The organism is Pararhizobium sp. PWRC1-1 (assembly GCF_049897905.1).
Lineage (GTDB): Bacteria > Pseudomonadota > Alphaproteobacteria > Rhizobiales > Rhizobiaceae > Pararhizobium.
The window spans coordinates 56,411-102,887 of the sequence record NZ_JAFCXE010000025.1; the positions used below are offsets into that span (position 1 = coordinate 56,411).

The window sequence follows — 46,477 nt, forward strand, 5'->3', positions numbered from 1 at the left end:
CCTGTTCATAAGTGGTCATCTGGCCGGCCAGCTGCTGCCAATACCCCTGCGCACTCAGCGCCACCATGCCTTCATGCAGGTCCTTGCCGGTCGGGGCGGCCACAAGGGTCCAGTGGCCTATTCCGTCCGGGCTTGGTCCTTGGGCAACCAGCAACGATGCCTCGCTCGACGGCACGAAGTTGCTTTCTGAGACCGGCGCAAAACGCAATGACGACAGGGTTATATCGAAATTCTGCTTCGCCCAGTCTTCCAGGGCATTGATTTGCTCGCTCCAGAGGCCGCCGCGCAACTTGCTGCGCCATTCATCGAGAGCTGTCTGCGTATCGACACCATCGGTCTGGCCGCCGGGATCCGGACCCCAGGTGTTGCGGCTCGCCTCGTCGATGTTCATCTGGGTAAAGACCATCTGGGGCATCTGTGAAAGGGAGCCGATGAAAATTGCATTTCGATTGCCGATCAACGCCGGAGACGCCACCGTCTCGATGGCAACTGGCCGTCCTGCGCCAACGGCCAGCCGGCCGAGGAACGTCGCTGCGGCTGAAAGGGTATCGGCATCGATCCGGTCCATGAAGAGCGGCGTGGGAGCGCCGCTTCTGCCGTAGGGAGCGCCGGTTCCGGCTGTCCCTGCCAGGTTGGGCAGCTGGCCGATACGCGCAAAGTCGGGCATATGGAACTCGGACGTATCGAAAAGTGCGAAACGTGGCGTCTCGAGGCCTGTGGTTCCCGGCGCGCAGACGGCGTCGTCCTTTGTCTCGAGAATAGCTTCAATTGCTATCGTGTTCACGCCTGGACGGAAATGCCGCATCGTCACATTGATTGGCAGATGCCGCAGGATACCGCCGCCTGACGAGGTGATTGGTACCGTTGAAGCAATGCTTCCATTGACATAGACATCGATATGACTGCCGGGCAGCACGGTCGATGCGTAGGCGGCATCAAGAAGGATGACAGCTTCGCCGTATGAAGAAGCGTAGAAATCGGAGGGGACAGCAATGATAAAATCACTGCGAAATCGTCTGCCGGAAAACTCCTCTGTCCGTAGCCCAAGCTGGGAAAAACGCAGTCGGGTATCGGAAAAGAGGAAGGGTGCGTCTGGAGCGCGCCAGCGCTGCGTGGTGATCACTTCGCGTCGAACCGGAGCGGCCGTCTCGGTGGGCGCGACAATGCTTTCGATCGCCGCCTGGATAGCCTGCCATGACGCTCCGGTTACCAAAAGAACCGGCGAGCCTGATGCCGGATCCGTGACAAAGCCTGCGAAGGCCGACCCGGCAGCGGTAACCGGGAGGGATGGAAGATACGGCAGCAACTCGGCTGGTGTACCGACCAGAACCGTCATCTCGCCGGGTGCCGGCGCCCTCATGATGGTCCTGCTGAAGGAGAAGGATTGGTTCGGCATATCGGCCAGAACCGCCAATCCTTGGGAAAGCCGCATCAGCGGTATCGTGGCACCGGGTTGCTCAAGCGCAGGGACCACGAAATTGAAACGCGTCCGACCTTCTTCGTTGACGCCGACGGCCTTGATGTCATCCAGGCTTTGCAGGCTCTGTGACGTGTTATCGGCAAAGCCGATATAGGTCTTTTCCGCATCGAAGTTCGACCAGAGTTCATAGGTCGATTGAACGGAGCAATCCGTGCGGTGACGCTGGTTTGCTTGCATCCGGATCAGGTTCGCGCCTGGCTTCAGCACCCCCTTTGGCAGGTCCAGGCTGCGCTCGGATATGGATTCCGATGAACGGATGGCTTCGTCGGCGATTTTCGTATTGTTGACCTCGATCGACAGGCGCGACGTTTCCGGCGCGACGAAAATCGAATTTTGATAGCCGATATTGAGTTTTGTTGCGTCGGCCGCCTGTTGCGGGGTCAGGTAAACGGACCAGGTCAGGTTTTCAAATTCGCCAGTCAGGCCCAGATTGCCGTTTGGAAGAACATATCTTTGAAACGCCTGCACCTCAGCCGGTTCGACAACCGGTGTGACGGTGACCGGTTGCGATGCCGGTGTATTCGTCCCTTGATCGGGCGCCGGCGACACCAGCGCGGGGCTATCTGCAGGCCGTTCGGGGGTCATGTCAAAGGGCAGATTTTGAGCATGTAGCGAAGTACCGGACAAGGTCTGGAGGGTAATGGTGAGAAACAGCGATCTGATCATTTTTTCGCCCCAGCAGTTTTGCGGGTCTTGTCGCTCGATCCACGATTGCTGAAGAAATAAGCCAGGCCTCTGGTCGTCTGGTAGAAAGCAAGTCCGAAGAACCAGAATGTGCCGCGGAAAAGACCGGGATTGCCCCGGCGCGACCGTTGGAATTCGGTCCATTGCTGCGAATTGGCAAAAATGAGATCGGCGACCAGACTATGATGGTGCGCAACCTCCGGCAGATATTGACAGCCCAACGTGATGATATCGCCGTCCACCTGGCTGTTGCGAATAGCGACCGGCAAGATCTCCTCGATATTGCTGCCGTGGGGCTTGAACCGGATCAGGCCGCGTGTATCGACAGGCAGAGACCCAATGGTCTTCGCATAGACGTTGATCCGGGCCCCGTTCACGGAGACGTCGTCGATCGTGGCGGAGTACCATTTATCGTCGAGGCCGAACTCACACCGGCGCGTTACCTTGACACGCCGTGTCGCCGACAGCTCACCGCGCTCGGACACGACACCGAGCGCGCAGCCGGCCAGGATGAGATTGAGCAAATTCCAGCCGCCGACGACAAGTGTGACATCTGCCTTGTAGGGTTCCGTATAGACCCGGTAGACGGTGACGATCAGGGCAAGCACCAGGACGCCAAAGATGATGAAGAAAGGCCTGCTGATTTCAGATAGCCGGCTGACAAGGACGGATTCGTCCTTCGCCGTTACCTTGAAACTCGGTTTCCTTGGATTGAGGATCGCCGATATGACCGCAGGCAGAAGATGAACAGTCTGAACATATTCATAGAGCTCTGAAATCCAGGGCCAGCGGAACGAACCGTATAAATAGTTCTGCATCATCAGGTTCACCAGCATGTAGGCAAGCGTATAGCCCAGGAATTCGCCGCCGGATGCCGTGAAGATTTCCAGATCGAAAAACAGATAGCAGAGCGGGGCAAACAGAAAGATCGTGCGCGGGAACGGAAAGAGCCAGAAGAGGGTCGACGACATGTAGCAAAGTCGCTGCGGGATCGACAGGCCACGCTTCAGGATCGGGAACTTGAACCGCAGGATCTGCATCATGCCTTGCGCCCAGCGGCTGCGCTGACCAATGAAGCTGGCAAACGTCGCTGGCTGCAGTCCGGCAATCAGCGGGCGGTCGACATAGACGCTGTTCCAGCCTTTCGCATGCAGATCGATCGCGGTTTCGCAGTCTTCGGTAATGCTGACGCCGCTGAATCCCCCGGTCTGATTGAGCGCTTGCCGGCGCAGTACCGCCGCCGAACCGCAGAAGAATGATGCATTCCACTTGTCGAGGCCGCGCTGGATGATGCCGTAAAACATCTCGTTCTCGCTCGGCATCTTTTCGAACGTTCGCAGATTGCGCTCGACCGGATCTGGATTGAGAAAGAAGTGCGGGGTCTGAACCAGGAACAGCTTCGGATCGTCTTCGAAATAGCCTACCGTCTCCAAGAGAAAATCGCGCGCAGGGGCGTGGTCGGCGTCAAAGATTGCGAGCAACTCGCCTTGCGAATGCTGCATGCCGTTATTGAGATTGCCGGCCTTGGCATGTTCGTTGCGGTCGCGCGTCAGATAACGCACATCAAGATCGCCACAGAGGATCTGCAATTCCTGATGCCGGGCTTTGGCCATCTGGTCTTCGAGCAGATTTGCCGAAGTCCGCTTCTGGAGCGTGCCACCGTCATCGAGGAGCCAGACGGTCAGCTTGTCGGCGGGATAATCCATCGCTTTCGCTGCGGCCAGGGTATTGGCGAGAAGTTGTGCGTCTTCGTTGTAAGTTGGCACAAAGACGTCGACACTTGGGTAATTGCCCGGAGAAGCAGCACGCGAGGGGCGCGATGGCAGCGGCATGGAGACGACGAACAGGCTGAGCGCCAGCATCATGACGCTATACATTTCCGCCAGATAGAGCAGGAAGCCGGGAATGAAATTTTCAAGCTGGTTGATCGGCGGCAGCGTGCTGGTGGTGCGCCAGTAAACGTAACGCATCACAATCGCCGTGCCGAAGGCCAGCGCAGTGAGACGCCATGTCCCTTCTGCCCTCAAGATCTTGATCACGGCCATGAAGGTAACGACGGCGATGCTGGCGATCAGCTGTGTTTGCAGATTGATTGGTAGGGTAACCAAGGCAATGACGCAAAGAGACGCAATTGCCCAGAAAACTATAATGCCGGCTTTGCGCATGGTTGTTGCCTTTCACGAGGCCGTTTGTCGGCAAGTCAATTGCCAACCGAAGTCCTCAAACGCCATGGTCAACTCAAACTGCAACCGGCAGTTCGGACCATGTCGAGGTTATTTGCATGGTACGGCACCCTCCGGCTGTCCCACACATCCAGGCGAAGGGACAACGGTACCACCTATATCGGCGCTTGAAGGTAAAGGAAGGGTTTCTTCCACCGCTGGCTGCTTGACCGGTTGGGCCTTTTCTGTGGATTGCACAACCGGTTTTTGCCGTGCGACGGGACGTGGTCTTTCGACCTCTACGGCCGGCTGCGCCGCTTTCCGCAGATCTTCTGTCTTCGGATAGATGGGATTTCCAGTTCGTCCCAAATTCGGGTCGACGGTTGGTGGCTCGCCGTATGGATTCCAGCCGGCAACATTGAACGCGCTGCGGATCGTGTATCCGTACATCGTGTTCAGGAGTTTTTCTTCGCTCGCACCTTCTTCGCACATCCGAAGGCGTACCTGGATGGTGCCACGGTTCTGAAACACCGTTCTGGCCTCTTCCGGCGAGCGTATCTGCTGCCAGCCATAGAAGCATGCGTCGTTGCCACGGCCGTGGCCATAGGCGTAGCTGAAGGGGCCATAGTTGTTCTGCAGGTAAACCGGCGATTGCCTGAGCAAGATGCCCGGGAGTTCGCGGCGCATTTCCTTGGCAATCTCGGTCGCGCGAATGGATGAGTAACCGAGCGACTGGGTCCCTTCAAATTGCGATCCGACAGGCCCGAACAGCTGGACGCGCAGGACATTCTGACCGGGTGTCGAGGCAGACGTAAACAGAAAGATGTCCTGCTGGGTTGCGTTGTGGAAGCGACGTTCGACGATGTTGACGACCGCCGGGCCGCCGGGAGCAGGCAGAGCAAACGCCGTTTCCTCGGGAACCGTAATTGCCGTGTCGGACAGCTTAACGCCGTCGCGGGGCGAACAGCCGGAAAGACCGGTCATCAGAACGATGACGGCAAGTCCGTATCGCAAAGCTGGTATTGGCAAAACAGGCAATTGGCCTCCGTTTGTTTCCTCGGAGAGGGATCGCGGCCAAGCGCGATTTCGAATCATATCGAGTCGAATCATGTCCCATTGATAGATCATGAGGCCGTCTTCTGGAATCCCTATAGATAGGGGGGCACTATTTGGAATTGCCAAATGGGCAGATCGAGCACGCCAATCGCGACGGCTGGACGATTCTAGTTGAGAAAAACCCGCACGCTGGCCGCCCGCCCAGCCGCGTCGATCACGGTCAGCGTGGAATAGCCGGCACCATCCGGCACCCATTGATTGACCCGGCGCCGCGATGTCTCGGGCAGCGGCTTGCCGTTGGCGAGCCAGCGGAAAGGAGCCCGCCCGCCCTGAAGCTTCAGGACAAGCGGCAGGGATATCCCATCCGTATCAACGCCCAGTTCGACGCGGGCGCCTTCAGGGGGATAGACGATCTGTGGTGCTGCCTCGCGGATCGTGGCCGAAACGAGACCGTTGGCGCTTAAGGAAAAACGGCGCTGGCTGATTGGCAATTCCGCCTGCGCGATGCGCACGGCACCAGCAGGCGCGCGGGGAAGCGGCGTCATGGCAACGCCTGATTTGGCAAAGCCCTCGAACAGGATCGGGGCTGCGGTTCCATAGCCGGTCAGGCCAGGCACTGCGCCATTGTCCGGGCGGCCGACCCAGACGCCGAGAACGTAGCGGCCGTCGAAGCCGACAGACCAGGCGTCACGGTAGCCGTAGCTTGTTCCTGTCTTGTAGGCGATGCCGCGCTGGACGGCACCTGCGGGGGGCAGAACGCCGGACAAGATATCGGCGATCTGCCATGTGGCAACCGGATCGAGAAGCGGCTCGTTTTCGATCGCGCCCGGTTGATCCCGAATGCCGTCGCCCAGCCGGACCGGCTTGCCGCGGTTGGCAAGGGCGGCATAGAGCTGCACAAGGTCTTTCAGATTGACCCCCAACCCTCCGAGACCGATCGCCAGACCGGGCGCCTCGTTCGGTGGCAGGATGGGCCTGACCTCGGCGCGGCGGAAGCGTACCATTAGCCGCGTTGGCCCAACGGAATCGAGCAGCCGCACAGCCGGAACGTTGAGAGACAGCTGCAGCGCCTGGCGGATGCTGACATCACCTTGATAGGTCATGTCGAAATTGCGCGGCCGGTAGCCAAAGAAATCCGCCGGTCGGTCTTCGATGATGGTTTCCTGGGATACCAGCCCTTCCTCGAAGGCAAGGCCATAGATGAAAGGCTTCAGCGTTGAGCCGGGGGAGCGTTTAATGCGTGTCATGTCGATCCAGCCGGAGCGGCTGGCGTCGAAGTAATCGGCGGAACCGAGTTCGCCGACGATCTCGCCGGTGCGCGCATCGGCCATGACCATGGCGATCGATACTTTAGCCCCAAGGCGGGCCGCTGCTTCCTTGGCGACCGTTTCCAGTCCCTTCTGGATCGTGCGCCGCAGCGTCGTCTGATGCTGGACAATCTTCGGGTCCTTGCGCCGCGCCGCCTCGGCGACGTGAGCGGCAAAGGCCGGCAGTTGCAGGCGCCGGCCCGGTACCGTGACCAAGGCGGCACGCTCCGCCTCCCCTTCCCCGATCACGGCGGAAACCGCCATGCGTTCCAGAACCCGTTGACGTGCCGTTTCCGCCGCCTTCAAATGACGATCGGGGCGCCGTTTCTCCGGAAGCTGCGGAAGCGCCACCAGCAGTGCTGCTTCTGACACGGTGAGACGTCGCGGCTCCTTGTCGAAATAGGCAAGACTTGCGGCGCGAATGCCCTCGATATTGCCGCCATAGGGCGCATGGGTGAGGTAGAGGTCGAGGATTTCGGCCTTGCTCAGGCGGCGTTCGATCTGCACTGCGCGCGCAAGCTGGCGAAACTTTGCTGCGAAGGAGCGTCCTTCGCGGGGTTCGATCAGCCGCGCCACCTGCATCGAAAGCGTCGAGGCGCCCGAGACGATCCGCCCGTGGGTCGCGAATTGCCAGGCGGCCCGCATCAAGGCGAAGGGATCGACGCCCTTATGCTCCCAGAAACGCTGGTCCTCGTAGGCGATGAGCATGCGGACGAATTGCGGGTCGACATCCGTGACTGTCGTCTGCAGCCGCCATCGGCCTTCCGGCGTCGCAAAAGCGCGCAACAGCTGACCGTCGGCATCCAGCACTTCGGCCGATACCGTACGTGCTGCTTCCAACGGCGGCGGATAGGCGCGGTCTACCGCTTCAAGACCGAACATGATGGCGACGCACAACAGTGCGGAGCCCAGCAATACGGCACAGGTTTTCGCCCAGAAAGACATTATTCGACCGCCTGAACCTCCATGCGCCCCATGGCGGAGCGCGCGGAGAATTGCGGCCGGTACATGTCTTCGACGCTGGCTGCCGGATGATCGTAGGTTCCCGGGGTGACGGCGCGAACGACATAGGCAACCGTGATCGTGCGGTTGTCACCGGCCGTGCGATCGAAGGCTGCGACGAAACGGTCGCTGCGGAACTCCGTATGGGCAGCCTCGACTTCGCCGATCCATTCGAAGTTCGACAGCTTGGCACTATCGACCAGGGTCGGATTGTCGATCTCGAAGCCGGCTGGCAAGAGGTCGGTGATCAGCACGCGCGACGGCCAGGTGTTGCTTTCCGTGGCGTTGATGACGACCACATAGCGCTCGTTTTGCTTGGCCTGAGTGACATTGGCCTCCTCGCCGTCGAGCGTGTAGTAGGTCCGCTCGATGGTAAAGCCGTTGCCGCCGGCCGGCAGCGGGAATGCCGGCGCCGCAACCGTCGTCACCACGGCAGCAACCGGTTCGCTCGACCGGTTGGTGATCGTCACCGGCTGGTCAAGGACCTCGTCACCGGTCAGTCGCGCCGCATAGCCACCGCTGCGCGGCGTACCGTTGATGTCAAGGTTGAGGTCACTGTCACCACCTTGAATGGCGCGAGCCGCCATCAGCGTCCACATCTGCTCCTGCGTGCTCGTATAGGATTTCTGCTCCCATTCACGGGCAACGATCTTGGCGAGTTGCGGGATGATCGTCGGCACGGGCCGGGCTTCTGCGGCGAGGGTCAGGACGGCGGCATCGTCCCGCAAGGCCGAGCCGTAATCGGAGCGATCAAGGCTGGCATTGCTTGCCGTCGTCGACATCTCCAGCGCATCTTCGAAAATGCTCTGGGAGCGCTGCGCATCGCCATAAAGGGCGAGAGCGGCGGCCAGATGCCCCTTCGACAACGGCGTCGGGAACTCCAAGAGCTTGGTGTCGGCGTAATAACGCAGGTCGCTGATCGCAGCCTTGCGGTTGCGGGCGAGGACGTAGAGAGAATAGGCAATCTCATTGCCCTGGCTCTTCATGTCGACATCATAGCTCATCGCATTCTGCAGGTTGTCGAGCGCTTGCACCATCGCCTGGTCCGGCACCTCGTACTTCTGTTCCCGGGCCCGCGTCAGGAAGTCGGTGACATAGGCGTCGAGCCAGAGATCACCGGAGCCGGGGCTCCAGAGACCGAAACTGCCGGTCGAGGATTGATAGGACAGCACCCGGTAAATGGCTTCCTGCACCCGCTTCTGCACATCGCCATCCTCCGGCAGGCCGGATTGTTTGGCGAGTTCGCTCAGGTAGAGCAGAGGCAGCGCCCGGCTGGTCGTCTGTTCGGCGCAGCCATAGGGATAGCGGTCGAGCGATGTCAGAAGTGCGGGAATGTCAAAGGCGGCGGAGCGGGTGACGCTGATGCTGACGGCCGATCCCTGCAGCATGCTTTCGGCTAACAGGTCGCCATCGACCTTCAAGCTGGCATTCGGCTCTATGGTCAGCGGATGCCGTGTCGTCAACGGCAGGGCAGCTGGCCGCACCGGAACGGAGACCGACTGTTGCAGCGATAGGCCATCGGCGCTGGTGAGCTCGATCGAGATCGCACCATTGCCTGGATGAACACCGGAGAGCGGCAGCGTCAGGTCGAACTTTCCACCCGGCTTAACGCTGAACGTCTGCTGCGCTTGTTCCGCGTCGATCATCACGGAGGAGCTGCTTGTCACCTTGAGGTTCAGGTCGCCGGCAGGACCATCGGTATTGGCGATGTCGAGCCGCAGTTCCGCCTTGTCGCCGGGCGCCAGGAATTGCGGCAGGCTTGCCGTCACCACGACCGGATCGCGAATGACGACATCGGTCGAAGCATGCCCGACGCCGGCCTTCGACCATGCGACGGCCATGACGCGGGCCGTGCCGTTGAACTGCGGAATATCAAAGCTGATGATCGCCTTGCCGCTCGCATCGAGCTGGACCGGGCCGGAGAAGAATGCCACCAGCTTTTCGGTCGGCGGCTTGCCCTGTAGCGCCATCTGGCCGCCGTCACCGCCGGTGCGCAGGCGCCCGGTCGCACCAAGCGATCCGTCGATCAGCCGTCCATAGAGGTCGCGGATTTCAAGACCGAGCTGGCGCTGGCCAAAATACCAGCCATCCGGATTGGGGGCTTCGTAGCGCGTTAGATTGAGAATACCGACATCAACGGCTGCAACCGTGACATAGGCTTCGTCGCCCACCCCTGCTCCGGTCACTTCCACCGGAATGTTCAACGTCTGGCGCGGCAGCGTCTTTTCCGGCAGATCGAGTTTGACGGACAGCTTGCGATCAGCAGGATCGACGGCGAGCCATTTGATGCCGATGGAGCGCATCGGCATGCGGCTCTCCTGCGCATCGCCTGGACGATAGAGCGTCGCAGTGACATAGGCGCCAGCGCCAAAATCGGCGGTGATCGGAATATCGACTTCGCCGCCCTCCGCAGGAATGGTCGCGGTTTTCGTGGCGATCAGCTTTTCCGAGCCGATCGTGACTAGAACTTCACCGGCGAAGCGCGGCGAGACGCGCAACTTAGCTGTATCGCCGATCGCGTAGTTTTGCTTGTCGAGCGCGACTTCCAGCCCGTCCGGTGTCTCCGTCGAGCTGGCCGTAACATACCAACCGGAATCGAACTCAACGCTCGATGTCGGGCCATCGATATCGGCGGTTTCGACCTCGAGCCGGTAGCGGCCCCATCCGGCCGATATGGCAATCTCGCTGCCATCCGTGGTGACGTCCAGCTTGCCTGTCGAAACCTGCTTGGTCGAGGTGACGGGTTCATATTTCCAGGCGGTGCCATCACGGTACCACTGATAGTCCTGCTCGATCCGCAGCAGCTTCCAGCTCAAGCCAGTCTTTGCCTGCTTGACGCCGCTCTGGTCGATGGCGATGACGTGGAATTTTCCAACTGCGTTTTCCGCGAGGTCACCGGAGAATTCCGGCTTGATACCGATCATCGAGCCGGCCGGCTTGACCGGCAGTGTCAGAGACCGCTCGACGGCACGGCCGCCGGCTTCCTGAACACGCACACTGATATTAGCGTTGAGCAATTGCGTGGTGGATGGGATATCCGTCAGATTGACGTCGAAGGTTGCCTTGCCGTCCTCATCGAGCGGCTCCAGGCCTTCGAGCGTCGTGCGGCTGTCTTCGGTGGCTTCCTCATCGGCAAGGCCGAAGAAGTAGCCCTTGAAATGGGCGCTTTCGCGGGTCGGCTTCAGGCCGACTTCGCCTTCGAGCTCGAGCCCTGCTGCCGGAGCACCATAGAGGAAGCGGCCGTCGATGGTGATCGGCGCCGGTGTATCGATCTCGATCTGCTTGGCGGTGCTTGCCATATCGAACTCGACCCGGTCGGGCACGAAATCATCGACCTGGAACTGCTTCTCGCTGATCGCCGTGCCCTTGGGATCGGTAAAAATCTGCACGGTCCAGGTGCCGCGCATGGCATTCGGCTGCAAAGGGAGATCGATCGCATAACCGCCTGCTAGTCCGCCATCGCTGACGACGCGGCGGTCTTCGACACCATCGGGGCGCATGAAGATGAAGGTCAGCGGTAGTTTTTCGATGGCCATTGAAGCGCTGTCGCGGGCGAGTGCTGAGACATGCACGGTTTCACCGGCACGGTAGATGCCGCGCTCCGTCCAGGTCAGCACGTCAATGGCGCCGGGTGCTGCACGTCCGGTAACACCGCGGTCAGACAGGTCAAAGCCGGCACGTGTCAGGTCGAGGAAAACGAAATCGTTCGCGCCGCTCTTTGCGGTGATGACGGCCGGTGTCATGGCGGCGGTGCCGCGCAGCAGGCCAGCGTCAAAGGTCGCGCGGCCATCGGCGTCGGTGGTGGCAGTGCCCAGGATTTCATTGTTCTTGGCAAGCAGCGTCAGTTCGATCCCGGCCAGTTGTTTGGCCGATGCCAGCGACCGGGCAAAAACGGAGAGCCCGTCGGTGCCGGAATAGGTGGAGAGGCCGATATCCGAAATGACGAACCATTGTGTCGCCTGGCTGTCCCATTCGTTGGAAGCGCCCGTTGCCGAAACGGTGGTCAGCACATAAACGCCGGGCTTGCGTTGCGGTAACGCTTCATCAACTGGGAAGCTGGTGACGACTTCCTTGTTGAGATCGGTCGCAATGTCAATCGCCCCCTGCCAGACCATTTCGCCATTTTCGTCCTGGATGCGCTGGGCGCTGTAGCCGTCGAGCTGGGTCAGGAATTGCGAGGCGGTCAACAGCGAGGCAATGTTGCGGTCACCGATGCGGTAGAGCTTCAGGTTGGCGCTGGCGGTGTTGACTGAAACGATCGGAATGCCGCGGCGGGCGGTGCCCGGCAGGACGAAGCTGTCGCCGGTAAAGCGCACCATCGCCGCACGATCGGGGACATAGACGTCGAGATTGACGTTGGCTTCCAGCGGTTCATCGACGGAGGAAGGCAGGCCCGATCGGAAGGCGATCTTGTATCGCTGGCCGTGGCCGAGACCCTCGACACAGATTTCGCTGCCCTTGGCTTCGACGGCCTTGGGTGTGGCGCCATCCAAAAGGACAAAGGGTGTGTAGTCGACGCCTGCCTTGACCAGCGGTTCGGAAAACTGGACGCAGACCCGTGGCGTGGCGCTGTCGGAATCGATCTTGTGTTCGGTTACGCGAAACCCCTGACGGGTGCGCAGGTCAGTATAATCGGCGCGAACGGATTTGGCTTCGACCAGCTCGAGGCTGGCCTTGTAGGCGCTGAGCGCGCCGCGAAAATTCTCGACGTTCTTAAACGCGGTCGCCAGCACGGCGAGCGCCTCTGCCCGCGCCTGCATGGTGCGCGATAGCTGATAGGCGTTCAGCGCGGCAAACGATGCCTGGGTTGCAAAGTCGGCATTGCCGAAAACGCGGTTTGCCGCACGTGCGGCTTCGATCCACAGCGCGCCATCGTCGGGCGTGATGGAGAGCGCACCCTGAAAAGCCTTTAGCGCGGGGGCAATATTGCCAGCTGCAAGTTCACGGTAGGCTGCAGCCTTGCGGCCATTCAGACCAAGTGCATCCTGGTCCAACAGGACAGAAAGATTGTCCTTGGTGGCGCGCGCGTCATTGAGAAGCTGTTCCGTGACGAAGGCCAATGCTGGTGGAGCACCGATATCCGGTTCTGCCGCGGCGGCGGCAACGATCTTCCCGGCAACGGCGCCAGCGAATGTGTTCAGCTTATTATAGTCGGTTTTGAGGAAGCACCATTTCACCTTGGGATTATAGGTGAAGGCGCGGCAGGAGGAGTCCGCGACGCAGACCTTCTCGCAATCGGCAAGGGAGACGTTCTGTTCGGTCCGCAGGTCGAAGCCGAAATAATCCCCGTCCTGCGTGGTGACGATGTGCCTGCCCGTTTCGGCCGCCTGGACGGCTGGAGAAAACGCAATCGCACTGAGAATAATCGCTGAAAACCGGATAAACGCGCGCATAGACAAAAGTCCTCCCCAACGCTGCCGTTTTGACCGGTTTACTCTTTAGGCTCGCCTTGAGCTTGTCAACCGGACATGGGCAGCGGCTGTTCCGTAGCTACTGCCCTGGTTAACGGTTGAACGTTACGATTTAATCGCGGCGTTACGAATAAAAACGTCGATCCCGGCTTTATCCTGTCAGGACTGCGACACCTTGAGCGGCGGACGGTGATCGCCGGCGATCGTTTCGCCGAAAGGGCCGGTATTGGCACTGGCCCGGTGGGTCTTGACCGGGTGGTTGAGCGGCAGGTTCGGCAGTACGAGTTCGCCGAACCGGTAAGCCTCCTCCAGATGCGGGTAACCGGAGAAGATGAAAGTATCGATGCCGATCTGGCGGTATTCGTCGATCCGCGCCTTGACCTGATCGGGATCGCCGACCAATGCGGTCCCTGCCCCGCCGCGCACGAGCCCGACGCCAGCCAACAGGTTGGGACTGATTTCCAGTTTGTCCTTGCGGCCGCCGTGCAGTTTGCTCATCCGGCTCTGGCCGACGGAATCCATCCGTTCGAAAACCTTCTGGGCCGCGGCGATCGTGTCGTCGTCGACATATTTGATCAACTCGTCGGCAGCGGTCCATGCTTGCCTGGCTGTCTCGCGGACAATGACGTGAAGGCGGATGCCGAAGGTGACCTCGCGGCCTTCCGCTTCTGCGAGTGCCCGCACCTCTGCCACCTTCTTTGCGACATCCTCGGGTGGCTCGCCCCAGCTCAGGTATTTGTCGATGGTACGGGCCGCAACCTGCTGCCCGACGCCGGAGGAGCCGCCAAAATAGAGTGGCGGATGTGGTTCCTGGACTGGGTTGAACAGGAGTTTTGCATCCTCGATATCGAAGTGCTTGGTCTTGGTGGTGACGTCTTCGCCGCGCAGCACGGCCTTGTAGATGTTGATGAACTCTTCGGTGACCTCGTAGCGTTCCTCATGCGAATAATGGATGCCATCGCCCTTGTTCTCGATCGGGTCGCCGCCGGTGACGACGTTGATCAGCAGGCGCCCGTTGGAGATCCGGTCGAGTGTCGCGGTCATGCGGGCGGCCAGCGTCGGGCTAAGCAGGCCGGGACGCACGGCGACGAGGTAACGCAGCTTTTCCGTCAAGGGCGCCAATGCGGAGGCAACGATCCAGCTGTCCTCACAACTGCGGCCGGTCGGGATCAGCACGCCGAAATAGCCGAGCGTGTCGGCAGCTTGGGCGACCTGTTTGAGGTAGTTGAGATCGACATTGCGGCCGCCGATTGATGTGCCGAGATAGCGGCTGTCACCATGGGTCGGCAGAAACCAGAGAACGTCGATCTTTTCCGGAACGGTGCTCATGAGTGATTGTCTCCAGCGTGTGCGAGATGCGGAATGGGCCTGCTCTTAGTTTTTCCGGGAACGCTCAGGAGTGCAAAAGTATAATATCTATAAACTTTATTGTGTATGGAAAATCCGTTCGGGTTTGCGACCTTCTTGAGGCGTTAAGCCCATCGACAGCGGAAACGCAGAGGTGCATGCCAAGAAACACCGGGTGCAGCGCCAGCTGGTTGGGGACCAATTGCCGCGTCAGCTTGCCTGCAATTGTGGCAGCGATCGTGCGCCGATCAGGGTTGCGGCGGCATAGGTCTGCGTCACGATCTCCGGAACCAGGTCGATATCGGGCAGTGAGCCGAGACCGAGAGGTCCTACGGCGAACAGGCCGGCTGGCCGGCCCTTTGGCGTCACCAATTCTCCCGCCGGATTGACGGCGAGGCCGAGGTCGAGCTCGTCTGTCGCTGCAAGGCCCGCCTCGAGGAGGTCGACGACAACAGGATCCTTGAGGTCCGGCGACAGGCAGCGGCAGTCGATCACCTCGTCGGCGGAGAAACGGCTTTCAGCGGCCTGCCCGGCCCACCGCACCAAAAGGCCATCCGGTGTCCGTTTCAGCGTTGTGCCGCGCTTCAGTTCGGTCAGGCCGCTTGCGAACTCGCGTTCCAGTCTGGCATGCACGTCGGCTGGAAGCCGGTTGCGATGGCTGTCGTAGATCGCGCGCAGATGCCGGTTGAACTGGCGTTTCTCGCTCGGTGGCAGCGATGCCCAAAGGGTACGGGCGCGCTTGCGCAGGCCGTTCATCGCCGCCTGCCAGCTCCAGCCGTTTTCTTCGGCCTCGGCGCAGGCGTCACGCACGAAACGCACGATGTTGCGCAGTTGCGACGGCATGGGTTGCGTTGGGAAAACCGCGTCCGCAGGCATGCGCGTATGCGGCTGCGGCAGGAAACCGCGGCGCGACAGGATGGTGATGTGGCCGGTAAAGCCGCCGTCGCGTAGTTGCAGAACCTGATCGACAGCGCGCAGACCATTGCCCATGACGACCACATGCCGGCGTGTCTCGCTGCGTTCAAGCAAGAGGGCATCCATATCCTGCTCGGTCGTTTCCAGCGGCGGCTTTAAACCGTAGCCGGTGGCAAGCACAACCGTGTCGTAGATCGCCTCGCCGCCATCGGCGAGGCTCAGCGTGAACAGGCCGTTGTCATTGCGGCGGATATGGGTGATGCCCTCGTTGGACATCTGCACAGTTACATCCGTTCGCTGCGCCAGTGCTTCGGAAAAGCGCTGATAGACATAATCGCTGAAAGTGACCTTCGGCACAAAAATCTGACCAAATCCGGGTATCGCTGCCGACACGGCCTCGCGGAATGGTGCATTCGCCTGCAGCCAACGGGTAAAATCCTTCGGCTCGCCGGTCGAAACGGAAAGGTCGCGGGCGCGGCTGTTGAGAATTTCGGTGGATCGCGCCGTGGCCAACGCCTGGCCCCCGCTGATGATCGGGCGGGGATCGAACATGCGCAGCCGGAATGGCTGGTTGACCGACTTCAAAAGGGCGATGGCCATCATCAGGCCGGAGAACCCCCGGCCGACGATGGCGATCTGCAACGGCTGATCGCTACGCGGACTGAAGGGCGACGAAAGACCATAAACCGTCATATCATTTCCTCCCCGCATCATGCGGCTGGATGGTTGAACCTCGGCACCCCTACTCAAACGCCAGTTCATCAATATGCGGTATACTCTATGTTTTTAATCATCTTAACCACGGAGGACCCGTCCTATCAAGCCGTTTTCACGTCCTCTTAAAACGCAATATGTTTCCGTAACTTAATGGGCAGAGCTTGAAGACTGCACCTTCCGGCAGAGCCGGAAGCAACTTCACAACCCAAAATATCACCGATTGGCGCGGTCGGAGCGCAGCTTCTCAAACCGGCGCAGGAAGACGTCGATATCGCTGCCGCTACGCTGCAGCTGTCTCTTGCGGACCACGACACACATCACACGGGCGGCCGTGGAAAATGTCATCTCGTCCAGTGAGCTGTGGCTGCTCCTAGGCTTGGTCAGCCGTTCGGTAATGGCGCTGACCAGGTTATTCGGCAGGATATCGGTGCAATCGCGCATATGATCGAACACCAACCCGATCGGCACTGGCATGCCAAGATGGAAAACCAAGGGAACGTCAGTTTCATCCCCCCAGTCGTCATAGGCTTCCAGTGCATCGCGAAACAGCAGATGCAGAGTGATCGGGGCATGGCCTTCATGCAATTCGGGTAGAAGGTTGCTCATCTGCACATCCTCATCGTTGTGAACGGTGTTTGGTGCCGACAGAAATCGACTTGACGCAAAAATGCACGACAACACGGATTGTTCCGCCTTGCTCAAAATAAATTCGCAGGGGGATATCCGAATGCTCCGCCATGGGCCAATGGCGCGGCGGAGCTCGCCTTCTTTCAGTGCAGCCCGCCGACACCGAGAAGCCGGTCCACCGCATCATGATCGGCGGCCAGTGCCTGCGGCGTGCCGCTCCAGGCCACCCTGCCCCGCTCAAGAACGATCACCTGATCGGCAAAATCGAGCGCGCTCTGGATGCGCTGCTCGACAAGCACGATGGTCATGTTGCCGGTGCGCGCAAGCTCGGAAAACGCTTTCATCAGTTCTTCGCAGATGACCGGTGCCAGGCCCTCGAGCGGTTCATCGAGCAACAGAACCGTGGGACGGCCAAGAATGGTTCGAGCAGTCGATAGCATCTGCTGCTCGCCGCCGGAAAGCTGAGAGCCAAGGTTCCCCTTGCGCTCTAAAAGACGGGGAAACATCGCGTAGGCATCCTGGAGATCGCTTTTCGGCCGATCCTTGAGGCCGACGAACAGGTTCTCCTCGACCGTCAGCGTTGGAAAGATGCACCGCGTCTGAGGCACGTAGCCGAGGCCGGTGCGGGCGCGTAGCGCGCTTGAAATTCCGGTGACGTCGGTTTCGCCGATACGGATGCGCCCGTCATAGCGTTTTGTCTGCCCGGCCAGGGTTGCCAGCAGGGTTGTCTTGCCCATGCCGTTGCGCCCAAGCACCGCCAGGCGCTGCCCGGGGGGAACGGAGAAGGAGACGTTTTCCAGAACCCGTGTCGGACCATAACCGGCCGAGAGGTTTTCGACATCAAGCGGCGTGGCTTGCATTGGCATAGCTCCCCAGATAGGCCTCGCGCACGGCGGCGTCCTTGGTGACATCGCCGGGCGAACCGTCGAAGATGATGGTGCCGGCAGCCAGCACGATGACCCGCTTGGCAAAGCGGAAAACCAGATCCATGTCATGCTCGATCATCAGCACGGCAAGATCGTCGGGCAAATCGGCAAGTGCCTGTTCGATACGGCCAGTATCGCTCTGGGGCACACCCGCGGCCGGTTCGTCGAGCAACAGGACTTTCGGTTTGAGGGCCAGCGCCATGGCGATTTCGAGCAGGCGCTGCTGTCCATAGGCGATCTCGCTCACCTTGCGGTGCATCAGGTCGGCCAAGCCGAGCTTGCTCAGCAGCAAGCTTGCCTCGTCCATGACGTCCGGCATCGACAGGAAGTTGCCGAACATCTTTCCAGCGCGTCCGTCCCGTTGCAGGATGGCCAGGGCAACATGTTCGGCCGGTGTCATCTCCTGAAACAGCCGCGTTACCTGAAAAGAGCGGACCAGCCCGCGCCGGACGCGGCCGATCGCATCGATTTTCGTGACCGTTTCCCCATTGAGACGAACCTCGCCGGAATCTGGCCGCAGATTGCCGGTGACGAGATTGACGAAGGTGGTCTTTCCCGCGCCGTTCGGGCCGATCAGCGCTACCCGGTCACCCGGCGCCATCGACAGTGAGACGTCATTGGTGACCGTCAGGCCGCTGAAGGCTTTTTTCAGATTGAGAACGTCGAAGACCGCGCTCATGTGCGTTTCTCCAGGCGGCGGGCGATGATATCGGCCGCGGTGCCATAAACCCCTTTCGGTGCGAACAGGACGACCGCGATCAGAAGGGCGCCGACCATCGTCAGCCAGTGGAAGGGATTGGCCGCGGAAACATAATCCTCGAACAGCATGAAGACGACCGTACCCATTAACGCGCCAAACAGTGATCCTGTGCCGCCGAGAACCAGCATGACCAGGGCCTCGGCCGATTGGGTGAAGGACAGGCTGTCGAGACCGACGACCTGCGTCGATATCGCGTTCAGGGCGCCGCCCGCGCCGGCGACAGCACCGGAAATCACGTACATCTTGATCAAGGTGATTTTCGGCGAGGCGCCCATGGCCATGATGCGCAGCGGATCTTCCTTTATACCACGGCAGAGCATGCCAAACGGCGAGCGCACCAGAAAACGCAACAGGACGAAAACCGCAAGCAGCAGAAAGACGCCGAGTATGTAGGCTGTCTGGCCCCAGAGGTCGAACTCGAACCTGCCGAACAACGGGTCAGGTGAAATTCCGGACAAGCCGTCGCTGCCGCCCGTCCATGAGGATGCCTTGTTGGCGAATTCGTGGAACAGGTAGATCAACGAAATCGACAGGACGAGCTGGGGCAACCCGTGTGCCCGCAGGATGATCACACCGCAGATGAGGCCAGCGATCGCTCCGCCAAGAATACCGGCAAGCGTCATCAGCAGCGGGTCGGTAATCCCGTAATGGGCGGCGGCAATCCCGGCTGCATAGGCGCCAGATCCGAAAAGGGCGGCATGGCCGAGCGTCGCCACGCCACAATAACCGGTGACGAGATCGAGCGACAGAACCAGCAGCGCGATGGCGATGATCCGGGTCAGAAGCGCGAGGTTGTCGGGAAACAGGAGATAACCGATGGCGGCTGCGACGATGATCGCGCCGATGCCTATTAGGTCGCGGGCGATGCTGCGGTTGGGGCGAGTGGTCTTGCCGATCGTTTCATGGTTCATGCTGAGCGTCATCCTAGCGTGTCCGTCCGGCAAGGCCACGCGGGAAAATGCAGATGATGGCAATCACCGCGAGGTAGAAGAAGAATTCGCCGAATTCCGGCATGAGATAACGGCCTGTCGTATCGATTCCGCCCAGCAAGAGGCAGGCAAGGAGCGCTCCGGGGATGGAGCCAGCGCCGCCAACGGAGACGACGACCAGGAAGGTTACCATGTAGCGCAGGGCGTAATATGGTTCGACCGGTAGAAGCTCGGCACCCAGCACGCCGCCAAAGGCCGCGAGGCCGACCGCGACTGCAAAACTGACTGCATAGATGATTTCCGTACGCACACCGAGGGCGGCAGCCATGGAGGCATTGTCGACGGAGGCGCGCAGCTTGACGCCGAAGGCCGTTTTTTCGATCGCATACCAAAGTCCGCCGGCGACGGCCAGACCACAGACAATGGCAAAGAGGCGGTGCACCGCGATGGTGCGGAAGCCGAGATCGGCCGAGCCCTGGAGCACCGGGGGTAATGGGATCGTCTTCAGCGTCGGGCCAAAGACATAGTTGGCAATGCCGATGATACAGAAGGTGATGCCGATGGTCATCAACACTTGCGTCAACTCCGGTGCGCCGTAAATCCGCCGATAGAGCAGCCGCTCGATGGGAATAGAAATGATGACGGTCCCGAAAACAGCCAGCAGCACGGCTGCGGCGTAGCCGAGCCCGAGGTCTTGCGCTGCGTAGGACGCGATATAGCCGCCGATCATGGCAAAGGCGCCATGGGCCAGATTGACGACGCGCATCAAACCCATGGTGACCGAGAGGCCGATCGAAATAACGAAGAGCACCATGCCATAGGCAAATGCGTCGATGGCTATGCTGAAGACTGTCTGCATCGCGCGATGTCCGTTTGATTGTTTGCGGGAGATGAGAGCCCTCTCCGCCGCTGTCGTAAAATCGGGGCAAGGTACCAGCGTTGCGGGACGTGTCGCCGCGCAGCCGGTACGATTTGACGTTGGGCTTTTACTTGACGGCCGCCAGCCCAGGGTCGCCCTGCTTTTCGAAGGTCTGGATTTCCTTGTTGTAATAGGAGCCGTCATCCGCCTTGGTAACTTCGCGCAGATAGATGTTCTGCGTGACGTGGCGCGATTCCGGATCGATCGAGACCGGGCCGCGCGGGCTGATCCATGACAAGCCCTTTACCGCATCGACGGCTTTCTGCGCATCCTGTTCTCCGCCCGTCGCCTCGATCATCTTGTAGATGACGTTCATGCCATCAAAGGCTCCAACCGAGGGGAAGGAAAGCTCGGCAGGATTGCCGATCGCCTTGGAGGCCGCTTCGACGAATGCCTTGTTTTCCGGAGAATCGTGGGAAACCGCATAGTGAAATGTCGTCTGGATGCCGAGGGCAGCATCACCAAGCGCCGGCAGGTCGGATTCCTGTGTCAGGTCGCCGGGGGCGAAAAACTTGATGCCGGCGGCCTTCAACCCGTTATCATTGTAGGCCTTGACGAAACCGAGTGTCGTTGGACCGGACGGCAGGAAGGCGAACACGCCCTGCGCACCGGAATCCTTGATGCGCTGCATGATCGGGCTGAAGTCATTGGTTGAAAGCGGCATGCGGATCGCCTCGACGACGGCCCCACCCTCTTTCTCGAAGCCAGCCTTGAATGCGTTTTCGGCGTCGATGCCGGGACCGTAGTCGCTGACGATGGAGATGACTTTGGCTACGCCGGCATCATGCGCCACCTTGGCGATTGGCGTGGAAGTCTGCCAGGTGGTGAAGGAGGTACGCACGACCAGGGGGCTCTTGGTGACGATCGCAGAAGTCGCAGCGTTCATGACCACCAGCGGTACGTTTGCCTGCTTGAGGATTGGTGTGACGGCCATCGCATCGGGGGTGAAATAGAAGCCGGCGAGATACTGCACCTTTTCCTTGACCACGAGTTCCTGCGCCAGCGCCTTGGATTGGGCCGGGTCGGCCGCCGGCAGGTCGCGATAGATGATCTCGACTGTGTCATCGCCGATCGTTGCCCCGTGCATCGCCATATAGGCGTCGATGCCGGCTTTGAAGTTCTTGCCCTGCAAGGCAAACGGTCCTGAGAATGGACCGACGACACCGATCTTGATGGTGTCGGCATAGGCACCGCTGCCCATGATGATGGCCGCGAACGCGGCGATGATGGCCCGTTTCATGAATTCCTCCCTGGACGGCCGGCGCGCTCCCGGGAGCCGGCACGAAATGACTGACAGAATAGTCATCCCAGTTTGTCATGAGGATTGGTAATGTAAAATGAAATAACCGAGGGTTTTCCATAAGCATATGAATATGAATTCGCCTCGCTAGCCACCTGGACAGGCGGCTAAGCGGGCAATTTTTGGGATAAATGCGGGGATGGACCGGGTGGAGCCATGCCGGCACGATCTCGTCCGCGTTTGTCTTTTCGCGGAAATTTCAATGTCCTTCTTCGGCCTTCCTCTGCAGTTGCCCCGCCCCGGCAACAGCGGTCGGCCCGCGTGTTGGTTCATTAAACCATAAGGGCCCCTTGGAGCATGAGGGCACTCAATGTCCGAGTGCCCTGCATCCGGGTAAACCACGTTCGTCAAGCCGGGAACACCAACCGTTGAGTGGGCGAGCCCTTGTCGCAGAGCGCGTCGATGTCGAATTCGGACACCCAAGTTTGGCGGTAGCTGCCGCGGATCCTCCATCACCAGCCGCAACCGGGGCGATTGCCGTCAGGCGGTCGTCGGGATGATTGAGCCGCTGCTTCTCGCTCGCCGTACGCATACCTTAGGGACATAGAGATATGGCTGGACATCTGCTATCGAGGTTTTCCGTCGAGCATGTCCGTGCCTGATGCACGCAGGCTTTCCATTCTGGCCTTGCCGTAATCGCGGGCTTCTGTCTCGGTACGAAACGATTTATGTTCGCTGTTGCTGCCGTGGAAAATTGTAACCTGCCAGGCGTTTCTGGAGAAGCTGATGTCGAGCCTGACATTGGGGCGTTGCGATGAGTTCATTGCAAAGTTCCTCAGCCAACCTGCCAACAATCCGTTGGCTATCAAAAAAGGGGTTCAACACTGCCAAATCGCGGCCCCCGTGGGTGCGCCGCGTGCTGGCCGAATTAATTAGTGTAACAAACATCAGTCTCCATCCCCCAGATAGGGGGTAATCATCCAAAATGTTCGGGGATAACCTGTTGCTTCCGAATAGAACCGGCAAACGGCTACTTTCCACATATTGCGCGCGAGACAAGACGAAGACACACTAATGTCACCAATCATCCAGGAGGGCGGCATGAACGACAGAGCTTTGTCAAATGAAGACGTCTTACTTCTGAAACGCGCCCTTTACGGACGCTGCTCGCATCTCGGGATCAGTCCCGAAGGTAGCGCGGCCCAGTTTGAGGCCGTCCAGTTGATAGAACTGTTTCGCAGTGGCATCCGGGACGAGCAGATATTGGCGATGAGACCGATCCATATGGCTGCGGAACAGAGGAAACACTGATCTGCCGTGCCGAAAAGGCCCAAATTAAAGAAACCCGTCAACGCACTGACGAGTTAAACATCGTTTGGAAAATATCGTGTTGAAAACCACGGGCAATCATCAAATCAAAATGCTGCCACTGTGGAAGCCAACCCAATTTCAATGGGCGGCCGACGATTAGCATATACTTATATAAGAGTCGAGTTGCCATTTTTGGTGTGAACATCGAACATTCGGCGAACGAGGGGCGAACATTCGGTAACGACGACCTTTGGGCGAGCCCGCAAGTTGGCCGCTCGTTGGCAGTCCAATGAACCATCGTGGAATTTAGACCTCTGCCTTAACGGGGAACCTCGATCGTGCGCGCTTTCACCTGCACGGCGCGTCCGGCACCCCATCCGGCTATACCAGCGCATAACCCCAGCAGGATGAAGAGACCGGCACTGGCAGCAAAACCACCCGTCCAGGAATGGAGAAGGCCAACGATCAACGGCCCGATTGCAGCCAGGAGATAGCCGACGCATTGCGCCATACCCGATAGATGTGCTGCTACATGCGCATCTGGGGACCGTAGCACGATAATCGTCATGGCCACGGCTATGAGGCCACCTTGACCGATGCCCTGCAAGATTGCCCAGATCCAGACCATCGACAATGGGGCGAAAAGCAGACCAAGCAAAGCAATGACCGCTGCGGCAAGCAGCGTCACCACGACCATGCGCTGGTCCCTGCAGCGCACCGCGATATGCGGGATGACGAGGCAGGCGCAGGCCTGGACCATGACCGACACAGAAACGATTGCCCCTGCCGTAATTCCGTCGAGCCCTCGCTCGCGCAGGATTGGCACAAGCCAGCCGAAAACCGAATAGGCAAGCGCTGACTGGAACCCCATGAACAGTGTCACCTGCCAGGCAAGTGGATCACGCAAAAGCCCCTGGACACGAAATCCGGATTGCTTGGGGCGGCGGCTGAGCGAAAGCGTCTGTGGCAGCCACAACAGAAGAACAACGAAAGCAGGCAATGCCCAGGCCCCCAGGGCCGCAGGCGCTGAGCCATTGAGGAGACGTTCTATCGGCAAGGTGAAGCCGGCAGCGGCGGCAGCACCGGCGCAAAGCGCCATTGTGTAGCACCCGGTCATCAAAGCTGCCTTGTCGGGGAAATCGCGCTTGACGAGACCGGGAAGAAGTACGTTGCCGACGGCAATGCAGGCGCCGGCGAGCGCCGTTCCGAGAAAAAGAAGCGGGATGGAATTGAGACTTCGAAGTGCAGTTCCGAGCATCAAAAGAGCAAGGACACCCAGAAGGGTTCGCTCCGTTCCGATCTTCTGCGCCAGCCATGGCGCCAGCGGGGAAAAGGCACCGAGGCAGACGACCGGCAGCGTGGTGAGCAAGCCAATGCCTTCGGCAGACAGACCGAATGTTTGCGCAATTTCCGGAAGCAATGCAGAGGCACTGGAAAAGATCGGGCGGAGATTGAACGCGATCAGAACGAGGCTGGCACCGAGCAGGAAGCGCGCGACTGCACTCGGCGGCGTGATGACGCGCGGTTGCGGCACGCTATCGACCTCGGCGTCGATCAGTTGATCATCGATAGCCTGGAGCGGCCTTGAGGATTCCGGTACGGCAGTCATGAGAGCAGCTCCTGTCGAGTGCGGCCAGTATCGGGGCCATGAAGCGGCGCGTCGCCACATCGGCCTTGTCCGGTGAACCGGAGGCGATGGCGTCGATGATATCCGCATGCGCCTGCATGTCAGGTTCGGGGAGTTGATCGCTCAATGTCGCTTCGATGGTTTCGCGGATGGAGGCGGAGAAAAATTCATAGATCTCGATCATCGCCTGATTGCCTGACGCGGCAACGATAGCCTTGTGGAAGGCGAGGTCACGGATGATGTATTCCTCGCGGTCACCCTCGCCGCTCTGGCCGCGATGTTCAAGAAGTAAACGCAAGCCCAGTACTGCCGCTGGAGCGTGACGGATAGCGGCCATCCGCGCGGCTTCGACCTCCAGTGCACATCGTGCCTCCAACAGGTCGCGCAAGCCGGCACCTCGTGCACGAGAAAAACTTTCGCTGGGGTCGGTCTTTGAGCGAACATATGTACCCGAACCTTGTCGGGTTTCGAGATATCCCCTCGCCACAAGAACGCGCACCGCCTCGCGCACGGTACCGCGGCTCACAGAAAGCAAGGATGACAGCGTCGCCTCATTGGGCAACTGACCCCCGACTGGCCATCGGTCGGAAAGAATTTCCGTTCGGATTGCTTCAACAGCAGTGTCGGCGAGATTGGTTCGGGAAAGCGGTTGCATGAGCCTAATCATCAAGTCATCGGATGACTTGATGATTAGGCTCATCGGTCTGGGGCGTCAAGGCTGTGCAGGGTAGTTGCCAACGGCATCTGAAACACGAACAATTTCAATGAAGAATTTAGGAAGTAAAGAAAATCCTTTGCCATGCGTATCTATTTTACCTCCTGTAGAGCTGTGAAAACACTCTTGTGACGGCGTGAACGCTGCAACGCCGGCACACGAAATTCAAGCCGATTCGCAAAAGTCTTGACAGTACGTGGAGTAGAACATAGCATGAACAACTATGAAAAAGTCGCTGAACGAACGATTGGCCATCCTTTCTGATGCGGCCAAATACGATGCTTCCTGCGCCTCAAGCGGAACAGTGAAGAGAGATTCGTCAAAGTCCGGCGGGCTGGGATCGACAGAAGGATCGGGCATTTGTCACGCCTATGCGCCGGACGGACGCTGCATTTCCCTGCTCAAGATCCTGATGACGAATTTCTGCATTTACGACTGCGCCTATTGCATCAACCGCTCGTCTAGCAATGTCGAGCGGGCGCGGTTCAGTGTCGAGGAAGTCGTCTGGCTGACCTTGGAATTCTACCGGCGCAATTATATCGAGGGCCTGTTCCTCTCGTCCGGGATCATCCGCTCGTCGGACTACACGATGGAGGAAATGGTCCGCATCGCGCGGGAATTGCGCGTCACCCATAATTTCGGCGGCTATATCCATTTGAAGTCCATTCCAGAGGCCTCGCCCCTGTTGATCGAACAGGCTGGGTTTTATGCCGATCGCCTGTCCATCAATATCGAACTGCCCACCGATACAGGACTGACCCGGCTTGCGCCGGAAAAACGGCCGGCCAATATCCGCAAGTCGATGGGCGAGCTCAGGCTGAAGATCGAGGCCGCCAATGATCCGACGCTGCAGACCAAGCGGCGCAAGCGGTTCGTACCTGCCGGCCAAAGCACGCAGATGATCGTCGGCGCAGATCAAGCCAATGACAAGGTGATCCTTGGTACCAGCGCCCGGCTTTACGGTAGCTACGGTCTGCGCCGGGTATATTACTCTGCCTTCAGCCCGATTCCTGACGCCTCGAAAAACCTGCCTTTGATCAAGCCGCCTTTGATGCGCGAGCACCGGCTTTACCAGGCGGACTGGCTCTACCGGTTTTATGGCTTCGGCATCGAGGAAATTACCGAAAACCAGCCGGATGGCATGTTGGACCTGAAGCTTGATCCGAAACTCGCGTGGGCGCTGGTCAACCGCCATCGCTTTCCGGTGAATATCAACACGGCGGAGCGCGAGATGCTATTGCGAGTGCCGGGACTGGGAACGAAGGCGGTCAACGGCATCCTCTCGGCACGCCGCCACCGCCGTTTGCGGCTGGAGGATCTGGCGCGTCTGCATGTGTCGATCAAGAAAGTGCAGTCCTTCGTCGTAACCGAAGGCTGGACGCCGCATCGGCTAATTGATCGTTCCGATCTACGCGCCATGTTCGAACAGAAGCCTGAGCAGCTGGTCCTGTTGTGATGGTGACGGTGTTGCTGGATGGCCGGGGAGATTTGACCGAGTGGCGGGAGGCTGCTCGGTCTCTGCTGCTTGCCCGCACAGAGCCGCGGACGATCGACTGGCGTTGCAGGAGCGACGCGGCAAGCGACCTGTTTGGACCTGCCGTTGAAACGCCGGGTACGACTATAGCCGCTAGTGCGACAGCGCCTACCCTGACGGTTCCGAAGGCATTCCTTTCACTGGCGCAAGCTGTGATTTGCCACAGCGATCCCTTGCGTTTCCAGCTTCTCTACCGCGTTCTCTTTCGGCTGCAGGAGGAGCGCACGCTTTTGGAGGTGCTCTCCGATGCGGATGTGGCGCAGTTGAATGCGATGGAAAAATCCGTGCGGCGTGATTGCCACAAGATGACAGCGTTCGTGCGGTTCAAGGAAGTCGCTGCCGAAGAGGCGCATGCGCGCCGGCGCTTTCTGGCCTGGTTCGAGCCCGATCATCATATCGTCGCGCGCGCGGCACCGTTTTTCCAGCGCCGGTTTACCGACATGGACTGGATCATTGCAACGCCCAAAGGCACGGCGGCCTGGGACGGGGAGGCTTTGACGATTTCGGCGGAGCCGGCGGAAAATCCGATGCTGAGTGATCAAACTGACGCGCTGTGGCGCACCTATTTTTCCAATATTTTCAATCCGGCTCGTCTGAAGGTGAAGATGATGATGACGGAGATGCCGAAGAAATACTGGAAAAACCTACCGGAGGCGGAGCTTATTCCGAGCCTGATTGCCGGTGCCGAGGCGAGCGTCATTGCCATGGCCGAGCGGGCCGCCAGCGAGGCGCCGCTGTTTCACCAACGACTGCAGGCCATCGCCCAGGCGGAACCGGAGATTGTCCGGGCACCGGCGGGAACGCTTGCGGAGCTTCGCCAAGAGGCACGTCATTGCACCCGTTGTGCCCTCCACTGCCGAGCGACGCAAACCGTGTTTGGCGAGGGCCCACAGGATGCCAAGGTTATGATCGTTGGCGAGCAGCCGGGCGACCAGGAAGATCTTGCCGGCAGGCCTTTTGTCGGCCCGGCGGGCGCGGTGTTTAACACGGCCGCTCGGGAAGCCGGGTTGGATCGGAAGGACACCTATGTCACCAATGCGGTCAAGCATTTCAAATACGAATCGCGCGGCAAGCGCCGTATCCATCAGAAGCCCAATGCTGGCGAGGTGCAGCACTGCAAATGGTGGCTGACGCGGGAACTGGCGCTGATAAAGCCGAAGCTGGTGGTGGCAATGGGATCAACAGCGCTGATGGCCCTGACGGATGGCAGGCAGCGGCTATCTGACCTGCGCGGTCAGATCGTGCAAATCGGCGGCGGACAGTCTTTGCTCGTTACTGTCCATCCATCCTATCTTCTGCGCATTCCGGACGAGGGAAAACGGCTGGAGGAAACGACGCGGTTTCGTTTGGACATTGCCCGCGCTGTCAAATTCGGGTGAATGGCGAGCTCATACGCCTTAGCCGATTCAAGGGACTCCGCCGCTCACCCGCTTGCCGGCCTCAAGATCGCATTGATAGCCTGCTGAAGACGCTCGCCGTTGACCGGTTTGTTGAGCAGGCGATGACCACTGTCTGAAATCCGCTTCAAGACCGGGGGTGATGTATCACCAGTCAAGATGATCGATGGAAGATCATGCTTCAGATAGGACTGCAAGTCACCGACGGCGTCCAGACCGGTGGTGGTGTTTCCCAGCCGGTAGTCTGCAACGATCAGATCGATGCCATGCTTGTCCTCGCCTGCTGTTTCCCTCAGCACCTCAATGACGTCCTTTACCGACCGTCCCGCAAAAACCGTATAGCCCAGCACCGTAAGCAGCTGGCACATGGCGTCGAGCACATCGGGTTCGTCGTCGACGGCTGCCCTTCATGCGCTCAGGCGTGGTGATGTTTATGTGGCGGACGATGTGCGGTTCGCAGTCCACCAGGAAGGCGTGGCAACCGGTTCCCCTGAGCCAAGGCCTGCGATTGCCTCTCCCGTCGATCTCACCCGTCGCGAGTGGCAAATGCTGGCTCTCATCCCGCATGGCGTCACCACCCGCGATATCGCCGAACGCCTTGGTATCAGTCCTCTCACTGCCCGCAAGCATCGTGAAAACCTGATGCGAAAACTCGATCTGCACAGCGGAGCTGAACTGACGGCCTACGCCATTCGTCTCGGCCTGCCTGCAGGCTAAAGGATTACGTTCGTTGGAGGCCGTTCATATTTGACGCGCCTTTTTGCATTGTGGGGCTGGTTGCGGCCGTTCGTCAGACGCTTTTGTTGGCAAAAGCAATGCCGAGGCCAATGAGAATCGATCCGCACGCTTTCGGGACGAGCCAGCGTGCCCCACCACCCGTGACACGCCCAAGCGCAAGAGATGACGTTCTTCAGGCTATCAAATATGAAGGCCCGGGTAGGCTCCAAGCAGCAGTGCCAAACCCTGCCCTTCAGAGCAACCGCCCTATATTTTCAGATCCGCCGCACCCGTATCTATATGCGGAGCCCAGAAGGCGATGCTTTCGCCAATCGCCGGGATAACGTTGCGGTCGTCAGGTTCGCGTTCCTTGAACGATAGTTCGAGGCAGATTTCATTGTCCATCGCCCCCCCCTTCTGGAAAGCTGCCAGCAACGGTTCGGGCTGGACCCGCCCGGTGGCATTGTGTTCGGCGGTGAAGGGACGGTGACCGCCCTTGTCCATCTTGCTCTGCTTGATATGGATGATCGGCGAGACCTTCGGCACTGCCCGTGCCCACGCATAGGGGTCGGTGTCGTCCGGGTCTGGTGAGGTGACATCGCCGTGATCGATATCGGCCATCATCCACATCGGGATTGCCATATCGGCTGCCGTCAGCCTGTCCTGGAGGGCCAGGCATTCTTGAATGGTATGGCCAAACTCCCGCCCCACCGACATCGGCTCCCAGAACACGTAATCCAGCCCGGCCGACTTGCCATGCTCGGCCACTTCCGCCCAGCAATCGATGGCGATCTGGGTGAGGTCTTCACGGCGTTGCGGATCATCGAAATCGGCAAAGGTGAAGATGGCGAATTGTGTACCAACTGACTTGGCCCCGAGGTCAGCGGAGATGTCGGCGAAGGTCTTGAACCAGTCGACATAATAGCGGCGCACATCGCGATCGGGATGGCCGAAATGGTTGAGCCGCCCATAGGGGCCGGTCATGCCGGACGTAACGCGCACGCCGGTTCGATCGAGAGCGGCGCGGAAACTGCGTGTCACACGGCGGATCACCGGTGCAGGCCATGATGGATTGATGAATTCATGGGTCAGTTGGAGATCGCGGATCTTCAGGTCACGCGCAACGGTCTCGATAAGGTCGTCGGCGGCTGCGAAACGGTTGACCAGAGGATTGGTATTCAGCGAGAGGGTCAAGGACATGGCGGCTTCTCAGGTTAAGATTGCAGACGATGACGACGTGGGACGTACGCGGTTACCCGGAGGCCAGAGCGCTTTGCGCACTGTCCGCCTCAAACCAGGCGCCAAAGGCTGCCTTCTCGCTTTGACTCAAATGCAGTCCCTGTTTTGTCCGGCGCTGGAGAATATCTTCGACCGTCATCGCCCATTCGTGCGCCATCAGATACCGCACTTCGGCCTCGTACAAATGCGCGCCGAAATGCCGGCCAAGACCGTTCAGCGCGGTTGCGCTGCCGATGATCTTATCGATTCGCGAGCCATACAGGCGGCCATAATGATGGATGAGGGCTCGGGGCATCCAGGGATGGGCGCGGCGCAGGTCTTCCGTGAACTGGATGAAATCGGCGTTCTCGATTTCGCCGCCGGGCAGGATCGATTGCCGCGTCCAGTTTCCGCCCATGGTCGGGAAGAATTTGGCGATTCTTTCAATCGCATGCTCGGAAAGCTTACGGAAGGTGGTGATCTTGCCGCCGAACACGCTCAGAAGCGGCGCGCCGTCGGTTTCATCGAGATCGAACGTATAATCGCGTGTCACCGCAGACGGGTTGCCCTGACCATCGTCGAACAGCGGCCGGACGCCCGAGAAGGTTTCAAGCACGTCCTCGCGCCGCAGCGTTTCCTTGAAGTAGCGGTTAACGGCAGCCAACAGGTATTCGACTTCGGTTTCCTCGGCCTCCACCTCTTCGGGCGCGCCATCATAGGGAATGTCGGTGGTACCGATCAGGGCTTTGTCACCTTCATAAGGGTTGATGAAGATGACCCGTTTATCGTGGTTCTGCACCAGGTAGGCATGCTGCCCTTCCCAGAATTTTGGCACGATGATGTGGCTGCCTTTGACGAGGCGCACATTGCGGCGGCTGTTTGAACCGGCGACGCGACCGACGATATCGTTGACCCAGGGGCCACCTGCATTGACGACGACGCGGGCGCGCACCGTGCGCATTTCCCCAGTCCGCTCGTCGCGCATCTGGATGGTCCAGCCGCCATTCTCGCGCCGTGCACTGGTACAGGCCGTGCGCGTCAGGATCTCGGCACCTTTTTCGGCAGCGCCCACGGCGTTAAGGACAACAAGGCGGGCATCGTCCACCCAGCAATCGGAATATTCGAAGCCCTTGACGTATTTGTCCATGATCGGTGCACCCTCGGGATCGCGGCGCAGATCCAGCGATCGGGTGCCCGGGAGCTTCTTTCGGCCACCGAGGTGATCATAGAGAAACAGGCCAAGCCGTACCAGCCAGGCCGGACGATCGTCGGGACTGTGCGGCAGGACGAAGCGCATCGGCCAGATGATGTGGCTTGCAGAGTTCAGAAGCACTTCGCGTTCGATCAAGGCCTCACGCACGAGACGGAACTCGTAATATTCAAGATAGCGCAGGCCGCCATGGACAAGCTTGCCCGATCGGGACGATGTCCCCTGCGCGAGATCGTCCTTTTCGCACAGGATAACCGATAGACCCCGGCCCGCTGCATCGCGCGCGATACCCGCGCCGTTGATGCCGCCCCCGATAATGAACAGGTCGATCATCCGGGAATCATTCATGTCACTCTCCTTTGGCAAGGCCAATCGTGATGGATGCGCTGTACTAGTCTTCCGTCTGGCAGCGCTTCATTGTCGTCATTTCGTCGCGTGCTGCGCACGCTCGGCCATCATGTCCCACACCGGCTCAAGCGCGCGGCGGGCGTTCAGGTAGGCCGGGAACATTCGGGAATAGGTTTGCACCAGAGCGCTATCGGGTGCCTCAGCGGGGCTCAACAGTGGCGTCACCCATTCGGCGATGCAGGCATGCATATCCTCGTACACACCGATGGCGACGGCTGCGATCATGGCAGCACCCGCAGCACCTGCCTCCTCACGCGACGAGACACGGGTTGGCGATCCGACAGCGGCGGCGATGACCGAGCGCAGTGCCCGTGAGCGTGCGGCCCCGCCCGTCATCCGCAGTTCGGCCGGCATCCCCCCCATCGCCGCATAACAATCGCGCGTACCCATTCCCAGCCCTTCGATCACCGCCCTCAGAAGATCGGGATACCGGTGTCCGCTGCTCAGGCCGATGAACCCGGCGCGGGCATCCGGGTTGACGAACGGCCCGCGTTCTCCGGCTTCCGAAATATAGGGATGATAGAGGATCGCACCGGGCTGGCTTGCCGCAAGCCAGCCTTCGATCCGTCCTACCAGCTCGGCATGAGAAACCTGATGCGCCACTTCGCTCATCAGGTCGCCGGCCATCCGTAGCGCCCAGTCGATGTTGAGCGTCGCCGCCATGTTTGATTGCGCCGGGGCGACGATGCCCGGTATTGGCAGGACCACCATATAGCCCGTCCCTTCGGCATTCAGGACGACGTCATCGACCGCCATCGCGCGCATGTGCATGCCGGTGGAGCCGATCGTCGAACAGGCCGAAGCCCTACCCTCCGTAATGATGCCGGCACCGAGCGCGGTGCAGGCAAAATCGACATAACCGAGGCTCACCGGCGTCCCCTCCAGAAGCCCGGTCTGCATCGCTGCAGCCGAGGAGAGCGGATGGCTGACCTGGGTTCCGTCGATGATCTCCGGCAATAGCCGGCGCTTTGCGGTAAGGCCAAGGATAGCGATGACGGTGTCGTCATATTGGCGCGTGCGAAAATTGCCGAACGTGAAACTTGCCTCCGACGGATCGGTGGCGCGCACGCTGGTCAGGTTCAGGTAAAGCCAGTCCTTGCAGTGAAGAGCAATGTCGGCCAGCTCGAGTAGTTGCGGGCTTTGGTACGTCATATGCGCGAGCTGAGCCCCTTGCTGGCAGGTGGAAAGCCCGGTCCCGGTCGCTTCAAAGCGGGCGCGATCCTCTGCAGAGGCACAGAGTTTACGCACGGTCGGTGCTGCGCGCGCATCGAGCCAAAGCCAGGCGTCCGCTACCGGCGCGTCATCCTTGCCCACAAGCCAGGTGCCGTCTCCCTGCCCGGTGACGCCGAGTGCGGCCGTGCGCTGCGCAAGGCCTTCGACCTTGGTGCCGAGATCGCGGATCGTCCGGGCGCAATCGTCCCATGTCTGTGCCAGCGACTGAAATGCCGCGCCATCCTCACCGGTCGTATAGGTGTTCGGCACGGAAGCTGCAGCAATCTGTCGGCCCGTCAGATCAAACGCGACTGCCTTGATCACCGAGGTTCCAGCGTCGATGCCGATCAGGATATCTTTCCCGGCATGGGGCATCAGGGTCTCCAATTCGTTAACGACTTCAGGACGCATCGTGGACAAGTGCAGACGCTGTCTGTTCGTCGATGATCAGCCCGCTGAGACAGCCGCTCAACAATGCCGAGCGTATTGCCGGGATTTTGCCCGGCCCCCCGGCGATCGCGACAATGCGGCGTGCTTTCATGCTTTCCAGACTTGGCGACAGGGTCCGTTCACCCAACGTCGTCTCGACCGGCTTGCCATCCGCATCGAAGAAATGACCGAGCATCTCGCCGACGCCGCCGTGATCGCGCACGTCCTGCATCTCCGGCACTTCGATCATCTGCGAAACGACGAGTTGCGAATCGAGTTCTGCCGTGCCGATACCAATCAGCATCAGATCGGCGCGAGCGGCCAGGTCGAAGACGTGACGCACGCCACGCTGAGACAGGAGCACCTCCCGATCCTCGATCGAGTTGGCAAAGAACGGCACCGGCATGACATAGGACACCGCGCCGGTTTTTTCGGCCAAGCGATGCATGACGTCGTGGGGGTTTGCAGCGTAATTGCGCGTCAAGCCGCCAAGAAGGGAAACAAACCGCACATCTCCGGCGTCCACATTTGGCATCGCAGCGATCGCCGCAGCCAATGTGCGGCCGTTGCCGATGCCGATCACCTGGCCCTGCAGATTTTTGATTTCACGTTGCAGGAATTCGGCGCCGGCAACGCCGAGCGCACGCATCAGCAGGCTCTTGTCATAAAGGTCCGGCAAGACTTCGCAGTAATCCAGCCCGTAGAGATCGGCGATCTTGGTTTCGATTGCCACGCACTCGGTCACGTCTCCATGGATGGAGAACTTTACCACCCCATTCTGGTTTGCCCACATGATCAAGCGGTGCGCCTTTACGTTCGGTATGCCAAGGCGGGCGGCAACCTCCGCCTGCGTCAAACCGCCGACGTAATGGAGCCATGCTGCGCGGACGGCCAGACTGTCGTCGCGGTCGCGAGTTGTAACCGTTCGCACCATCTCTCCTCCCTTACGGCTCATTGCAAAATGTAATTAATTTCACCTATTGCATTTTTTTACACAAAGCGTAGTCTAAGTCAACAAGATCACACCGTATCGCTTGATTATCACACCTCGATTTTCAAGTGAATTATTGAAAAGAAAGGGCTTTCCGCCCAGCGGTTCCGGCCTCAAGCCCGCCGCCGCGTTGATGAAAAGGCATTCCCTCGATGATTTTTGGGCGATTTCGTCTGATGAAGAGATTGGGCTTTCTCGAACTCCCAATCTGGAATGATAAAATGTATCACATAAGTCCTTTATGTTAACATTGATAACGTTGACATAGGAAAAAACGTACCACATGATTGCGGTCGATATAACGCCTGACGACCTCCGCACTCCGCGGATGAAGTGACACCGGAATGAATTGCGTGGGTGGGGGGATATCGCCGCACGCAGGAGAAAAGGAGGAGTAAATCATGCTGAACACCACCATCCGGTCACTCAATGCGCAGCATCTTATGGCCCGTCCGGCAATCGGCGCGGCTTGCGCTTGCTCTTTCCTGAACCAACTCTTTAGCCGCCACGCGCTGCACCAAGCCGAACCCCGCTATTGATCCAACACCAAGTACAGGTCGCCACGATATGAGTTCACAATCCTACATCGCAAAGAAGGGCCGCAACCAGTCGAACACGGGTCGGATCGTGGCCTCGGCTGCCGTGCTGATCGTCCTTGCCGCTATGGCGCTTGATACCAAGGTTATCAGAATCGGCTCCAGCGATGACGTGAAGGCCGGGGTGTTTTCCGCTGCCGATTACGGCGCGACGGAATTCCCGAAGGTAAAGGCCGGTGTTGAAGAGCGCGCGGTCGATGCTGCAACGCTGGCTGCCGCCATCGCCAGCGACCGGCCGGCCGCCGAGAAGACATACGGCGTTTCTGCAGGCACCGGCGCTGTGATGTCCGTCAAGCTGACCGGCGTTTTCGGCGAAGCCAAATCGGGCATCTACGACGTCAAGGTCGAAGGCATCCCCGATACGGTGCGCGTCCGCGTCCAAACCGGACCGGCAATCAATGGAACGGAACTGCGCGATGCCACGGGCACGATCGCGTTCGGCCAATTTACCAACCAGATCGAATATCAGGATGCGGGTTCCGCTCTCAATAACCAGCTGAAGAAAGACGTTCTTGCCGAGATCGACACAAGCCAGCTGACCGGCAAGACGGTATCGATCATTGGTGCGTTCAAACTGATCAATCCGAAAAACTGGCTGATCACGCCGGTAAGGCTGGACGTGCAATGAAGGCTTTAGCTGCAACGCTTCCGGCGTCCGACGACGCCGTCCTGTCCGCGCGGAACATTGCCAAGTCCTATGGCAATGTCCATGCGCTCAAAGGCGTCAACTTCGATATCCACCGCGGCAAGGTCACGACCCTGTTTGGAGAGAACGGTGCCGGCAAATCGACGCTGATGAAGATACTGTCCGGCGTGGTGACGCCGACGTCGGGTGATATCGTCCTTGACGGCGAAGTCGTGCAGTTCTTGTCCGCTTCCGATGCCCGTGATTGCGGTATCTCGATCATCCACCAGGAACTTAGCCTGGCGCCCAATCTCAGCGTCCGCGACAATATCTTCATGGGCCGCGAGATCCGCACGGCAACCGGTGTGGATTTTGCCGAAGAAGCGCGACAGGCAAGAGCCCTGATGGCCGATCTCGAGGAAGACATCGACCCGATGACCCTTGTCGAGGACCTGCGGTTGGGGCAGCAGCAGATCGTCGAGATTGCGCGCGCTCTATCGGTTGACTCCCGCATTCTGATCATGGACGAGCCGACATCGGCGCTGAGTGCGACGGAAGTCGAAGTGCTGTTCAAGGTGATCCGTGACCTGACGAGCCGGGGCGTCTCGATCGTTTATATATCCCATCACCTGGAAGAAGCGCTGCAGATTACCGATTACGCCGTCGTGCTGCGCGATGGCGCCATGACGGCCAATGCCGAGGCAAAAGACATCGACCTGGAGTGGATCGTCCGCAACATGGTCGGCGAGAATTTCGACCTCGGTTCCCCGCCAACAGGCTACGCATTCGGCGAGACTGCCTTGTCGATCGAGAATGTCAGCGTCGACGACGCTTCGGGATCCGGCTATTTGGTCGTTGATCACCTGTCGCTTGAGGTCAAAGCCGGCGAGATCGTCTGCATCTATGGACTGATGGGGGCGGGCCGCACAGAACTGCTGGAAGCGGTTGCCGGACGGATGCCGCTAAGCGGCGGCCGTGTGATCGTCGAAGGCGACGATATCACGCGCCTGAGCATTGCGCAGCGCATCGACAGGGGCCTGGTGCTCGTCCCGGAAGATCGGCAGCGGGACGGCCTGGTTCAGACGATGTCGGTTGGCCAGAACCTGTCGCTTGCCAGCATTGCAAGCTTTACCAGGCGCATGCTGATGTCGCGCTCTGGCGAACAAGCCGTCGTCAACGAGGCGATCAGCAAGGTCCATATCAAGACCGATGGCGGAAGTGCTGCGATCGGCTCGCTGTCGGGTGGCAACCAGCAGAAAGTCGTCATCGGCAAGATGCTGGCGACCAATCCCCGTGTCATCCTTCTCGACGAGCCAAGCCGCGGCATCGACATCGGCGCAAAAGCCGAGGTGTTCCGCCTGCTCAGCGAACGGGCAGCCAAGGGCCTCGCCGTTGTTTTCTCCACGTCCGAAGTCGCCGAATGCCTCAGCATTGCGCACCGGGTTGTGGTGATGCGGCGCGGCAAGATTTCAGCGCAGTTCGGCGCCAATGTTTCAAAAGAAGAGATCATGGCCGCCTCGGGCGAAGCCGTGCATGTCTGATTACCGAGTTTAATGGAGCCCTGACTATGGCCAGTTCAGTCACTACCCCACCTCGTTCAGGTCTTTTCCGCGATGGCTTCGACCTGGGCAGACTGCTGCTTGAAGGGCGGGCATTTTTCGCGCTGATCGCCATCATCGTCGTCTTCTCGTTCCTGTCGCCCTATTATTTTTCGGTCAGCAACTTTCTGATCATGTCGTCGCACGTGGCGATCTACGGGATTCTCGCGATCGGCATGCTGCTCGTCATCCTGAATGGCGGCATCGACCTGTCGGTCGGCTCGACGCTTGGACTTGCAGGCGTCGTTGCAGGGTTCCTAATGCAGGGCGTAACGCTTAACGCGCTTGGTGTCGTTCTCTACCCACCGATCTGGGTCGTCGTCTTGCTCGTCTGCGCGCTCGGCGCCTTCGTCGGCATGATCAATGGCATTCTTGTCGCCCGCTTCAAAGTGCCGGCGTTCGTTGCAACGCTGGGCGTGATGTATGTGGCGCGCGGCTTTGCGCTTTTGATGACCAATGGCCTGACCTACAACAATCTTGGCGGCAAGGCGGAGTTGGGCAATACCGGCTTTGACTGGCTTGGCTTCAATCGCCTCGCCGGCATTCCGATCGGCGTCGTCGTTCTGGTCATCCTGGCGCTCATCGGCAGTCTCGTGCTCAACCGCTCGGCTTTCGGCCGCTGGCTGTATTCCACGGGCGGCAATGAACGGGCAGCAGAACTCAGCGGCGTTCCGGTCAAGAAGGTTCAGGTGGCCGTCTACATGCTGTCCGGGATCTGCGCAGCTATTGCCGGCCTCATCCTATCCTCGCAGCTGACCTCGGCCGGCCCGACGGCCGGCACATCCTACGAGCTGACGGCCATCGCCGCCGTGGTCATCGGGGGCGCCGCATTGACGGGCGGCCGCGGCAATATCCGCGGAACTTTGCTGGGCGCCTTTGTCATCGGCTTCCTGTCCGATGGCTTGGTGATCATCGGCATTTCCTCCTACTGGCAGACGGTCTTCACCGGCGCGGTCATCGTGCTCGCGGTGCTGCTCAATGCCGTTCAGTATCGCCGCCGCGTCAAGAAGACGACCGAGACCGACGGCCCATCCGCTTCTCTGCAACCGACCGGCAAAGGCCAGACCGCCAATGCCACTCACGGGAAGACTGCCAGCTGACTGGCATACGACCAACAATCAAGGGAGAGAGTAAAATGTTGAAACTGACAAAGAGAATGCTGCTGGCCAGCTTCATTCTGGCTGCGCCGGTCATGGCGCTGTCGGCAACGGCTGCGTCGGCCGAAGGCCTGATTTCGATCATCGTCAACGACCCGTCGAACCCTTATTGGTTCACGGAAGGCGAAGTGGCTGCTGCGAAGGCCAAGGAGCTTGGCTACACCGCAACGGTTGGTGCCTCCAAGGGCGACACGAACACCGAGAGCAACCTGATCGACACCGCGATCACCAACAAATCGGTCGCAATCATCCTCGATCCGGCCAACGCTGATGGTTCCATCGGCGCCGTGAAGAAGGCCATTGCTGCCAACATTCCGGTTTTCCTCGTTAATGCCGAGATCAACCAGGAAGGTCTGGCCAAGGCACAGCTCGTTTCCAACAACGCGCAGGGTGCAGCACTCGGTGCCCAGCAGTGGGTCCAGAGCATCGGCGAAAAGGGAAAATACGTCGAGCTTTTCGGCGCGCCTTCGGATAACAATGCGGCCACCCGGTCGAACGGTTACGAAACCGTTCTCAGTCAGTATCCTGACCTGGAAAAGGTCGGTTCGCAGGTTGCCAACTGGGACCGTACACAAGGTCACGACAAGATGCAGAGCCTGCTCCAGGCCAATCCTGACGTCATCGGCCTGATCAGCGGCAATGACGAAATGGCGCTCGGTGCGATCGCTGCACTGAAGGAAGCCGGCAAGCTTGCCAACATCAAGGTCGGCGGCTTCGACGGCTCCCCGGACGCAGTAGCAGCCATCAAGGCTGGCGAACTGGAATATACCGTCCTTCAGCCAGTCGCCATCTTCTCGGCCGAAGCCGTCAAACAGGCTGATTCTTTCATCAAGACGGGCAAGACCGGCGCTGCGACTGAAAAGCAGCTGTTCGATTGCCTGCTGATCACCAAGGACAATGTTGACAAGTACACAGCTCCGTTCACGCTGTCCGAGTAACAATACCCGAGGGCGCCTCCGGGCGCCCTCAACCTCGACTTTCGATCGATGGCGTCCCGGAAAAACTTCCGAAGCCCTACGCGCGCGCAACTCCGCTATCATGTGCGCATTCCGTTTTGGATACCGCTCGTGGTATCTCTTTCCTCAGATATGGGTTCTACCGCCCCCAGAGCCGCACTGCGTTTTCGGACGCGCGCTTGCGGCCAAAGAAGGCCAGCAAAACTCTGAAAAATCCCCCTCACAAATATAACGGCCATTGACGTTAATTTCACACTGAAATACGATATCATCACAATATGGTATCGTCTTCTGTGATGATGACGGTATCTTGAGGTCCGATCAACGACGAGGAAAACCATGGCGAGCCTGCTGGGGATCGACAACGGACTGACTGTGACGAAGGCTGTCATCTTTGATGCGGACGGGACGCAGCTTTCAGTCGCGCGGCGGCGCGTGCCGCAATCCATGCCCCAGGCCCGCTTCGTCGAGCGCGACATGGCGGGACTTTGGAGCGCTACGGCCGAGGCGATCCGCGAGGCGATTACCCTGTGCGGCAGGCCCGCATCAGATATCAAGGCGGTCGCGGCGACCGCCCACGGCGACGGCCTCTACCTGCTCGGTGAAGACAAGCGGCCTCTGGGTCCTGGCATTCTTTCACTCGACAGCCGCGCTGGCGCAGTTATCGACAAGTGGTCCGAGAGTGCAGTATTCAGCCAGGCGATGGCTTTGACCGGCCAGATTCCACACGTATCCGCTCCCTCCGCCCTACTCGCCTGGATCAAGCAGCATGAGCCAGATCGTTACGAGCGCATCCGCCATGTGCTTGGCTGCAAGGACTGGCTGCGCTTCTGTCTCACGGGCACGATCGGAACCGATCGGACCGAAGCAAGCACGTCTTTTACCGATGTCCACACCCAGGCCTTTTCGCCGGAAGCAATGCGTCTCTTTGACCTCCAAGACGTGTTCGATGCACTGCCGCGGATGGCGCACTCCGCCGACGTCGCCGGTTATGTGACGTCCGATGCCGCCGTGCTGACAGGGCTTGTGGTCGGCACTCCGGTTGCGTTCGGCCTGCATGACGTCACCGCTTCTGCGCTCGGCATCGGCGGCCATGCCGATGATATCGTCAGCATCGTCGCAGGCACCTATTCGATCAACCAGGTTGTCTCCGCTGATGTGCGCGTCGATCCCCGCTGGTTCTGCCGCAATGCCATTGATGCAGGGCGATGGAACAACATGGCGATCTCGCCCGCTTCAGCCGCAAACTACGACTGGTTTCTCGACACGTTGTGCCGCAGGGACCAGGACGCAGCAGCCGAAAGCGGCACGTCGATCCATGAGACGCTGGCGCACGAGATCGACGCCGCCCTGCAAAGACCATCGACCATCTTCTTTCATCCCTATCTCTTCGGCTCGCCCCATGGGAATGTCGCCAGCGGCAGTTTTCTTGGGCTGCATGGCTGGCACGATCGCGGCGACATGCTGAAAGCCGTGCTCGAAGGGATCGCCTTCAATCATCGAACCCATGTCGATGCGCTGCGCGACGGCTTTGCCTTCAAGGAGGTGCGCCTTACCGGTGGTGCATCGCGCAACCCTGCCTTTTCGCAAATGTTCGCCGATATCCTCGACATGCCGGTAACCGTGACCTCGACTGACGAGGCGGCGGCATTTGGCGCGGCCTTGTGCGCTGGCGCAGCCGTCGGCCTGTTCGCCTCGGTCCACGACGATCCTCGTGACCTCGACGCGACCGGACACAGATACCAGCCCGATCGGGCCCGCAGCGCAGAATTGAACCGGCGCTTCTCGCTCTACTGCCGCATTGCTGAAACACTGAAGCCGGTTTGGCCCGATATCGAACAGTTAGCAGAGAAAACCGAGGGGGATGGCGCATGATCAAGGCAGACGAGCGGCGGGAGGAAATCGCCAACTATGTCATCAAGCTCGGCCAGGTGCGGCTTGACGATCTGGCTGAGCATTTCGGCGTATCGCGCATGACCATCCACCGCCACATCGACCATCTGGCGCAGCAAGGGGTCTTGCGCAAGCTGCATGGGGCCGTGACCGCGCAGCCATCCGGCGTCTACGAAAGCGCCTTTCGTTACCGCATGACGGTGGGGACCTCCGAAAAGAATGCCCTGGCGCGCGCTGCTCTCGATTATATTGAAGCCGGTCAGGTGGTGATGCTGGATGATTCGACTACGACCTGCGCCATTGCGCCGCTATTGCTGGATATCAAGCCGCTGACGGTGATCAGCAACAGTCTGTCGACAGCCGCTCTGTTGACTGCTGCCGACGATATCGACTTCATCTGCCTTGGTGGCCAGTACCACCGGACATACAATGCCTATATTGGCATCGTCTGCGAAAACGCCGTTTCCAGACTGCGCGCCAATGTCCTCTTCTGCTCGGTCTCCGCCATCACTGGCACAACCACCTATATCCAGGATCCACAGGTGGTGCGCGTCAAGCAGGCGATGATGGCAGCGTCCAACCAGCGCATTCTGCTTGTCGACCATTTCAAGTTCAACAACGTCGCTCTCCATGCCCTGGACGAACTGCCTGCATTCGACACTGTTTTGGTGACCGACGGCATCAGCGACGCTCAAGCGCAAAAACTCGAACAGGCGGGCGTGCGCCTGCGCGTCGTCAGGACAGCCTCGGCATGAACCAACTGCAAAAAGAAACATCCCTGCACCCGGCCGATCGCGTGACGACGTTAGGAAATGAAGAGGATTTCGATGTCGTCATTTTCGGCGCCGGCATCAATGGCGCCGGCCTGTTCCGCGATCTTTGCGCGCAGGGATTGAGATGCCTTATCATAGACAAAGGAGATTTTGGTTCCGGCACCAGCGCTGCCCCTTCGCGGCTGATCCATGGTGGCCTCAAATACCTCGAAACGGGTGAATTCGGTCTCGTCGCCCAATCGACGCTGGAGCGTAACCTGCTCCTGAAGAACGCGCCCCATTATGTCAGCCCGCTGCCGACGTTGATTCCGATCTTTTCGTGGTTCAACGGCATAACCGCTGCTCTGCGGACGCTGTTCGGCTCGACCAGCGCACCGCGCAGCCGTGGCGCTGTCCTCATAAAAATCGGATTGGCACTCTACGATTTCTACGGATCGCGCGACCGGGTCATGCCGCGCCACCGCTTGGTCGGGCGCAACCGCGCGCTAAAAGAGATGCCTGTCCTGACCAATTCGATCGTTGCTGCCGGCACCTATTACGATGCGAAAATCAGCCATCCCGAACGGCTGGTCCTTGAACTAATCGTGGACGGCCTGACCGCCAGCAATATTGCGGCGGCGGCCAACTACACCACGATGAGTTCGGCCTCGAACGGCCTTCTCACCTTCCAGACTCAGAAGGGCGGCACGTTTTCGGTGCGGCCAAAGCTGGTCGTCAACGGCGCTGGCCCCTGGATCGATCATGTTAACGCCTCGCTCGGCGCGCCCTCCAAAATGATCGGCGGCACCAAGGGCTCGCATATTCTGCTCAAGAACGACGAACTGGTGGACAGCCTTGCCGGCCGCATGGTCTATTTCGAGGCCGATGACGGGCGTATCTGCCTGGTATTTGATTACCTCGGCCGCGCCCTCGTCGGATCGACCGATACGAAGGCCGACAATCCGGATACGGTTCGCTGCGAACAGGACGAAGTCGATTATTTGCTGGCAAGCGTTAGCGCGCTGATGCCGGGAGTGCGTGTCGAGCGCGGCCAGATCGTCTATGCCTATAGTGGCATCCGGCCCCTGCCCGCGTCGGACGCGTCCGTCGCCGGCCTGATCAGCCGCGATCACTCAGCGCCGGTAACCGAGCCGGATCAAACACGCCCTTTTGCGATCATCTCGCTGATCGGCGGCAAGTGGACCACCTTCCGCGGCTTTGCCGAAGAAGTTGCCGACACGGTGCTCAAGCGCCTGGGACGCAACCGATCCGTCAGCACGCGCTCGATGCCGATCGGCGGCGGCAGAAATTTCCCGGCAAACGCAAACGAGCGTTTGAAATGGCTGAACGAAGCGTCGGTCGCGTCCGGCGTTGACCTCCAGCGGATTGACACACTTCTAGCCCGTTACGGGACCCGGGCGTTGCAGGTCGCATTGCACGAAAGCGCTTGGAGCAATACCGAACGCCTGCCGGGCTCGCATGACTACAGCCTGGCGGAAATCGACTACATCGTCCGCAACGAGTTTGTCGAACATTTGGCGGATGTGGTGATGCGCCGCACGACACTTGCCGTCACTGGTTCCTTGACGATCAAGGACCTGCAGGCGATTGCCTCCGTCGCTGGCCGCGCGCATGGATGGGGTCCCGAGCGCATGGACGAGGAAATCGGGGCGACTGCCACACAACTAAAAGTCAGAAACCTGATGTCTCTCTGAAAAGGGATAGGGGCGTTAGAAAGCCAGTCTGCCAAAGGCGGCAATTCGCGGTGCGAGCTTATGATGCAAGCAGATGCCGCCTCCCGTCAGTGATAGGCGGGGCGCCACCAGCGCTTGCTTCCGAAAAGCCGACCGATCCCGACATATTCACCTGGCAACGATAAAAGATCGTTAGACGGGACCATGGTGATGTCGGCCGCAGCCAGCCGGAGCGTAACGTCCTGCATATTGCTTGTTGGTTCGATCTGCAAGATTTCGGCGGGGACCCCGTCATCGCTCTAACGGAGATGACGGCCCTGCGTACCTTGGCGGGTTGACGCAGGGCAGCGGCAGTGCGTTATCATCCGAAGGCCAGACTAACTCACCCGCCAGTGGAGTTCGCTAATCTATTCGAAAAGAACGACAAAACAATAAGATAACAATGAAATTATATGACCGTATAATTTCTGTTGCCCGAAACGTCGGTACAGGTATTCTCTCGTTACTGCGCGCACGGCGCGTTCAACCGAAGACGAATGGATCACTGCCGGCCATGACTAGAAATCCCCACTATGATGTGCTGTTCGAACCGGTCCGGATCGGTCCGCTCACGGCCCGCAATCGCTTTTACCAGGTTCCGCACTGTTCCGGCATGGGCTATCGATATCCAAATGCCGAAGCCCATATGCGCGGCATCAAGGCGGAGGGCGGCTGGGCCGTCATCTCCACCCAGGAGGCAGAAATTCATCCAACGTCCGACCTGACGCCGGCCAACGAGGCCCGCTTATGGGATGACCGCGATATCGGCGCGTTGTCGCTGGTTGCCGAAAAAATCCACGAGCATGGCAGCCTCGCGGCCATCCAGTTGGTGCACAACGGCATTCATGTGGCAAACCGGTTCAGCCGGATGATCCCTCTTGGTCCCTCGCATGTGGTCGGCGACGGTTTGGACCCCGTTCAGGCGCGGGGGATGGACAAGTCGGATATCGCCGACATGCGCCGCTGGTATCGCAACGCTGCGCTGCGGGCGCGTCAGGCAGGTTTCGATATTATCTATGTCTATGCCGGTCACGACATGAGCGTGATCCAGCATTTCCTGTCAGAGCGGCACAATCACCGTACCGACGAATATGGCGGCTCTTTCGAAAACCGCCTGCGCTTGTTTCGCGAAATCCTCGGCGAGGTCAAGGATGCTATCGGCGATACCTGCGCCACCGCCGTCCGCCTGGCAGTCGACGAGTTGCTCGGCCCGTCCGGCATCACATGCGACGGTGAGGGCCGCGAGATCATCGAGGCTCTCGCCGAAGTGCCCGATCTGTGGGACGTCAACCTGTCGAACTGGTCGAACGACAGCCAGACGGCAAGATTTTCCGAAGAAGGTTTTCAGGAGCCCTATATCCGTTTCGTCAAATCCGTCACGACGAAGCCGGTTGTCGGCGTCGGCCGCTATACCTCACCGGACAGCATGGTGCGGGTGATCCGTCAGGGCATCATGGACTTCATCGGCGCAGCCCGCCCCTCCATCGCTGATCCCTTTCTGCCGAAGAAAATCGAAGAAGGCCGCATCGACGATATTCGCGAATGCATTGGCTGCAACATTTGTACATCGGGCGACAACACTTCGGTTCCCATGCGCTGTACGCAGAACCCCACAGTTGGCGAGGAGTGGCGCAAGGGCTGGCATCCCGAGAGGATAACGCGGTCAGAACACGCCGGGGCGGCGCTGGTCATCGGCGGCGGTCCGGCAGGGCTTGAGGCCACCCGTGCGTTGGCGCAGCGTGGTGTCGAGGTGACGCTGGCGGAGGCTGGTCGCGAATGGGGTGGCCGGATCAGTCGGGAATCAAGGCTTCCGGGGCTTGCGACATGGGCGCGTGTTCGGGACTGGCGCCTTGGGCAATTGGCAGCCTATGCGAATGCACAGATGTATCTGCAGAGCCCGCTCACAGCCGACGACGTGCTGCAATACGGAATTTCTCACGTTGCCATCGCTACCGGTTCGCGCTGGCGCGCCGATGGCGTCGGGCGAACGCACTGTTTGCCTCTGGACTTTTTGCAGGCGGGCGTTACCGTCTCTCCGGATGCCTTGCTTAGCGGTGGGGTAAAGGCTGTCTCGGTCGATGGACCGGTCGTGATTTTTGACGATGACTGTTTCTACATGGGTAGCGTGCTGGCCGAATTGCTGGCAACGTCGGGGCGGAAAGTGACGTTCGTGACGCCGGAGGCTCAGGTGTCCCCGTGGAGCAATCACACATTGGAACAGGCTAGAATCCAGCGACGGCTGATCGATCTGGACGTGACCATCATCACCGCCCACTGTCTTTCCGGCCGCACGGCCGAAAGTCTCGAAGTAGCCTGCATCTACAGTGAAAAGACCCGGTCATTCGACTGCGCTGCCCTCGTCCCTGTCACAGCCCGCCTGCCCGATGAAAGCCTCTGGCTGGATCTGACCGCCCGCCGCAGCGAATGGGCGGATGCGGCCATCCAGTCTGTCACCCGCATCGGCGACTGTCTGGCGCCGGGGCTGATCGCGGCGGCGAACTATTCAGGCCATCAATATGCGCGGGAGTTTGGAACGGTGCCGTCGAGAGATGCAGTGCCGTTCCTGCGTGAGGACATTGCGATGATCCGGTCAACCATTGCGGCCGGGGCCACTTAGGCATGGTTCGTTTCCGGGCCGTCGCTGCACGGCCCGGAAAGTGACTGGACTAATGCGGCGGCTCACAGCGCTTTTTCAAGCTCCGGCAGGATCGTGAAGAGATCACCGACGAGGCCGTAGTCGGCGACCTGGAAGATCGGGGCTTCCTCGTCCTTGTTGATGGCGACGATGACCTTCGAATCCTTCATGCCGGCCAGATGCTGGATGGCACCGGAAATGCCGACGGCGATATAGAGCTGCGGCGCAACCACCTTGCCGGTCTGGCCGACCTGCCAGTCGTTCGGGGCATAGCCCGCATC

The 46,477-nt window shown here is 59.7% G+C and carries 35 protein-coding genes (1 of these 35 only partly in view); 13 read left to right on the forward strand and 22 right to left on the reverse strand.

The window, feature by feature from the left end; genetic code table 11:
- The 14 genes from ACP7E0_RS28710 to ACP7E0_RS28775 form a co-directional block, all read right to left on the reverse strand.
- Positions 1–2,146, reverse strand: partial view of a cellulose biosynthesis cyclic di-GMP-binding regulatory protein BcsB gene (locus ACP7E0_RS28710; RefSeq protein WP_426129991.1) — the 5' portion only. It extends 203 nt beyond the left edge of the window; 2,146 of the gene's 2,349 nt are visible here — the first part of the coding sequence; the start codon lies at positions 2,144–2,146; the stop codon falls past the left edge of the window.
- Positions 2,143–4,329, reverse strand: a complete 2,187-nt coding sequence (bcsA, locus tag ACP7E0_RS28715) for a UDP-forming cellulose synthase catalytic subunit (RefSeq protein ID WP_426129993.1) — start codon at positions 4,327–4,329, stop codon at positions 2,143–2,145. Before bcsA ends, ACP7E0_RS28710 begins: the two co-directional genes overlap by 4 nt.
- Before the next feature lie 108 nt (positions 4,330–4,437).
- On the reverse strand, positions 4,438–5,508 hold the full coding sequence (bcsN, locus tag ACP7E0_RS28720) for a cellulose biosynthesis protein BcsN (protein ID WP_426129995.1): 1,071 nt from the start codon (positions 5,506–5,508) through the stop codon (positions 4,438–4,440).
- A 41-nt stretch (positions 5,509–5,549) separates the two neighbouring features.
- Positions 5,550–7,571: a penicillin-binding protein 1C gene (pbpC, locus tag ACP7E0_RS28725; protein ID WP_426130067.1), complete on the reverse strand. Its 2,022-nt coding sequence runs from the start codon at positions 7,569–7,571 to the stop codon at positions 5,550–5,552.
- Positions 7,572–7,633: 62 nt separating this feature from the next.
- Complete coding sequence (locus tag ACP7E0_RS28730) at positions 7,634–13,084, reverse strand: MG2 domain-containing protein (RefSeq protein ID WP_426129997.1); 5,451 nt, start codon at positions 13,082–13,084, stop codon at positions 7,634–7,636.
- A gap of 177 nt (positions 13,085–13,261) precedes the next feature.
- Positions 13,262–14,431: an FMNH2-dependent alkanesulfonate monooxygenase gene (gene ssuD / locus ACP7E0_RS28735; RefSeq protein WP_426129999.1), complete on the reverse strand. Its 1,170-nt coding sequence runs from the start codon at positions 14,429–14,431 to the stop codon at positions 13,262–13,264.
- A 228-nt stretch (positions 14,432–14,659) separates the two neighbouring features.
- Positions 14,660–16,057, reverse strand: a complete 1,398-nt coding sequence (locus tag ACP7E0_RS28740) for an FAD/NAD(P)-binding protein (RefSeq protein ID WP_426130001.1) — start codon at positions 16,055–16,057, stop codon at positions 14,660–14,662.
- Between the two features lie 237 nt (positions 16,058–16,294).
- Positions 16,295–16,687, reverse strand: coding sequence for a hypothetical protein (locus ACP7E0_RS28745; RefSeq protein ID WP_426130003.1), 393 nt, complete (start codon positions 16,685–16,687; stop codon positions 16,295–16,297).
- A 164-nt stretch (positions 16,688–16,851) separates the two neighbouring features.
- Complete coding sequence (locus ACP7E0_RS28750) at positions 16,852–17,568, reverse strand: ABC transporter ATP-binding protein (RefSeq protein ID WP_426130005.1); 717 nt, start codon at positions 17,566–17,568, stop codon at positions 16,852–16,854.
- Positions 17,549–18,313: an ABC transporter ATP-binding protein gene (locus ACP7E0_RS28755; protein ID WP_426130007.1), complete on the reverse strand. Its 765-nt coding sequence runs from the start codon at positions 18,311–18,313 to the stop codon at positions 17,549–17,551. Before ACP7E0_RS28755 ends, ACP7E0_RS28750 begins: the two co-directional genes overlap by 20 nt.
- Positions 18,310–19,317 carry a branched-chain amino acid ABC transporter permease gene (locus tag ACP7E0_RS28760; protein WP_426130009.1) on the reverse strand — a complete coding sequence of 336 codons (1,008 nt, stop codon included), beginning with the start codon at positions 19,315–19,317 and terminating at the stop codon, positions 18,310–18,312. The genes ACP7E0_RS28755 and ACP7E0_RS28760 overlap by 4 nt, the downstream gene beginning before the upstream one ends.
- 1 nt (position 19,318) lies before the next feature.
- The gene (locus tag ACP7E0_RS28765; protein WP_426130011.1) at positions 19,319–20,182 is read right to left on the reverse strand and encodes a branched-chain amino acid ABC transporter permease; all 864 of its coding nucleotides are present in this window, start codon (positions 20,180–20,182) and stop codon (positions 19,319–19,321) included.
- Positions 20,183–20,309: 127 nt separating this feature from the next.
- Complete coding sequence (locus ACP7E0_RS28770) at positions 20,310–21,482, reverse strand: ABC transporter substrate-binding protein (RefSeq protein ID WP_426130013.1); 1,173 nt, start codon at positions 21,480–21,482, stop codon at positions 20,310–20,312.
- 626 nt (positions 21,483–22,108) lie between these two features.
- On the reverse strand, positions 22,109–22,306 hold the full coding sequence (locus tag ACP7E0_RS28775) for a hypothetical protein (RefSeq protein ID WP_426130015.1): 198 nt from the start codon (positions 22,304–22,306) through the stop codon (positions 22,109–22,111).
- 277 nt (positions 22,307–22,583) lie between these two features.
- Here ACP7E0_RS28775 and ACP7E0_RS28780 point away from each other — a divergent pair, with 277 nt between their 5' ends.
- The gene (locus tag ACP7E0_RS28780; RefSeq protein WP_426130017.1) at positions 22,584–22,793 is read left to right on the forward strand and encodes a hypothetical protein; all 210 of its coding nucleotides are present in this window, start codon (positions 22,584–22,586) and stop codon (positions 22,791–22,793) included.
- A 319-nt stretch (positions 22,794–23,112) separates the two neighbouring features.
- Here the strand turns inward: ACP7E0_RS28780 and ACP7E0_RS28785 are convergent, their stop codons facing one another.
- Entirely contained in the window at positions 23,113–24,402 is a 1,290-nt protein-coding gene (locus ACP7E0_RS28785; RefSeq protein WP_426130019.1) for a CynX/NimT family MFS transporter, read from the reverse strand.
- Complete coding sequence (locus ACP7E0_RS28790; protein WP_426130069.1) at positions 24,356–25,075, reverse strand: FadR/GntR family transcriptional regulator; 720 nt, start codon at positions 25,073–25,075, stop codon at positions 24,356–24,358. The genes ACP7E0_RS28785 and ACP7E0_RS28790 overlap by 47 nt, the downstream gene beginning before the upstream one ends.
- Positions 25,076–25,358: 283 nt before the next feature.
- On the opposite strand from ACP7E0_RS28790, the gene ACP7E0_RS28795 reads away from it, so the two are divergent.
- Positions 25,359–26,591 carry a putative DNA modification/repair radical SAM protein gene (locus ACP7E0_RS28795; RefSeq protein ID WP_426130021.1) on the forward strand — a complete coding sequence of 411 codons (1,233 nt, stop codon included), beginning with the start codon at positions 25,359–25,361 and terminating at the stop codon, positions 26,589–26,591.
- Complete coding sequence (locus tag ACP7E0_RS28800; protein ID WP_426130023.1) at positions 26,591–28,048, forward strand: UdgX family uracil-DNA binding protein; 1,458 nt, start codon at positions 26,591–26,593, stop codon at positions 28,046–28,048. The genes ACP7E0_RS28795 and ACP7E0_RS28800 overlap by 1 nt, the downstream gene beginning before the upstream one ends.
- A gap of 44 nt (positions 28,049–28,092) precedes the next feature.
- Here the strand turns inward: ACP7E0_RS28800 and ACP7E0_RS28805 are convergent, their stop codons facing one another.
- Positions 28,093–28,446, reverse strand: a complete 354-nt coding sequence (locus ACP7E0_RS28805) for a response regulator (protein WP_426130025.1) — start codon at positions 28,444–28,446, stop codon at positions 28,093–28,095.
- Between ACP7E0_RS28805 and ACP7E0_RS28810 the strand changes: the two genes are divergently transcribed.
- Positions 28,433–28,783 carry a LuxR C-terminal-related transcriptional regulator gene (locus tag ACP7E0_RS28810; RefSeq protein ID WP_426130027.1) on the forward strand — a complete coding sequence of 117 codons (351 nt, stop codon included), beginning with the start codon at positions 28,433–28,435 and terminating at the stop codon, positions 28,781–28,783. The genes ACP7E0_RS28805 and ACP7E0_RS28810 overlap by 14 nt on opposite strands.
- Positions 28,784–29,050: 267 nt before the next feature.
- On the opposite strand, the gene ACP7E0_RS28815 is transcribed toward ACP7E0_RS28810, so the two are convergent.
- The 4 genes from ACP7E0_RS28815 to ACP7E0_RS28830 form a co-directional block, all read right to left on the reverse strand.
- On the reverse strand, positions 29,051–29,983 hold the full coding sequence (locus tag ACP7E0_RS28815) for a sugar phosphate isomerase/epimerase family protein (protein WP_426130029.1): 933 nt from the start codon (positions 29,981–29,983) through the stop codon (positions 29,051–29,053).
- 52 nt (positions 29,984–30,035) lie between these two features.
- A complete protein-coding gene (locus ACP7E0_RS28820) occupies positions 30,036–31,559 on the reverse strand; it encodes a glycerol-3-phosphate dehydrogenase (protein WP_426130031.1) in 1,524 nt (507 codons plus the stop codon).
- A gap of 75 nt (positions 31,560–31,634) precedes the next feature.
- A complete protein-coding gene (locus ACP7E0_RS28825; RefSeq protein ID WP_426130033.1) occupies positions 31,635–33,206 on the reverse strand; it encodes an FGGY-family carbohydrate kinase in 1,572 nt (523 codons plus the stop codon).
- Positions 33,207–33,231: 25 nt separating this feature from the next.
- Positions 33,232–34,194, reverse strand: a complete 963-nt coding sequence (locus tag ACP7E0_RS28830) for a sugar-binding transcriptional regulator (protein WP_426130035.1) — start codon at positions 34,192–34,194, stop codon at positions 33,232–33,234.
- A 458-nt stretch (positions 34,195–34,652) separates the two neighbouring features.
- On the opposite strand from ACP7E0_RS28830, the gene ACP7E0_RS28835 reads away from it, so the two are divergent.
- The 9 genes from ACP7E0_RS28835 to ACP7E0_RS28875 all read left to right on the forward strand — a co-directional run bounded on the left by ACP7E0_RS28835 (position 34,653) and on the right by ACP7E0_RS28875 (position 46,178).
- The gene (locus tag ACP7E0_RS28835; RefSeq protein ID WP_426130037.1) at positions 34,653–34,790 is read left to right on the forward strand and encodes a hypothetical protein; all 138 of its coding nucleotides are present in this window, start codon (positions 34,653–34,655) and stop codon (positions 34,788–34,790) included.
- Between the two features lie 28 nt (positions 34,791–34,818).
- Positions 34,819–35,475: a DUF2291 family protein gene (locus tag ACP7E0_RS28840; RefSeq protein ID WP_426130039.1), complete on the forward strand. Its 657-nt coding sequence runs from the start codon at positions 34,819–34,821 to the stop codon at positions 35,473–35,475.
- Complete coding sequence (locus ACP7E0_RS28845) at positions 35,472–37,013, forward strand: sugar ABC transporter ATP-binding protein (RefSeq protein ID WP_426130041.1); 1,542 nt, start codon at positions 35,472–35,474, stop codon at positions 37,011–37,013. Before ACP7E0_RS28840 ends, ACP7E0_RS28845 begins: the two co-directional genes overlap by 4 nt.
- Before the next feature lie 26 nt (positions 37,014–37,039).
- Positions 37,040–38,170: an ABC transporter permease gene (locus ACP7E0_RS28850; protein ID WP_426130043.1), complete on the forward strand. Its 1,131-nt coding sequence runs from the start codon at positions 37,040–37,042 to the stop codon at positions 38,168–38,170.
- A 35-nt stretch (positions 38,171–38,205) separates the two neighbouring features.
- Positions 38,206–39,165 (forward strand): D-ribose ABC transporter substrate-binding protein, encoded by a 960-nt coding sequence (locus tag ACP7E0_RS28855; RefSeq protein WP_426130044.1) that lies wholly within the window; start codon positions 38,206–38,208, stop codon positions 39,163–39,165.
- 357 nt (positions 39,166–39,522) lie between these two features.
- Entirely contained in the window at positions 39,523–41,058 is a 1,536-nt protein-coding gene (locus ACP7E0_RS28860) for an FGGY-family carbohydrate kinase (protein WP_426130046.1), read from the forward strand.
- Positions 41,055–41,831, forward strand: a complete 777-nt coding sequence (locus ACP7E0_RS28865; RefSeq protein ID WP_426130047.1) for a DeoR/GlpR family DNA-binding transcription regulator — start codon at positions 41,055–41,057, stop codon at positions 41,829–41,831. Before ACP7E0_RS28860 ends, ACP7E0_RS28865 begins: the two co-directional genes overlap by 4 nt.
- On the forward strand, positions 41,828–43,543 hold the full coding sequence (locus tag ACP7E0_RS28870) for a glycerol-3-phosphate dehydrogenase/oxidase (RefSeq protein WP_426130048.1): 1,716 nt from the start codon (positions 41,828–41,830) through the stop codon (positions 43,541–43,543). Before ACP7E0_RS28865 ends, ACP7E0_RS28870 begins: the two co-directional genes overlap by 4 nt.
- 532 nt (positions 43,544–44,075) lie before the next feature.
- Complete coding sequence (locus ACP7E0_RS28875) at positions 44,076–46,178, forward strand: NAD(P)-binding protein (RefSeq protein WP_426130050.1); 2,103 nt, start codon at positions 44,076–44,078, stop codon at positions 46,176–46,178.
- A 62-nt stretch (positions 46,179–46,240) separates the two neighbouring features.
- Here the strand turns inward: ACP7E0_RS28875 and ACP7E0_RS28880 are convergent.
- The coding region (locus ACP7E0_RS28880; protein WP_426130051.1) for an electron transfer flavoprotein subunit alpha/FixB family protein at positions 46,241–46,477 on the reverse strand (237 nt) is incomplete at its 5' end.

What these genes read in the sequence shown, in the direction of transcription:
- bcsA (WP_426129993.1), bottom strand. Translation starts at nt 4,329, where the DNA reads ATGCGCAAAGCCGGCATTATAGTTTTCTGGGCAATTGCGTCTCTTTGC.
- pbpC (WP_426130067.1), bottom strand. Translation starts at nt 7,571, where the DNA reads ATGTTCGGTCTTGAAGCGGTAGACCGCGCCTATCCGCCGCCGTTGGAA.
- ACP7E0_RS28730 (WP_426129997.1), bottom strand. Translation starts at nt 13,084, where the DNA reads ATGCGCGCGTTTATCCGGTTTTCAGCGATTATTCTCAGTGCGATTGCG.
- ssuD (WP_426129999.1), bottom strand. Translation starts at nt 14,431, where the DNA reads ATGAGCACCGTTCCGGAAAAGATCGACGTTCTCTGGTTTCTGCCGACC.
- ACP7E0_RS28740 (WP_426130001.1), bottom strand. Translation starts at nt 16,057, where the DNA reads ATGACGGTTTATGGTCTTTCGTCGCCCTTCAGTCCGCGTAGCGATCAG.
- ACP7E0_RS28745 (WP_426130003.1), bottom strand. Translation starts at nt 16,687, where the DNA reads ATGAGCAACCTTCTACCCGAATTGCATGAAGGCCATGCCCCGATCACT.
- ACP7E0_RS28750 (WP_426130005.1), bottom strand. Translation starts at nt 17,568, where the DNA reads ATGCAAGCCACGCCGCTTGATGTCGAAAACCTCTCGGCCGGTTATGGT.
- ACP7E0_RS28755 (WP_426130007.1), bottom strand. Translation starts at nt 18,313, where the DNA reads ATGAGCGCGGTCTTCGACGTTCTCAATCTGAAAAAAGCCTTCAGCGGC.
- ACP7E0_RS28760 (WP_426130009.1), bottom strand. Translation starts at nt 19,317, where the DNA reads ATGACGCTCAGCATGAACCATGAAACGATCGGCAAGACCACTCGCCCC.
- ACP7E0_RS28765 (WP_426130011.1), bottom strand. Translation starts at nt 20,182, where the DNA reads ATGCAGACAGTCTTCAGCATAGCCATCGACGCATTTGCCTATGGCATG.
- ACP7E0_RS28770 (WP_426130013.1), bottom strand. Translation starts at nt 21,482, where the DNA reads ATGAAACGGGCCATCATCGCCGCGTTCGCGGCCATCATCATGGGCAGC.
- ACP7E0_RS28775 (WP_426130015.1), bottom strand. Translation starts at nt 22,306, where the DNA reads ATGAACTCATCGCAACGCCCCAATGTCAGGCTCGACATCAGCTTCTCC.
- ACP7E0_RS28780 (WP_426130017.1), top strand. Translation starts at nt 22,584, where the DNA reads ATGAACGACAGAGCTTTGTCAAATGAAGACGTCTTACTTCTGAAACGC.
- ACP7E0_RS28785 (WP_426130019.1), bottom strand. Translation starts at nt 24,402, where the DNA reads ATGACTGCCGTACCGGAATCCTCAAGGCCGCTCCAGGCTATCGATGAT.
- ACP7E0_RS28790 (WP_426130069.1), bottom strand. Translation starts at nt 25,075, where the DNA reads ATGCAACCGCTTTCCCGAACCAATCTCGCCGACACTGCTGTTGAAGCA.
- ACP7E0_RS28795 (WP_426130021.1), top strand. Translation starts at nt 25,359, where the DNA reads ATGAAAAAGTCGCTGAACGAACGATTGGCCATCCTTTCTGATGCGGCC.
- ACP7E0_RS28800 (WP_426130023.1), top strand. Translation starts at nt 26,591, where the DNA reads ATGGTGACGGTGTTGCTGGATGGCCGGGGAGATTTGACCGAGTGGCGG.
- ACP7E0_RS28810 (WP_426130027.1), top strand. Translation starts at nt 28,433, where the DNA reads ATGGCGTCGAGCACATCGGGTTCGTCGTCGACGGCTGCCCTTCATGCG.
- ACP7E0_RS28815 (WP_426130029.1), bottom strand. Translation starts at nt 29,983, where the DNA reads ATGTCCTTGACCCTCTCGCTGAATACCAATCCTCTGGTCAACCGTTTC.
- ACP7E0_RS28820 (WP_426130031.1), bottom strand. Translation starts at nt 31,559, where the DNA reads ATGAATGATTCCCGGATGATCGACCTGTTCATTATCGGGGGCGGCATC.
- ACP7E0_RS28825 (WP_426130033.1), bottom strand. Translation starts at nt 33,206, where the DNA reads ATGCCCCATGCCGGGAAAGATATCCTGATCGGCATCGACGCTGGAACC.
- ACP7E0_RS28830 (WP_426130035.1), bottom strand. Translation starts at nt 34,194, where the DNA reads ATGGTGCGAACGGTTACAACTCGCGACCGCGACGACAGTCTGGCCGTC.
- ACP7E0_RS28835 (WP_426130037.1), top strand. Translation starts at nt 34,653, where the DNA reads ATGCTGAACACCACCATCCGGTCACTCAATGCGCAGCATCTTATGGCC.
- ACP7E0_RS28840 (WP_426130039.1), top strand. Translation starts at nt 34,819, where the DNA reads ATGAGTTCACAATCCTACATCGCAAAGAAGGGCCGCAACCAGTCGAAC.
- ACP7E0_RS28845 (WP_426130041.1), top strand. Translation starts at nt 35,472, where the DNA reads ATGAAGGCTTTAGCTGCAACGCTTCCGGCGTCCGACGACGCCGTCCTG.
- ACP7E0_RS28850 (WP_426130043.1), top strand. Translation starts at nt 37,040, where the DNA reads ATGGCCAGTTCAGTCACTACCCCACCTCGTTCAGGTCTTTTCCGCGAT.
- ACP7E0_RS28855 (WP_426130044.1), top strand. Translation starts at nt 38,206, where the DNA reads ATGTTGAAACTGACAAAGAGAATGCTGCTGGCCAGCTTCATTCTGGCT.
- ACP7E0_RS28860 (WP_426130046.1), top strand. Translation starts at nt 39,523, where the DNA reads ATGGCGAGCCTGCTGGGGATCGACAACGGACTGACTGTGACGAAGGCT.
- ACP7E0_RS28865 (WP_426130047.1), top strand. Translation starts at nt 41,055, where the DNA reads ATGATCAAGGCAGACGAGCGGCGGGAGGAAATCGCCAACTATGTCATC.
- ACP7E0_RS28870 (WP_426130048.1), top strand. Translation starts at nt 41,828, where the DNA reads ATGAACCAACTGCAAAAAGAAACATCCCTGCACCCGGCCGATCGCGTG.
- ACP7E0_RS28875 (WP_426130050.1), top strand. Translation starts at nt 44,076, where the DNA reads ATGACTAGAAATCCCCACTATGATGTGCTGTTCGAACCGGTCCGGATC.